The following is a 45,765-nucleotide window of genomic DNA, read 5'->3' as shown; positions in this document are numbered from 1 at the left end:
CGGTTACATTCCGAACCCGGAAGCTAAGCCTTTCAGCGCCGATGGTACTGCAGGGGGGACCCTGTGGGAGAGTAGGACGCCGCCGAACAATCATTGGCCTCAACCCCCAAGCCACGCTTGGGGGTTGAGGCATTTCTGCGTTCAGAACAAAAAACCACTGCCAACTACCGGCCCCCAACAGCACCTGTGTGCCGCCGAGACGATCGGCATACGCCCCGCCGTGTGCGGAGTCCGGGGCGGCGCAATTACCGCTGGTTCTGCCTACCCAGTAGTAGCGCCTGGCCGTACGCTCCCCGGCCATGGATGCAGCGCTGCGGCACGGCAGGGTCTCGTTGGCGGTCGGCTTCCTGGCACAGGGTGTGGCCTTTGCGCTGCTGGTGACGCGGATTCCTGCGATCCAGGACCGCTACGACGTATCGGACGCACTGCTGCCTGCAGTCCTGGCCGCCGTACCGGTCCTCGCGGGTGCGGGAAGCGTCGCGACCGAGCGGCTTGTCCGGCGCGTACGGCCGAGTGCCGTGCTGAGGTCGGCCCAGCCGCTGGTACTGCTCGCGCTCCTCGCCGTCGGTGAGGGCCATGAGTTGTGGCAACTCGCGGCCGCACTCGCCGTGTTCGGGTTGGCTGTCGGCGGCCTCGACGCGTCCATCAACATGCTCGGGGTCAGCCTCCAGCGGTCATACGGCCGCAGCATCATGCTGGGCTTCCACGCCGCGTACAGCCTCGGAGGAATCATCGGCGCCTCGCTCGCCTGGGCCGGCGCGCACTGGAACCTGTCCCTCATGGAGCTGTACGGCCCGGTGATCGGCGTACTCATCCCCGGAGCTCTGGTGGCGGGCCGCTGGTACGCCGACCAGGACACCCCGGAGCCCCACAAGGGGCCGGGGCCCGCGCCCGTCGTTTGTATGAAACTGCTGATGCCGCTGTGCCTGGTGATGGCATGTGCGTACATCGGTGACTCGACCGTCGCCAATTGGAGCGCGAAATACCTGCAGGACGTGCTCGGCAGCTCCGAGCAGCTCGCCACGGTCCCGTACAACGTCTACATGGTGACCACACTGCTCGGGCGGGCGGTCGGGGACCGGGGTGTGCGGCGCTTCGGGGCGGTCGCGGTGGTGCGGGGCGGGACAGTGCTCGCTGCCGGCGGCTTCGCCGTGGTGGCAGCGGCGCCCGACGCCTGGGCCGGCATGCTCGGGTTCACCATGCTCGGCTTCGGGCTGTCCGTGATCGTGCCGCAGACCTTCGCGGCAGCGGGGCGGCACGCCGGTGAACGTCACGGCGCCCGTGCCTCCGATGCCGCCGTCGCGCGGCTCAATATCTTCAACTATGTCGGCTTTCTCGTCGGCTCACCGCTCGTGGGGGCGCTGGGTGACGCGTGGAACTACCGGGGCGCGATGCTCGTACCGATGCTCCTGGTGCTCGTGACACTCCTGTACGCCCGATCGTTCGGGCCTGAATCAACCCGATACGGTGGCGCATATGAGCGGCCGTGCACAGCTGATGTGGGACGAGGCAGTAACGGGCTATGACTTCGGGCCCGGACATCCGATGGATCCGGTCCGGCTCGCGCTGACCATGCGCCTGGTGGAGGCGTACGGGCTGGACCGGGCGGTGGAGGTGGTGGCCGCCAAGTCGGCCGGGGACTCCACACTGCGGCTCGTCCACCGATCGGACTACATCAGCGCGGTACGCCGGGTGTCGGCGGATCCGAAGTCCGCGGACGGCTCGTACGGGCTGGGTACCGAGGACGATCCCGCCTTCGAGGGAATGCACGAGGCGTCCGCGCTGATCGCAGGCCAGTCGGTGGGTGCGGCCGATGCGGTGTGGCGCGGCGAGGCGCTGCACGCGGTGAACTTCGCGGGCGGGCTGCACCACGCGATGCCGGGCAGCGCGTCGGGCTTCTGTATCTACAACGACGCCGCGCTCGCGGTGGCCCGGCTGCTGGAGCTGGGCGCGGAGCGGGTCGCGTACGTGGATGTGGACGTACACCATGGTGACGGTGTGCAGGCGGCCTTCTGGGACGATCCGCGGGTCCTGACGATCTCGGTGCACGAGCATCCCCGGACGCTCTTCCCGCAGACCGGATGGCCGGAGGAGTCGGGCGGCGAGGCCGCCGAGGGCAGCGCGGTGAATCTGGCACTGCCGGCCGGGACGGCGGACGAGGGCTGGCTGCGGGCGTTCCACGCGGTGGTCCCGGAGTTGCTGGCGGCATTCCGGCCGCAGGCCCTGGTGACACAGCACGGGGCGGATACGCACTTCGAGGATCCGCTGGCTCATCTGGCGGTCAGCCTGGACGCACAGCGGGCGGTGGCGGAGTCGTGCCATGAGCTGGCGCACGAGCACGCCGACGGGCGCTGGGTGGCGCTGGGCGGAGGCGGTTACGCCATCGTGGATGTCGTGCCCCGGTGCTGGACGCATTTGGTGGCCATCGCAGCCGGGCGGCCGGTTCCGCCGGAGTCGGAGGTGCCGGAGGACTGGCGGCATCAGGTGTACGCGCGGACCCGGCAGCAGGCGCCGGCCCGGATGACGGACGGGCGCCAGGTGCGCTGGCAGGACTTCGCCGACGGTGGGTACGACCCGGCGAACCGTCTGGACCAGGCGATTCTGGCGACGCGGCGCGCGGTCTTCCCGGCCCACGGGCTGCTCCCGTAACAGCCCGGCCCCGCACCGCGCTTCGGCTGTGCGCGCTTCGGCTGTGCTCAGGCCGCGCTTCGGCTGCGTCGCGGGAGGTTACGCGGCACTACGCCAACGGTGGCTCTTATCCCCGTTCCCCGGCGGGAGGCGGCCCGGTCGGACAGCATCGGGGGCGTGTTGAGTGCTGAAGCGCTGCGTGCGCATCTGCTGGCGGCCCGGCTGGCGGGCGCCGTGGCCACCGCGCGGGAGACGAGCCTGCGCAGCTATCGTCTGTTCGCCGCCGGTGACCCGCGCGTACGGCTGGGGCTCGATCCTGAACAGTCATGGGCGGAGTCGGATCTGCTGCGGCTGATGGCCGACCGGTGCGGTGTCTCGGGCGATCCGGAGCATGTTTCCGGCCCCGATGTGATCGACCCCGACCGTACGCTGGCCGCGCTCGACGCGTTCGCCGGCCGGCTCGCCGCCGCTGCCGCCGCTCGCGCGCCGGTCCTCCTCGGCACCGGCCACCCCCACCGGCTCCTGGGTTTCTACGCCTCGTTGGCCTCCGCTCTCTCGGCGGCGGGATGCCCTGTCCTCACCCCGGCGCAGGGGCGATGTATCGACATAACGACCCGGTTCGGGCTACGCACGTACAACCTTCACTACGTACGGGGAGTCGCGATGGTGCGAGAACCCGGCGTACGAGGCTCCGGAAGTGAGACCGGCGTACACAGCCACTCACCGCTCCCGGTTCGTACCGCTCTCGCCGCCGCGGCGGACGCCCGTACCCCGCTCCCCTCGCTCGTCGTCGGGGACCACGGATGGGTCTGCGGAGCAGGTCAGCTGGGAATCGAGGCCGTCGGGCTGGCTGACACCGACGATCCCGCGCTCTTCGTCGGAGAGGCCGAGGGGCGGGTGTCCGTCGCTGTTCCACTTGATGACGCTGTGCGGTCCGATTACTACCGGCCGCTTACTCGCTATGTACTCAATCGAGCGTGTCTGTCACAGTAGGAGACCGAACGCTACTCCTCTTCCCCACTTGCATCACACGCCCCTAATCTGGGGAGGAGCGCACAGGGACGAGGAGTCACCGGAGGGGAAGCCGGTGCCCGTCATGTGCGGAAGGTTCAGGTGTGTCATGGCTGCTGGCGAGAGGCCTCTGAACGAGGTTCAGTTCCTTACCGTGGCGGAAGTCGCCTCGGTGATGCGCGTGTCCAAGATGACCGTGTACCGCTTGGTGCACAGTGGTCATCTGCCTGCGATCAGGGTGGGGCGGTCCTTCCGGGTTCCGGAACAGGCGGTCCACGAGTATCTCCGAGAGTCGTATGTGGGGGTGGAGACCGCCTGACGTCCATCCCTCGGATTACGTTCCTCACTCGGCGGCGGGTAGGCTGGGCCGACGTAGGTAGTGTGGGCTCGGACGCCCCGCACCGAGTGATTCGAAGTGAGCGAGGGTAGTCGTGGGCTCTGTTATCAAGAAGCGGCGCAAGCGGATGGCGAAGAAGAAGCACCGCAAGCTGCTCAAGCGCACCCGCGTCCAGCGTCGCAACAAGAAGTAAGCGACGGCTGAGCGTGACACGCCGCCCTCTCACCGCATGCCGGTGGGAGGGCGGCGTTGTTATATCCGATGGTGGTTCAGGTCATGGGTATCCGGCGACCGGCTGGAAATGTAGCTGTATGCATCCTCTGGTCACCGCAGTGCAACACCCACCCGATACGGTGACCGCTACGGGAATAAACCCGGAGCGGCCGATGGTGTGGGAAGGAAGGCGCTGATCTTGGGCAAAGTCGTGCTCGTCACTGGTGTCGCCCGGCGACTCGGAGGCCGTTTCGTACGACGTATCCAGCGTGAGCCCGAAGTCGACCGGGTGATCGGGGTGGATGCGGTACGTCCCGAGCACCACCTGGGCGGGGCCGACTTCGTCCAGGCCGACATCCGGCAGTCCACCATCGCGAAGGTTCTCGCCGAGCACGCCGTCGACACCGTGGTGCACATGGACATCACCGGCACGGCTCTGGGGACCCGTGGCAGCAGGAGCACGGTCAAGGAGACCAACGTCATCGGCACCATGCAGCTGCTCGGTGCCTGCCAGAAGGCGCCCGCGGTCACGCGGCTCGTGGTCAAGTCCAGCACCAGTGTGTACGGCTCCGCGCCCCGCGACCCGGCCGTCTTCTCCGAGAACACCCCGCCCAAGTCGCTGCCCAGCGGTGGCTTCGCGAAGGACTCGGTCGAGGTCGAGGGCTACGTCCGCGGCTTCGCCCGGCGCCGCCCCGATGTGGCCGTCTCCGTCCTGCGCTTCGCCAACATCCTCGGCCCGTGCGCCGATTCGCCGCTCGCCGACTACTTCTCCCTTCCCGTCCTCCCCACCGTCTTCGGCTACGACCCGCGGCTGCAGTTCGTGCACGAGGACGATGTGATGGAGGTATTGCGGATCGCCTGTTTCGAGGCCCGCCGCGGCACCCTCAACAGCGGCACGTTCAATATCGCGGGCGACGGCGTGCTGCTGCTCTCGCAGACCGCCCGGCGGCTCGGCCGCCCCACGGTGCCCGTGCTGCTGCCCGCCGTCACCTGGGTCGGCTCGGCGCTGCGGTCCGTCGGGATGACCGACTTCTCGCCGGAGCAGATCCGGCTGCTGACACACGGCCGTGTCGTCGAGACGACCCAGATGCGCGAGACACTGGGCTTTCAACCGAAGTACACGACCGCGGACGCCTTCGCGGACTTCGCCCGCAGCCGTGCCCCCGGGCTGATTCCGCCCCAGAGCCTCGCCCGTACCGTCGACCGGGTCGCGGATGCCGTATCCGGGCCCCGCAGTGAGGAGCGCACCTGACATGGCCGACGCCAAGGTCATCCCGTTCGGTGACGAACCGAGGTCGAGGCGTGGCAAGGCCAAGCCCAAGCCCAAACTGAACAGCCGCAGGACGGGCCCGCTGTCGCCCGTACCCGAGCAGCCCGGCCCCCATGAGGCTGGCTCCACCGAGACCGTGGCGCACGCGACGGCGGATGCGCAGGCCGGCCCGCCGGAGACCGGCGGGCGCTGGGAGCGGCGGCTCGCCCACGGGCTGTCGTTCCTGCGCCGCCGGGTCACCGGGGAGTACGACGTCGATGACTTCGGCTACGACGAGGAGCTCACCGACCAGGTCCTGATGTCCCTACTGCGCCCGGTGTACGAGAAGTACTTCCGGGTCGAAGTGAAGGGCATCGAGAACATCCCGGCCACCGGTGGCGCTCTGGTCGTCGCCAACCACTCCGGGACGCTGCCCCTGGACGGGCTGATGCTCCAGGTCGCGGTGCACGACAACCACCCCGCCGACCGTCATCTGCGGCTGCTCGCCGCCGACCTCGTCTTCATGCTGCCGGTGGTCAACGAGCTGGCGCGGAAGGCCGGTCACACCCTGGCGTGCGCCGAGGACGCCCAGCGGCTGCTGGAGCGCGGTGAGGTGGTCGGGGTGATGCCCGAGGGCTTCAAGGGCATCGGGAAGCCGTTCTCCGACCGCTACAAGCTGCAGCGCTTCGGACGGGGCGGATTCGTCTCCACGGCGCTGAAGGCCGGGGCCCCGATCGTGCCCTGCTCGATCGTGGGCGCCGAGGAGATCTACCCGATGATCGGGAACGCCAAGACCCTCGCCCGGCTCCTGGGTTTTCCGTACTTCCCGCTGACGCCGACCTTTCCCTGGCTCGGGCCGCTCGGCGCCGTACCGCTGCCGACGAAGTGGACGATCCAGTTCGGTGAGCCGATCCCGACCGACGGCTATCCGGCGGAGGCGGCCGAGGACCCGATGCTGATGTTCAACCTCACGGACCAGGTACGAGAAACGATCCAGCACACGCTCTACACCCTGCTCGTGCAGCGGCGCTCGGTCTTCTTCTAGAACATCGTCCAGAGAGAGGACCGAGCGCCGCTGGGAGCAACGGAAAGGCGGGGCTGCCTAGTTCGCGTCCTGGCCTTCGATGCCCAGACCCGGGAGCAGGCCCGGCAGCAGTGGCGGAAGGGTGACATCCGGCTTCGGTGACTTGCCGCTTCCGCCGCTCTGGCCGGAAGGCGTCGGGCTGCCGCTCTTCTGCGGCTCGAGCAGATCGCCGGCGCCGTCGATCAGCCCTGGGTCCCCGTGCCGGGACGCCGACGGGCGAGGCTTGCTCTCGCCGCCGCTCCGCCGCTCGGACGGGGTGCTCGCGGATGCCTCGGGCTCCCCGGACGTATGCTCGGAACCGCTCGCTCCCGAGGAGCTGCGGGAGCCCTCACCGGAGCGGTCCTCCTTGCCCCGCGCGGAGGGCAGCAGGGACTTCAGCGGACCCACCTCTTCGTCCATGGCGTCGAAGACCGATGTCACCTCGTCGCTCACATCGGTGAGTTGAGCGGGCAGCCGGTCGCGCAGCTCCCGCCAGCTCTCGCGGTGGGACTTCGAGAAGGACTCCAGCGCCTGGATCGGGCCGAGCGAACCGTCGCGCTCGTACGCCGCGGACAGCAGCCGGTGGCCCTCGGAGGCGTCGTACCGCATACCCGAGAGGGCCCTGCGGACCTCGCCCAGCGATTCGCTGTCGAGATCTCCGGAGCGGCCCCGCTCCATCAGTCTGCGGGCCTCGTGCATCCGTGTGGCGGCCTGGTCGAGATAGACCTCGCCGCGGTCGGAGCCATCGTCCGCGAGGTTGCGCTTCAGATCCTCCATGCCGCGCTTGAACCCGTACAGCGAGTCGCCGGGCAGCGCGTCCGAACTGGCCGCCGCGACACCGCTGAACGCCCCGGCCGCGACCCCGACCGTGAGCCCGCCGACCGCGAGGCCCTTGGACCAGCGGGACCGGGGCTGGAGTCTCCGTAGTGGGCTCGCCCGGTGGGCGCCCTTACGGGAGCGCTGCTCGGGGACCTGCGGACCGCCGGAAACGCTGCTCTCGGCGAGCATCGCCTCCATCGCAGCGACCAGTTGGGCCCGCTGCACAGTCCTGACCTCGGGATCCAGCTGCGGCTTCGGCAGATCGCCGAGCCCGCCCGCCAGGTCCAGCAGCTTCCCCCGGCCTTTGGCCGACGGGATTCCATACTCGGCATTCGCCGCCGAAGCACCGGGTTGCTCGGCCGTCCGGTCCCCGGAGGTCTGCTCCTCCAGGGCCTGGGCGAAGGCGTTCGCCCGCCGGTGCGCCGATACGTTCGCGATCACGGGCGGCACCTCCTCTCGTCGTCACCTGCGACTCCCCGGCATGTGTGGAAGGTTGCACAACTTGAGCGCTTCCACTCGATCGAGTGAGCGGAAGTGGACAAATTGCGACCACAGGGAGCCTGCAACCAGGACAACGAGCGGCGCGGCAGTCGGGTTACGGACGGACGATGATCGGACCGCGGGGTCATGGATGGTCACCGTATGTGTCGTAGAGGCGTGTGTGTGGTCAGCGGGCGTCGTCCGGGAGCAGCCGGGCCAGGGTGCGGACGGCCCGGTACTGGAGGGTTTTGATGGCGCCTTCGTTCTTCCCCATCACGCGGGCCGTCTCGGCGACCGAGAGGCCCTGGAGGAAGCGCAGCGTCACGCACTCCTGCTGCTGTGGATTGAGCTTGCGGACCGCCTCCAGCAGAGCGGCGTTGGACAGCGATTCGAGGACGGAGTCCTCCGGGCTGCGCTCGACCTCGTTGGCGTCGAGCATCTCGCCGGTGGTGACCTCGAGACGGAACCGGCTGGACTTGAAGTGGTCGGCGACCAGGTTGCGGGCGATCGTCACCAGCCAGGCGCCGAAGTCGCGGCCCTGCCAGGTGAAGGTGCCGATACGGCGCAGAGCCCGCAGGAACGTCTCACTGGTGAGGTCCTCGGCCGTGGCCTTTCCGCCCACCCGGTAGTAGATGTACCGGTACACCGTGTCGGCGTACTGGTCGTAGAGGCGGCCGAAGGCCTCGGCCTCGCCGGCCTGGGCACGCTCGACCAGGTCCATCATGCGACGGCTGTCGCTGTCGGCCGCCGGACGGCGGGTGGTGCCGGCGGCGGCACCGGCGCGCGTACGTCTGCTGACGGCGGCGGTGCTCTCGGCCAGGGCGTAGGCAGGGCCGGCAGGACCGGCGGCAGGGACAGGCGCGGCGAAGGCGGGGACGGCGTACGCGGTGGGGACGAAGCCGCGCAGATGGTCGGCGACCGTCGCACGGAGCGTAGCCAGGCCCGAGGCGTCAACCCCGACGTGTGGGTACACGGGACTCCCAGAGGCAGAGCTTCCAACACGTGCAGTGCGGAACCGTTCACCCGTCGTAGGGACGCGTGGGTACCGGTTTGCGTCTGAGGAGAATAACGCTTCGTACAGGCTGCGCTACACCGAGTTGCTCAAATCGTCGGTTCGGAACGCACTGTTATGGATTGATGACCGATTGAAGAGCATCTATGGGATAGATAGTGATCGATTTTCTTCGCGGACTGTGCGATTGCCGGTCACCTTGTGCCAGTGCGCTGGCATCGGGACTGGCGGGAGCCCGAAGGGGTAAGAAGTCCGGAATGGCCGCGCGTCGCTGGAGAAGTCCGGAGAGTTCCGGCGCGTTCCGGAGCGTGCCGGAGAGTTCCGGAGGTCCGGCACAGGGCGACGCCCGCCGCGCGGCGTCGCGGGGCGGGCGGGAAGAGCCTGACGGGAAGAGTCGCGCCGGGGAAGTGCCGGGACGGGGAGCGTGAGGACAGGAAGAGCCCGTCGGGCCCTAGCGGCGGCGGCGCTGCAGGGCCACCGCGGCCGCCGCGCCTCCGGCCAGCGCTCCGACCCCGGCGGCGGCCGGGATGCCGACCTTCGCGGCCTTGCGTCCGGTCCGGTAGTCGCGCAGTCGCCAGTTGTGTTCGCGGGCGTGCTTGCGCAGTCTGCTGTCCGGGTTGATCGCGTACGGATGTCCGACGATCGACAGCATCGGGATGTCATTGGCCGAGTCGCTGTACGCGGCGCTGCGCGACAGGTCCAGGCCCTCGGCCGTCGCCAGGGCCCGTACGGCCTCGGCCTTGGCGGGGCCGTGGAGCGGCTCGCCGACGAGCTTGCCGGTGTAGATGCCGTTCAGGGACTCCGCGACCGTGCCGAGCGCTCCGGTCAGTCCGAGGCGGCGGGCGATGATCGTCGCGGTTTCCACCGGAGCCGCCGTGACCAGCCACACCCGCTGGCCCGCGTCCAGATGGGCCTGGGCGAGGGCACGGGTGCCGGGCCAGATCCGCTCCGCCATGTACTCGTCGTAGATCTCCTCGCCCATCTCCATGAGCTCGGAGACGCGGTGGCCCTTCACGATGGAGAGCGCGCTGTTGCGGGCGTCCTCCATATGGGCCGGGTCCTCGACACCGGCCAGCCGGAACCACGCCTGCTGCCACGCGAAGCGGGCCAGCTCGCGCTTGCGGAAGAACTTCCGCTTGTAGAGGCCGCGGCCGAAGTGGAAGAGCGCGGCGCCCTGCATGACCGTGTTGTCGAGGTCGAAGAAGGCAGCGGCCAGATGGTCCCCCGCGACGGGGAATTCGGGTTCCGCGACGGCATCACCGCTCTCCAGGGAGGCGGTGTCGATGAAGGACTTGCGGGCTGCCTCGGCAGCGGCTTCGCCTGCCAGCACACTACGTGCCGTGGCGGAGCGCCTTCGGGGGGTGAGCCATCCCAGTGCGGCCATGACGTGAGCATAGCCAGTGCGTTCGGTCAATCAGGAGTCGGGAGCAATCGGGCGCGTGAACTTGTCGCGGCGCCTTTGTGACCCGCGCCGGCGCGCCCGCCCGGCCGGGCGGGTCCTGTCACCTCTCCGGTCACCCGCCCAGGGCCTTCCGGAGGCGTTTCGGGTCCACCCGCCAGAAGTCGTGCTGGGCGCCGTCCACGAGGACGACGGGGATCTGTTCCCAGTACTTGCGGTGCAGCTCCGCGTCCTGTGTGATGTCCTTTTCTTCCCAGCTCGAACCGAGCTCTTCGCAGACTGTGACGATCACCTCTCTGGCGTCGTCGCACAGATGGCAGCCGGGCTTGCCGATCAGTGTGACGGTGCTGTCGGCGGCGTTTTTCCGGGGCGCGCGGCGCGGCAGTGGGCTCATAACTGCATTGTGCAGGCCCCAGGAATGCGTAAAAGACCCGGTTCCGGGTCGATTACCATCGTGGCGTTTTGGGTTCTTCGGGGGCAAAGTCTTAAGGAGAGTGGGCGCGTGCCCCGTTTGCGGCTGGGGGCACTCTCCCAGCTACCGCCGGGGGGACTCCCGCCGGCGACAGCTGGGGGAAGATCTGTGCCATGAGTGGTTCCGCGATCATACGATCAAAGGGCGTGACCCCGGTCACTTTGCTCGGACAAAGCGGACACCATCTTTGTGCACGCGTTCACAAAGACATAGCCTGCTGTCGACGGGGTGGCCCTGCGACACATGGCCACCTGCAGCCCCGCTCTACCCGCAGGAGCACCGTGGCAACTGGCCGAACTCACCGACCGGCGACCCGAAGCCGAGGGATTCCCGAGGCCACCGTCGCCCGGCTTCCGCTGTATCTGCGCGCTCTGACCGCACTGTCCGAGCGCTCTGTGCCCACGGTCTCCTCCGAGGAGCTCGCGGCCGCCGCCGGGGTCAATTCCGCCAAGCTGCGCAAGGACTTCTCCTACCTCGGCTCGTACGGCACCCGCGGTGTCGGCTACGACGTCGAGTACCTCGTCTACCAGATCTCCCGCGAGCTCGGCCTCACCCAGGACTGGCCGGTCGTGATCGTCGGTATCGGTAACCTCGGCGCCGCGCTCGCGAACTACGGCGGCTTCGCCTCCCGTGGCTTCCGTGTCGCCGCGCTGATCGACGCCGACCCCGAGATGGCCGGCAAGCCGGTCGCCGGGCTGCCCGTCCGGCACACCGATGAACTCGAAGCGATCATCAGCGACAACGGCGTCTCCATCGGCGTCATCGCCACCCCGGCGGGCGCTGCCCAGCAGGTCTGCGAGCGGCTCGTCGCCGCCGGTGTGACCTCGATCCTCAATTTCGCGCCCACCGTGCTGTCCGTGCCCGACGGCGTGGACGTGCGCAAGGTCGACCTGTCGATAGAGCTCCAGATCCTCGCCTTCCATGAGCAGCGGAAGGCCGGGGAGGACGGTGCGCACGAGGGCGCGGTCCCGCCGCCGCCCATCCGTGCGGGCGCCGACGGGGGCAGGAAGGGACCCGACGGGGACGTGCCCGCCGTGATGCCGGCATGAGTCTTCTGGTCGTCGGCCTGAGCCACCGCAGCGCACCGGTGAGTGTGCTCGAGCGGGCTGCCATCACCCCGGAAACGCAGGGCAAGCTCCTCCAGGACGCGCTCGCCGCCGAGCCGGCCAGTGAGGCCGCGGTGCTCGCCACCTGCAACCGCATCGAGCTCTACGCCGAGGTGGACAAGTTCCACGCGGGTGTGGCCGAGCTGTCCACGCTGCTCTCCGTACACAGCGGTGTCGGCCTCGACGAGCTCACGCCGTATCTCTATGTGCACTACGAGGACCGGGCCGTCCACCACCTCTTCTCGGTGGCCTGCGGCCTGGACTCGATGGTCATCGGCGAGGGGCAGATCCTCGGTCAGATCAAGGACGCCCTCGCGCTCGGCCAGGAGCTGCACAGCGCGGGCCGGCTGCTCAACGACCTGTTCCAGCGGGCGCTGCGGGTGGGCAAGCGGGCGCACAGCGAGACCGGGATCGACCGCGCCGGGCAGTCGCTCGTCACGTTCGGTCTGCAGGAGCTCGCGGCCGGGGCCGCTGTCGAGCCGTGGGCGGCCGGGAAGCGCGCGCTGGTCATCGGTGCCGGTTCGATGTCCTCGCTGGCCGCCACCACGCTCGCACGCGCGGGTGTCATGGAACTGGTGATCGCAAATCGCACGCTCGATCGAGCCGAGCGGCTGACCGGCATTCTCGCCGAGCAGACCGGACCCGAGCTCCGGGCCCGCGCCGTGCCGATGGACGATGTGGCCACCGAACTGGCGCGCGCCGACCTCGTGATCTCCTGCACCGGCGCGACCGGGCTCGTACTGAACGGCGAGGCCGTCGACGAGGCCGTACGCGACCGCAACGGGTCGGCGGAGTCCGGTGGAGCGCCGCGCACGCTGCATCTGCTCGACCTCGCCATGCCGCGCGACATCGACGCCGCCGCGCACCGTATCGGGGGCGTACGCCTGGTCGACATAGAGACCCTCGCGGAGGCCTCCGCCGACGCGCCCATGGCCGCCGACGTCGACCGCGTCCGCGGCATCGTCTCCGAAGAGGTCGCGGCCTTCGGCGCCGCACAGCGCGCCGCTCACATCACCCCCACGGTGGTCGCCCTACGCACCATGGCCGCCGACCTCGTGGCGGGTGAGATCGCCCGGCTCGACGGGCGCCTCCCGGGCCTCGGTGACAAGGAGCGCGCGGAGATCGCCCAGACCGTGCGCCGCGTCGTGGACAAACTCCTGCACGCGCCGACCGTGCGGGTCAAGGAACTGGCGGGCGAGCCCGGCGGCGCCGGGTACGCGGACGCGCTGCGCGAGCTCTTCGACCTCGACCCGCAGGCAGTCGCGGCCGTCAGCAGGGCCGATACGAACGAACCGAATCGAGGGCGGTCATGAGCAGTACGCCCCCTGACGCGGGCCGGACACCACTCCGGCTCGGAACCAGGCGCAGCAGGCTCGCCATGGCGCAGTCCGGACTCGTCGCGGACTCCGTTCGCAGCCTCACCGGCCGGCCTGTGGAGCTCGTGGAGATCACCACTTACGGTGACACCTCCCGGGAGGCGCTGGCCCAGATCGGCGGCACCGGGGTGTTCGTCTCCGCGCTGCGGGACGCCCTGCTGCGCGGCGAGATCGACTTCGCTGTGCACTCCCTCAAGGACCTGCCGACGACCGATCCCGAGGGCCTGGTCCTGGCCGCCGTACCGTCGCGCGAGGATCCGCGCGACGCGCTGATAGCCCGCGACGGTCTGACGTTCGAGCAGCTGACGGCTCCGTCCCAGCGGGGGCCGGCCCGTATCGGTACCGGCTCGCCGCGCCGGATGGCACAGCTCAACGCCTGGGCCCGCACCCTCGGCCGGGACATCGAGACCGTCCCGATCCGCGGCAATGTGGAGACCCGCATCGGGTTCGTGCGCTCCGGGGAGCTCGACGGCGTCGTCCTCGCCGCCGCGGGGCTGACCCGGATCGGCCTGATCGACGAGGCGACCGAGAAGCTGCCCGTCGACACCGTCCTGCCCGCCCCCGGCCAGGGGGCCCTGGCTATCGAGTGTGCCGCGTCGAACGCGGACCTTGCAGCTCGTCTCGCCGAGCTCGACGACCCGTACACCCGGGTCGCCGTGACCGCCGAGCGTTCCCTGCTCGCCGCCCTGGAGGCCGGCTGCAGCGCACCTGTGGGCGCGCTGGCCGACCTTCTGGCCGACGGACAGGTTGTCACCGAACTGCGCCTGCGTGGCGTCGTCGGCACCACCGACGGCAAAACACTGGTGCAGCTGTCCACCACCGGACCCGTACCCGCGTCTCACGACGACGCCCTGGCTCTCGGCCGCGACCTGGCCGCCGAGATGCTGGCGAAGGGTGCGGCCGGTCTTATGGGGGAGCGAGAACTTTGAGCCCCACCGCCGCAAATCTTGCTAGAGCACCACACGCTGGTCTCGGTCACGTCACCTTCCTCGGTGCCGGACCCGGAGATCCGGGACTGCTGACGCTGCGCGCCGTCGAGGCGCTGGCCCGGGCGGATGTCCTGGTCGCCGACCCGCAGGTGCTCGACGTGGTGCGTAGGCACACGAGGGCAGGCGTGGACATCCCGCTGCCGGAGCATGACGAGCCGTCAACTTCTGTTGCCGGGCCCGCCGTGCGAGATGCGGCCAATATTGTCATGGGGGCCGCGCGGGGCGGCAAGCGGGTCGTCCGTGCGGTCGCGGGCGACCCCGGCCTGGACGGTTACGCGGCCGAGGAGATGCTGGCGTGCGCAGGTCAGGGCATCCCGTTCGAGGTGGTGCCGGGTGTGGCCACCGCGGTGGGTGTCCCGGCCTACGCGGGTGTGCCGCTGCGCTCCGCCGACGGCGCGGATGTCCATTTCCTGGATATTCGCGGCCTGGATGTGCGCGGCCTGGACGCACGTGGCGCGGGCGCCCGTGCGCCCTCGGACCGCAGCTGGACCGAGGTCGGCGCCGGCGACTCCACCGCCGTCCTCTCCACCACCCTGGAGTCGGTGTCTGCCGCGGCGAGCGAGCTGGTCGCGGCCGGCCGCAAGCCGGACACACCGATGACCGTCACCGTCGCCGGTACGACCACCCGGCAGCGGACGTGGACCGCCACTCTGGGGTCCATCGCGCAGGTGCTGAAGGCGGCCAAGGCGCTGCCGTCCCCGGACGGCGGCCAGCCCGTCATAGCCGTCATCGGCGAGCACAGCGCTGCCGACCGGCGCGACCAGCTGTCGTGGTTCGAGTCCAAGCCGCTCTTCGGCTGGAAGGTCCTCGTGCCGCGGACGAAGGAGCAGGCGGCCTCGCTCTCCGACCAGCTGCGCAGCTACGGTGCGGTGCCCTATGAGGTGCCCACCATCGCCGTCGAGCCGCCGCGTACCCCGCAGCAGATGGAGCGGGCGGTCAAGGGCCTGGTCACCGGCCGCTACGAGTGGATCGCCTTCACCTCGGTCAACGCCGTGAAGGCCGTCCGGGAGAAGTTCGAGGAGTACGGGCTCGACGCCCGGGCCTTCGCCGGGATCAAGGTCGCGGCCGTGGGAGAGCAGACCGCCGCGGCGCTGGTCGACTTCGGCGTGAAGCCCGACCTGGTGCCCAGCGGTGAGCAGTCGGCCGCGGGGTTGCTGGAGGACTGGCCGCCGTACGACGCGGTGTTCGACCCGATCGACCGGGTCTTCCTGCCGCGCGCCGACATCGCCACCGAGACCCTGGTCGCGGGGCTGATCGAGCTGGGCTGGGAGGTCGACGACGTCACCGCGTACCGGACCGTACGCGCTTCGCCGCCGCCGGCGGACACCCGTGAGGCGATCAAGGGCGGCGGTTTCGACGCGGTCCTCTTCACCTCCTCCTCCACCGTGCGGAACCTCGTCGGTATCGCCGGGAAGCCGCACAATGTGACGGTGATCGCCTGCATCGGACCGGCCACCGCCAAGACCGCGGAGGAGCACGGCCTGCGGGTCGATGTGCTGTCGCCCGAGCCTTCGGTGCACAAGCTTGCCGAGGCCCTCGCGGAGTTCGGCGCCCAGCGCCGGGCCGCGGCCCTCGAGGCGGGTGAACACGTCACCCGGCCGAGCGAGCGCCGGCCGGGATCGCGCAGGAGGCGCACGTGAGCGTTTACGGAAAGTTCCCCGGGGCGCGGCCGCGACGGCTGCGTACGACCCCCGCCATGCGGCGGATGGTCGCGGAGAACCGGCTGCACCCGGCCGAGCTGATCCTTCCCGCCTTTGTGCGGGAGGGCATCAGCGAGCCGGTGCCGGTCTCCTCCATGCCCGGCGTCGTCCAGCACACCCGCAACACCCTGCGGAAGGCCGCCGCCGAGGCGGTCCAGGCAGGCATCGGCGGGATCATGCTCTTCGGCGTCCCGGAGCTGAAGGACGCGGTCGGCAGCCAGGGCACGGACCCCAACGGGATCCTTCAGGTGGCCATCCGCGATGTGCGGGCCGAGGTCGGCGACGACCTGGTCATCATGTCGGACCTGTGCCTGGACGAGTACACCGACCACGGCCACTGCGGTGTCCTGGACGACGACGGCCGGGTGGACAACGACGCGACGCTGGAGCGCTACGCCGAGATGGCCCGGGTGCAGGCGGACGCGGGCGTCCACGTCGTCGGACCGAGCGGGATGATGGACGGTCAGGTCCGGGTGATCCGTCAGGCGCTGGACGGCATCGGCCACCAGGACGTCTCGATCCTCGCCTACACCGCGAAGTACACCTCCGCCTTCTACGGGCCGTTCCGCGAGGCCGTCGCCTCGTCGCTGAAGGGTGACCGCAAGACGTACCAGCAGGACCCGGCCAACGCCCGGGAGTCCCTGCGGGAGTTGGCGCTCGACCTCGAAGAGGGCGCCGACATGGTCATGGTCAAGCCCGCGCTGCCCCACCTCGACATCCTGCGCCGGATCGCGGACACGGTGAATGTGCCGGTCTCCGCATACCAGATCTCGGGCGAGTACGCGATGGTCGAGGCCGCGGCCGAGAAGGGCTGGTTGGACCGGGACCGCGCCATCATGGAGACGCTCATCGGCATCAAGCGCGCGGGGGCCGGAACGGTCCTCACGTACTGGGCGACGGAGGTCGCGCAGCGGCTGAACCGCGGGGAGTAGTTCCCGGGGGACAGCGGCGCTCCGTGCGGGGGCGCCGCTGTCGTCTTTCCGGGCTCAGCGTGCCGTGCTCCACGAGTGGGCCACGTCGACCACGAGGCGGTCGGGCAGTTGGAGGACCCGGAACGGCAGCCGGGCGCGGACGCCCAGGCCGATCTGGGTGTCGCCCTCGAAGCTGCCGACGAACCGGGTGTCCCTGAAGGTCCGGTAGCCGCTGATGTCCACCCCGGGCAGCGGCTGTCCCGACCGCCCGGGGTAGGTCGCCGCACCCGTCTCGGGGTCGTAGCTCGGCGCGGCCACCCGGATCTCGATGATCGCGCCGCCGCCGACCGGGACGACGGTGCCGGAACCGTCCTGGTACAGCTTGTCGACGTATCTCACCTGGTAGCCGACCGGACCGCCACCCGTGCCGCGGATGTCGAAGACCATGCGGTCGTAGCAGTCGTGCTGCCCGGTCCTGATGTCCTCCAGCGGCGTGTACGCGAGTGTCGCCGCGTTCTTGTCGCCGCTGCCCCAAGCGGTCGCGCAGGTCGTCGTCTCCGGTGCCGTGGCAGCGGTGGCCGAGGCCGTCGTCACCGACAGACCGGCTCCCGCGAGCATGAGCGCGGCCAGTGCTGTACCCCACCGTCGCATGATGTCCCCCCTGGATATCGAGTGCGGTTGCATCAGTTGGGACGGGCGGACAGGCCGGAAGGTTGTGCTTCCGAGGCAGGTTCCCGGGTGCGGTCGAGAGCCTCCGGTACCCGGAGTACGGGGCTCCGCTGTACCTCCTCGTTGATCGGCAGGAGCGGGCGTGCACGCTCTTCTCCGAGCCCGGAGAGGTGGGCTACGTGCTGAGGGGCCGTACCCGTTCGGAACGCCGATCGCGTTGCCGCCCCCGTTCGGGCCGACGCTCGACTCCACGGACTTCTGATCCGGAAGCGCCCTCCAGCGGTACGGGACCGGTGGACCGGTGAGCGGCAGCCTGGGGAGAAGCCGCCGCCTGGTGACCAGCCGGGCGAGCAGCCGCCAGGTGAGCGGCCGCCTCCGCCCGGTGACCAGCCCGGCGAGCCGCCACCCGCTCAGCCGCCGCCCCCGCCCCACACACCGCCGCCGGCCCCGGGCCAGCCCCCGGCCCCGTAAGCCTGCTGGGCATCGGCTCGGCGCCGAGCGGGTGGGCTAGAGCCGCTCGGGCGTGCGGATGCCGAGCAGGGACATCCCCTGGCGGAGAGTGCGCGCCGTGAGGTCGCACAGGAACAGCCGGTTCTCGACGATCTCGGGGGACCCGGCCTTGATGACCGGGCACTGGTCGTAGAACGTCGTGAAGTGCGAGGCCAGTTGGTAGAGGTAGGAGGCCAGCTTGTGCGGCTCGTACGTCTCGGCGACGCCGGCGAGGACGTCCGAGAACTCGTCCAGGTGCAGGCCCATGGCGCGCTCCGCCGGCGCCAGCGGGAGGTCGGGGTGGGCGGCCGGCCGGACGTCGCCCGCCCTGCGGATGATCGACTGGATGCGGGCGAAGGCGTACTGGAGGTAGACGCTGGTGTCGCCGTTCAGGGACACCATCCGGTCCAGGTCGAAGATGTAGTCGCGGGACATCGAGGTCGACAGGTCCGCGTACTTGACCGCGCCGATGCCGACCTGGGTGCCGCGCTCGACGATCTCGGCCTCGCTGAGATCGAGCTTCTCGCTCTTCTCCCGTACGACGTCGGTGGCCCGGTCGATCGCCTCGTCCAGCAGATCCACCAGCCGGACCGTCTCGCCCTCACGGGTCTTGAACGGCTTGCCGTCCTTGCCGAGGACCGTCCCGAAGGCGAGCTGCCTGGCGGCGTCGTCCGGCAGCCAGCCCGCACGCCGGGCGGTCTCGAAGACCATCCGGAAGTGCAGGGCCTGGCGCGCGTCGACCACGTACAGCAGCGTGTCCGCCTTCAGCTTGCCGATACGGTCCCGGATCGCGGCGAGGTCGGTCGCCGCGTAGCCGAAGCCGCCGTTGGACTTCTGGACGATCAGCGGGGTGGGGTTGCCGTCCGGGCCCTTGACGTCGTCGAAGAAGACGCAGAGCGCGCCTTCGGAGCGGACGGCGACGCCCGAGTCCTCGAGGTCCTTCACGACCGACTGGAGGTCGTCGTTGTACGCGCTCTCGCCGACGATGTCCTCGTCGTCGATCTCGACGTCGAGCTTCTCGTAGACATCCTGGAAGTAGATCTTCGACTCGTCGACGATCTTGTGCCAGAGGCCCAGTGTCTCCGTGTTGCCCGCCTGGAGCGCCACCACCCGGTTCCGGGCACGGGTCTTGAACTCCTCGTCGGAGTCGAAGAGTGCGCGCGAGGCCTTGTAGAGCCGGTTGAGGCGGGCCATCGCGGCCTCGCCCTCGCCGTCCCCGGCAGTGGCGTCCGATGCGTGGTCCAGCTCGTGCGGGTGCTCGATCAGATACTGGATCAGCATGCCGAACTGGGTGCCCCAGTCGCCGATGTGGTGGCGCCTGATCACCGTCTCGCCCCGGTGCTCCAGGATCTGCACGATCGCATCGCCGATCACCGTCGAGCGCAGATGGCCGACGTGCATCTCCTTCGCCACGTTCGGCTGGGAGTAGTCGATGACCGTCGTGCCCGGGTTCTCGGCGTACGGGACGCCCAGCCGGTCGTCCGCGGCCCGTGCGGCCAGGGTGGAGGTGATCGCGGAGTCGGCGATCGTGATGTTGAGGAAGCCGGGGCCCGACACCTCGATCTCGGAGATCACGTCCCCCACCGGAAGGCCCGCGACGACCGTGGCCGCCAGCTCCCGGGGGTTGCCCTTCAGCTTCTTCGCGAGCCCGAGCACCCCATTGGCCTGGAAGTCCGCCCGGTCGCTTCGTCGCAGCAGCGGGTCGGCCGCGGCGGCCTCCGGCAGGGCAGCCGAGAGGGCGTCCGCGACGCGCTGGTGGACCGTAGCGGCAAGGGAGGGGACCGAGGTCATGGGATGCGTACCGTTCCGTCGGCTGGAAGGGGATTCCGGCCAGTATCCCATGGCACCGCTGGCCTCCCTCGCCGCCAGGGCAGCAATCGGAGGCTGCTCCGTCTGGGAGAATGGGACGGCCAGGCTTTCGAGCGAAAGAAGAGGAAGTGCCGATCGTGGCTCAGAGCACTGAGACCGACTGGGTCTCCAGGTTCGCGGACGAGGTCATTGCCGAGGCGGAGCGCCGAGCCCCGGGCAAACAGATCGTCTGCGCCTCGGGTCTCAGCCCGTCCGGGCCGATCCACCTCGGCAACCTCCGCGAGGTCATGACGCCCCACCTGGTGGCCGATGAGATCCGGCGCCGCGGGTACGACTGTGAGCACATTCTGTCGTGGGACGACTACGACCGGTTCCGCAAGGTCCCGGCAGGCATCGACCCGTCCTGGGCCGAGCACATCGGCAAGCCGCTGACCAGCGTCCCGGCCCCGCCCGGCAGCCAGTACGCCAACTGGGCCGAGCACTTCAAGGCGCCGATGCTGAAGGCTCTGGAGGAGCTGGGCGTCGAGTTCCGGGGCATCAGCCAGACCGAGCAGTACACCTCCGGCGCCTACCGCGAGCAGATCCTCTTCGCCATGCGGGAGCGCGGGCGGATCGACGCGGTCCTCGACCGCTACCGGACGAAGGACAAGGCCGCCGGCGGCAAGAAGGCGCAGCAGCAGAAGGGCAAGGGCGGCAAGGTCGATGAGGCGGACGCCGCTGCCGCCGAGGCCGCGGCCGAGGGCTCCGGCGCGGCGAGCGAGGACGACGGCAAGGCGGCGGCGGGCTACTTCCCGTACAAGCCGTACTGCTCCGTCTGCGACCGCGACCTGACCACGGTCACCGCGTACGACGACGAGACCACCGAGCTGTCCTACACCTGCCAGTGCGGGCACGCCGAGACCGTACGGCTCTCCGAGCACGATCGCGGGAAGCTGGTCTGGAAGGTCGACTGGCCGATGCGCTGGGCGTACGAGGGCGTGATCTTCGAGCCCTCCGGTGTCGATCACTCCTCGCCGGGGTCGTCGTTCGTGGTCGGCGGGCAGATCGTCAAGGAGGTCTTCGGCGGCGAGCAGCCGATCGGCCCGATGTACGCCTTCGTCGGCATCAGCGGCATGGCCAAGATGTCCAGCTCCAAGGGCGGGGTGCCGACACCGGCCGACGCGCTGGAGATCATGGAGGCGCCGCTGCTGCGCTGGCTGTACGCCCGCCGCAAGCCGAACCAGTCGTTCAAGATCGCCTTCGACCAGGAGATCCAGCGGCTTTACGACGAGTGGGACGCGCTGGAGCGCAAGGTCGCCGACGGTACGGCGCAGCCGGCCGACGCCGCCGCGTACGGCCGTGCCATCCGTACGACCCCCGGTGAGCTGCCGCGGACGCCCCGGCCGCTGCCGTACCGGACGCTCGCCTCGGTCGTCGACATCACCACCGGGCACGACGAGCAGACGCTGCGCATCCTGCGGGACCTCGACCCGAGCGACCCGATCACCTCGCTGGACGAGACCAGGCCGCGGCTCGACAGGGCCGAGCGCTGGATCACCACCCAGGTGCCCGCGGACCAGCGCACCCGGGTACGGGAGGAGCCGGACAACGAGCTGCTGCTCTCCCTCGGCGACACCGAGCGGGAGTCGCTGCGGCTGCTGCTCGACGGGCTGGACGAGCACTGGTCGCTGGACGGGCTGACGACGCTGGTCTACGGCGTGCCGAAGATCCAGGCCGGGCTGGCGGCGGATGCCAAGCCCACGCCGGAGCTGAAGGTGGCGCAGCGGTCGTTCTTCGCGCTGCTCTACCAGTTGCTCGTCGGGCGGGACACGGGGCCGCGGCTGCCGACGCTGCTGCTGGCGGTGGGCGCGGACCGGGTACGGAAGCTGCTGGGCGCGTAGCCGCTGGGTTGAGCGTGGCGAGAGCTGTCATCCCGGCTCGGTGGCTGTCGTCCCGACTCGGGGTGGCGGCCCTTCGCCGTTCCGTTCCCGGAGAGGCTCGTATCCGGTGTCGCCGCGTCGGCCCGGGTGGTGCCCTGCCGGGATCGCGGGGTCTGCCTGCCTCGTCCGTCCGGTCGTGGACGGGGCGGCGTCCGGCATCCGCACTGTGCCCGCTCGCCGCCGTTCGTCAGGGAGTGTGCTCGGTCTGCATCTCCATGCGGAGGCGGTCCCGGAACTCGCGGGTGTAGCGGCGCAGATAGGCCTCGCTGAGCGGGCCTCCGGTGGGGCCTCGGACGCCGTAGACGTCGAGCAGATACCGGGCGAGGTGGCGGGAGTCGGGGAAGTCCCCCTTCTCGGCGACGTACTGGCGGTAGGCCGCGAAGATCGCCTCGTCGTGCGGCACATCGTCCGGCAGGCCCGTCACCGGGCCCTCCGCCTCGGAGCCGGCACCGGGCAGCGGCTCGACGAACAGCTCCTGCTCGTACGCGGCGGACGCGGTCGTACTCTGCGGCGGGATGTAGGGGCTCGGGCCGCCGCCCGAGTAGCCGTTCGTCTGCGCGTTGCCGAGGGCGCGGACGCGGCCCGGCGAGACCGGCACGGTGACCTGCCGGGTGTCGGCCGGTCCTGACGCCGGTCCGGTGGCCGGTCCCGAAACCGGTCCTGGGGCCTGTCCGGTGGCCGGTGCGCCGTCCGCGCCGGGAGGCGTGCCGTACGCCGCCGGCTCCTGCGCGGTGCCGTAGGCCGCCGTCGCCTGCTGCGCCGTGTTGCCGTACGCCGTCGCCTGCTGCGCCGTGTCGTACGCCGCCGCGTCCTGCCGCTCGGCGTTCTGCGCCGTCCCGTCGTACTCCGGGCGCGAGGCGGGCCCCGACGCACGGAGCGCCTGATCCTCCGCCGTGCCCCGCGTCAGAGCCGGGACGGCGCGGTCGCCCGTCCCGGGGCCCACGGCCGGCTGCCGCTCCGCTCCCGCGGCTTCGGCCGGCGGCCGGGGTACGGATATGCCCGCGGCCGCCAGCCCCGCCGCGGCGGTCTCCGCGAGCGGAATCCCGTAACGGGCGAGCTTCAGCGGCATGCGGGACTCCACCGGGGCCTTGCGGCGCCAGGCGCGGCCGTAGCGGGCGCGGAGGCGGGCCTGGTAGACCAGCCGGTCCTGTTCGAGCTTGATGACCTCGTCATAGCTGCGCAGTTCCCACAGCTTCATCCGGCGCCACAGCCGGAAGGTGGAGGGGAACGCGAGGAGCCAGCGCGTGATCCGTACGGACTCCATGTGCCGGTCGGCGGTGATGTCGGCGATGCGGCCGATCGCGTGCCGGGCCGCTTCGACGGCGACGACGAAGAGGACGGGGATCACGGCGTGCATACCGACGCCGAGCGGGTCGGGCCAGGCCGCCGCGCCGTTGAAGGCGATCGTGGCGATCGTCAGCAGCCAGGCGGTCTGCCGCAGCAGCGGAAACGGGATCCGGATCCAGGTCAGCAGCAGGTCCAGGGCGAGCAGCACGACGATTCCGGCGTCGATGCCGATCGGGAAGACGGCGGAGAAGGTGCCGAAGCCCTTCTTCTCGGCGAGATCGCGCACGGCGGAGTAAGAACCGGCGAAGCCGATCGCCGCGATCACGATCGCGCCAGCGACGACCACGCCGATCAGTATTCGGTGGGTGCGTGTCAGGTTCGTCGCGTTCGTCGCGGCCATCCCGCGGTCCCCTCCAAGTATCGGCAACTGGCGCGCACAGCCTGGCACACGCATACGAGCGCCGGTGCCAGTGTTCCGCTCGGGCCCGGGCGCCCTGCTGCCGTTTGTAAGGTTCTGCGGCTTACGCCGCCGCGCCTATTTCTTCTTGTCCGCCACAGGCGCCTTCTTGTCCGCCACAGCCGCGACGGCCTCCTTGGCGGCGCTCTCGGCGTCCTTCAGCAGCTCTTCGGCCTTGGGCGTCCTGCCGTCCTCGTAGCCCGCGCCGTTGTAGTTGAGAGTGATGACGACATTGGCCGTACGGGTCACGACGGTCTGGTTCTTGAACTGCTCGCCGTCCTTCTTCACGGCGTAGCGGACCGTCGCCGCCTCGTCGCCCACCCCGCCGGCCGTGCCGGTCTTGAGGTCCTTGGCGTTCGAGGGCGGCTTCGCGCCGCCGACCTGCTGGTCGAAGTAGTCCTTGGCGCGGCGCTCACCGCTGCCGAGGGTGGTGTCGGACTCGAAGCGCTGGAGCGAGACGTCCAGCCAGCGGTACTGGAATCCGTCGAGCCCGTTCCAGGAGCAGGTGCCGCGGGTGTCGGTGTCGGCGGACTTCCCCGCCGAGCCGGACTTCTTCTTCGCCTTCGGCACCAGTTCCCCGACCGTCTTCTTGCCGACGGTTCCGCAGGGCTCCGGCAGGGTTTTGTACTTCGCGGCCGCCACGGTCGCCGAGGCGCTGGGCTTGGCCGACTTCGCGGCGTCGCCGGAGGCCGAGTCCTTGCTGTCGGAGCCGGAGGAGCAGCCGGCGACGAGCATCGCGGGTACGACGGCTGCGCAGGCGAGGAGGCGGGCGAGTCGCGGGGTTGTTCTGTGCATGATTCCTTCGCTCATCTGTCGTCCGTGGGCAGTCGTGGCCCGGGGCGTGTTTCAGCAAGTCCGGCCCGGCTCACGACCCTCCGCCGTACGGGGGTGCGCACCGGACGCGCGGGCCGTCCGCCCCTTCGGGCGGACGGCATTGCTTCTGAAACCCTCCCCGGGGATATCGGCCCAGGCTATTCGCTGAACCGTCCGACCAGTTCCCGTGCGAGGGTCCGGGCCTTGGTCTGCAGGTCCAGACTGTCGGGCTGATCGGCCTCGAGGGCCGACCACTGGTCGTACTCGAGGGTGACGAGGACATTGGACGCGCGGAAGACGATGGTGATGTCGCGGTGGACGCCGGAGTCGCCGGTGACCAGCCTGTCGTCGAGGTAGGCGACGTCGCCGATGTCCTCCAGAGAGCGGGGTGCGATGTCGGGATCGGCGCTCGGGTCCGGGGAGCCGGATGGTGAGGCGGAGCCGCCCCCGCCCTTCCCTTTGTTGTCCTTGTCACTTTTGTCGTCGGTGCCCTCTGGGCTGCCGGTTTCGTCCGCTGGTTCGCCGGTTTCGCCGACTTTGTCGGCGGCGGACTCGGAGGCGGAGGCGGACGGTTCGCCACTGCCCTCTTCCGCGCCGCCCCCCTCCGGAACGGTCGCGGGGATGTGCGCCGCGGCCGCCTGCTTGTCGTACAGCTCCTGAGCCCGGTCGTCGTCGCTGACAGCCGGGTCGTAGGACACGACCCGCTCGAAGTCGATGCTGAGGTTGCGGGTGCCCGCCGATGTGTCCGCCTTCCAGAGGCAGCCCACGCGGCGGTCTGTGTCGTACGTGATGGAGGCCTGGCCGTCGTACGCCTTCTCCCGGTCCTCGCCCTCGAGGTCGTCGATGCCGGGCAGCAGGGTGCGCAGGGTGCCGCGGCCGGGGGCTCCGCAGGGCTCGGGGAGGGTGCGGTACTTGCCGGGCTCGGCGGCGGGTGTGGTCGAGGTGGGACCGCCCGGTTTGGGGTCCTCCGGGGCGCCGCCTTCTGTGCCGCCGGTGCAGCCGGTGAGTCCAATGGCCAGCAGCGCAGCCGCCAGGACAGCACCCGGTACGTACGACCTTCGCTGCACGGTTCCCGGCTCCCTTCGGAGGAAAAACGGTTGCCGCCTCTTGGCGGCAGGTGGAGACAATGTCTACCGCACGCAACGCCGCGCACGCCGGTTCCTTGTCGGGGATCGGCAGTTACGTCCGGCTTTTGCGTTTTCTGTCTTTTGGGGGGAATGAGGAAGTCATGGTGTACACCGAGGTGCCCGGCGCCCGGGTGCCGATCCGGATGTGGGCGGACCCCGCGACGGTGGAGGGCGGCGCGCTGCAGCAGCTGCAGAACGTCGCGACACTGCCGTGGATCAAGGGCCTGGCCGTCATGCCGGATGTGCACTACGGCAAGGGCGCGACGGTCGGATCCGTGATCGCGATGCACGGCGCGGTCTGTCCCGCGGCGGTCGGCGTGGACATCGGCTGCGGCATGAGCGCGGTGAAGACCTCGCTGACCGCGAACGATCTCCCGGGGGACCTGTCCCGGCTGCGCTCGAAGATCGAGCAAGCGATCCCGGTGGGGCGCGGGATGCACGACACCCCGGTGGACCCGGGGCGCCTGCACGGCTTCCCGACGGCGGGGTGGGACGACTTCTGGGGGCGGTTCGACGGGATCGCGGACGCGGTCAAGTTCCGTCAGGAGCGCGCCACGAAGCAGATGGGAACGCTCGGGTCTGGAAACCACTTCGTCGAGTTCTGCCTCGACGAGACCGGTTCCGTCTGGTTGATGCTGCATTCCGGGTCCCGGAACATCGGCAAGGAGCTGGCCGAGCACCACATCGGCCTGGCCCGGACGCTGCCGCACAACCAGGGCCTGGTCGACCGCGACCTGGCGGTGTTCGTCGCCGATACCCCGCAGATGGCGGCGTACCGGAGCGATCTCTTCTGGGCGCAGGAGTATGCGAAGCGAAACCGAGCGATCATGATGGGTCTCTTCCAGGACGTGGTCCGGAAGGAGTTCAAGAAGGCGAAGGTCTCCTTCGACCCCGTCATCTCCGCTCTGCAGGAGGACGCCGACGGCCGGACGACGACCGTCGACTACCGCCCCGGTGTCATCAGCTGTCACCACAACTACGTCAGCGAGGAGCGGTACGACGGGATGGATCTGCTGGTCACCCGCAAGGGAGCGATCAGCGCCAGGGGCGGCGAATGGGGGATCATCCCCGGTTCGATGGGCACCGGGTCGTACATCGTCCGTGGCCTGGGCAACGCCGAGTCGTTCAACTCGGCCTCGCACGGTGCCGGCCGGACGATGAGCCGGAACGCCGCCAAGCGCCGCTTCTCCACGCGGGATCTGGAGGAGCAGACCCGCGGTGTGGAGTGCCGTAAGGACGCGGGCGTCGTGGACGAGATCCCGGGGGCGTACAAGCCGATCGAGCAGGTCATCGACCAGCAGCGAGACCTGGTGCAGGTCGTCGCGAAGCTCAAGCAGGTCATCTGCGTGAAGGGCTGACGCACCGCCGTCGGCACAGTGGAAGGGCGGCACCGGACGGTGCCGCCCTTCCACTGTCCGCGGCCGTGTGCTGCGGCGAACTCAGCTGGTAACGGCCCCGCGCTGCTCACGCCCCCTGCGTTGCTCGCGCCTGTACGCCGCTCGTGCCCTTGCCCTGCTCGCGGACCCTGCCCGTTCTCAGCTTTCGCGGTGGACCTTGTAGTTGGAGGCCTGGGCGCGGGGGCGTACGACCAGCAGGTCGACGTTGACGTGCGAGGGGCGGGTGATCGCCCATGTGATGGTGTCCGCCACGTCGTCGGCCGTCAGGGGCTCGGCCACGCCCGCGTAGACCGAGGCCGCCTTTTCCTCGTCGCCGCGGAAGCGGGTCACTGCGAACTCGGCGGTCTTCACCATGCCCGGCGCGATCTCGATGACGCGCACCGGCTGCCCGCTCAGCTCCAGGCGCAGGGTCTCGGCGATCACATGGGCGCCGTGCTTGGCCGCCACGTAGCCGCCGCCGCCCTCGTACGTGGCCAGGCCCGCGGTGGAGGAGAGGACGACGACCGTGCCGTCGCCGGAGGCGGTGAGGGCGGGGAGCAGGGCCTGGGTGGCGTGGAGGACACCGATGACGTTGACCTCGAACATCGCGCGCCAGTCAGCCGGGTCGGCGGACGACACGGGCTCGGTGCCGAGCGCTCCGCCCGCGTTGTTGACGAGGACGTCGCAGCGGTCGAGCGAGGCCGCGAAGGTGGCGACGGCGGCGCGGTCGGTGACGTCAAGGGCGTACGGGACGGCTTCGTGGCCCGCCTCGGTCAGCTCGGCGGCGAGCGCCTCGATGCGGTCCTTGCGGCGCGCGGTGAGGATCACGCGGTAGCCGGCCGCGGCGAGCTGCCGGGCGGTCGCGGCGCCGATGCCGCTGCTGGCCCCGGTGACGACCGCGATGGGTGTCTCCCCGGCCGGCGTGTGGGGGAGGGCGTTCATGGGGCGGCTCCAGTAGGTGGTCAGCGGCTCGGGACGGGCCGGACGAGACGACGGGCGGACGGGCCGGACCAGGGGCAGGAAACGGCTGTCCGATTCTCCTGCGCCCTGGCTGCCGGGGGCGAGTTGCCCTCCGCGACCGTGATCTGTACACGGCGCGTAAGGCTGTCAACCACCGCTGTTTCGCCGGTTGTTCGGGTTGGAAGGTCCGTTTCATCATCAACTATAACTTTGCCAACTCTTGGTGTAGCTGCACTGCCTTTTTACACCAGTCTCGGTCGCATCAGGCGGTGACTCCAGCCCCATTGGAATCACCGGCACCCCCCAGGCAAGGCGAGAGGCACGGACATGGTGAAGAACCGCGCGATGCGGTACGGAGGGCGGCTGCTGGCGTTGTCGGCAGCGGCTCTCGGAATGGTGGCGGCGACGGCTCTGCCCGCGGCGGCCGACGACGGGCCCACCCGGGACCAGCTCATAGCCGACTGCGACTCCGGTAAGGGGAAGTGCAGCTTCAACGAGCCGGTGCTCGGCGAGGCGTACCTCGGTGACTTCCGCCAGGTGTCCGACTCGCTCTACAACTGCAGCAGCTCGGCCGCAACGCAGTCGATGGGCTGGGCCGACACTGTGGGTTCCACGGACTCGGCAGGTGTCTCCGTGACAGCCGGGGGCAGCCTCGCGGGCCTCATCGACCTCAGTGTGACGGCCACCTACAGCCACACCTGGTCGAGTTCACACACCGAGAACAGCTCCCTGAACATGACGGTGCAGCCGGGTGAGGTGGGCTGGATCTCCCGTGCGCAGGTGATGCAGACCGTCTCGGGCACCTGGCAGACGCACTACGACGACCGGCAGTGGGGCCACTACTACTGGTTCGTCCCGGACACCATCACCGGTCCCGCCCCGAACGGCACGGACGGCAAGAGCAACGCGGTGATCGTCAAGTCCCGCGAGATGACGGCCAAGGAGAAGGCGTCCTGCTCCGCCGACTCCAAGCAGGGCAAGGCCTTCGTGAAGAGCCACTGACCCTGAGGCAGGGCTCAACTGCCTCGCGGGGCGTACATGATCACAGCGACCCCCGCGAGGCAGATCAGGGCCCCGGTCACATCGAAGCGGTCCGGCCGGTAGCCGTCGGCGACCATGCCCCAGGCCAGCGAGCCCGCGACGAAGACCCCGCCGTACGCCGCGAGGATCCGGCCGACGTCCGCGTCCGGCTGGAGCGTGGCGACAAAGCCGTACGCGCCCAGGGCGAGGACTCCCGCCCCGATCCACGCCCACCCGCGATGCTCCCGCGCCCCTTGCCAGACCAGCCAGGCGCCGCCGATCTCGAGGAGGGCGGCGAGCACGAAGAGTGCGACGGAGCGAGCGATGAGCATGCCCGCAGATTACGGGTGCGCGCTGCCGGGTCCGCTGTCAGTCCGGCCTGGCAGGGTGGTTCCATGATGATCGAACGCGCGTACGCGCACCTGCCCCAGGGGCCGGGTGGAGAGGAATGGGACCGCGACGCATGGCCCTGGTCGGTGCCGTGCGTACGGCAGTTGCTGGACGACGGCGGGCTGCGTTTCACCGCGCCGGTGACCTTTCTGGTCGGGGAGAACGGGTCCGGCAAGTCGACGCTCGTCGAGGCCCTGGCGGAGGGCTTCGGCCTGGACTCCTACGGCGGCGCTGCCGGCTACAGGTATGCGACCGAGCGGGGCAAGTCCGAGCTCGGCGAGCGGATCCGGTTCGACGCGACTCACTCCGGGCGCCGCATGGTCCGGGCGCCGCGCAGCCGCCGCCGAGGGTTCTTCCTCCGAGCGGAGACCGCGCTGGAAGCGCTGAGGCGGGAGGGGGAGGGCAAGGGCCTTTCGGTGCGCGTGGACGAAGTGAGCCATGGCGAGGGTTTCCTCGCCGCGTTCCGCGACAAGTTCAATGAACCCGGTCTGTACGTCATGGACGAGCCGGAAGCCGCGCTGTCCTTCGCGTCCTGCCTCCAACTGGTCGGTCTGATGCACGAATTGGGGCGGACAGGTGCGCAGATCGTCTGCGCCACCCATTCGCCGCTGCTGACGGCGACACCCGGCGCGGACATCGTGGAGGTCGGCGAGCACGGTATGCGCAGGTCCGAATGGAAGGACCTGGCCGTCGTCGACCACTGGCGGCGCTACCTCAACGACCCGCACTCCTACCTGCGGCACATCATCGACTGAAGCCGTTCGCCGAAGGCGCTTCCGACGCCGTCCGCGCGTGCGCCGAGGACTCCCCGTCCAGCGGGCCAGGGCCGTACGGAGGGCATCGGCGCGGCGGGACGGGTCCTTCTCGTCGGTTGCCCAGGCGATGTTCCGTCGGGGCGGACGAGCATCGTGGTGCGGCGCGGGCCGGCCCAGTCGGCGACGGGGGAGACGGCCCTCCCTGCCGCCGGTGTGAGCCTGCCGCCGGATTGACCCGGCTCCAGCAGGCCCGCTCCAAGGCCCGCCGCCGGATTGACCGCCGGCACCCACCCCCGCCCGCCCCCGCCCCGGACGCAGGCTGCGGGTGCGGTCCCTACCGTGGACTCCGCGGGTGAATTGTCCGCCGGTCGGACATGGCGGCGGCAAGCGCCGGGGAGCGACGGTTCGTCCGTGCTGAGTGGCGGAGTGCGGCGCCGCCGGGTCGCGCTCCCCTACGAATGGAGCCCGCGAGTGACCGCCTCAGCCCCCGTTTGGCACTGTCCGTTCGAACACACCCCCGCCCTGGAGTTCGATCCGGTACTCGAAAAGCTCCGGACCGAGGAACCGGTCGCCCGGGTCCGGCTGCCGTACGGGCAGGGCGAGGCGTGGCTGGTGACCCGGTACGGCGATGTCCGCGCGGTGGTGACCGACCGTCGGTTCAGCCGCGCGGCGACGGTCGGGCGCGATCTGCCGCGGATGACCCCGGACCCGATCGCGCAGGCCGAGGCGATCAACCTGATGGACCCGCCGGCACACACCCGGCTGCGCAGACTGGTGGCCAAGGGGTTCGGCACCCATTACCTCGAACGGATGCTGCCCCGGATCCAGCGGATCGTGGACACGCTGCTCGACGAGATGGCCGAGCACGGATCCCCCGCCGATCTCGTACAGCATCTGTCGGCGCGGCTGCCGCTGACGGCCATCTGCGAGCTGCTGGCCATCCCCGAGCGGGACCGGCTGCAGCTCCGGAGGTATGTGGCGGCAATGATGGCGACCGGGGCGCCCGGGCGGGACGTGGCGGGCCAGGCGAAGACCGAACTGCGCGCGTACTTCACCGAGCTGACGGCACGGCGGCGCCGCGACCCCGGGGAGGACCTGATCAGCACCCTTGCCACGGCCCGGGACGGCGACGAGTCCCTCGACCCGGATGAGCTGGCCGTCATGGGGATGGTGCTGCTGGTCACCGGGCACGACACCAGCACCTGTCAGATCAGCAATGCCGTCTACACCCTGTTGACCCGCCCCGAGCAGCTGGCCAAGCTGCGGTCGCAGCCCGCACTGCTGCCGGAGGCGATCGAGGAGCTGCTCCGGTTCATCCCGTTCCGGCGGGGGGTCGGCATCCCGCGGGTGGCCACCGAGGACGTGGAGATCGGCGGGGTGACGATCCGGGCGGGCGAGCCGGTGCACGTCTCGTACCTCACCGCCAACCGCGACGGGACGGTCTTCGAACGGCCGGACGCGCTGGAGCTGGACCGGGAGCCCGCGGCGCACATGACCTTCGGCTGGGGGAGCCACGACTGTCCCGGCGCGGAACTGGCCAGGATGGAACTCCGGGTCGCGGTCGGCACGCTCCTCGACCGCTTCCCGGCGCTGCGGCTGGCTGTGGCGCCCGGACAGCTGCAGTGGGAGTCCGGGTCGGTCTGGCGGCAGCCGCTTGTCCTGCCGGTCGCATGGTGAGATCGGCGGGCCGCCGAGGCCACGAGCCGAAGCCACGAGCCGGGATCACGAGCCGAAGGTCACGAGCCGAGCCCACGAGCCGAGGGTGCGATACCAGGACGCGACCCGGACGCCCCTGGAGACACGACTCTGCGGCCGCGCCGTCTCACCCGTGCGGGCGCCTTCGCACCAGCTGATCTCAAGGACACGGCGACACGCCGTAGGCGCTGGGCGAACTCCCTCGGACGGAGCGGAACTGATGCGACATCAGGGTGACGTTCGGAGCGGTCCTCGCGTCGCGGATCACTCACTCCTCGCTTTGCATCGTGCTGTGCCGGAGAAATCCGATGGGGGCCACAGCGGCCGCCGCCGGCACTGGAGGAGATTTCATGCCAACAGCACGCATCTTCGCCACAGCCATCGCCGCGACCGCGGTGGTGGGTCTCACTGCTCCGGTCGCGGTCGCCAGTGTGAACCCGCACTGGGTGCGTCCAGGCCAGACCGTATGGATCAGTGACGACAGGAAATGCGATATCAGAAGGGGGGCGACCGCCCACTCGGACGCCTTCGGCACGGTCAGACTGCGGCCGAGGGACAACAAGCTGGTCGGCCAGGCGAGGGTCCACCGGCACGCCAAGGGCGAATACAAGGTCACCATCAGATGCGGCGACGGAAGGCGGCTCATCGACTCGCTGCACGTCGGCCCGACCCGGGGCTCGCAAGCCGGAGAAGGCGGCGGCATCGCCGGAATGAACACGTCCGAGCTCGTGGGCGGCGCGGCGCTCGTCGTCCTGGCCGCCGGCGGTGGCCTCCTGGTGATGCGGCGCCGGGCGAAGGGCCGCGTATGACCCGGTGCGCCGAAGCCCGGGTGAATGACACCTCACCTGCGGAAATAATAGAAAGGGGCACCCCTGGGCGAGGGGTGCCCCTCCGCCGTCCGCGGTCCCGGGAGGGCATGAGCAGGGCATCGCCTCAGGATGGCATCCACCGCGCAGCAGACCGGCGGGGCGATCGGCCGGGCTGTACTGGTCGCGGTCGCCAATCCCCGCACCCGAGGCGCGACTTCGCGCGCCGTTACCACCGACGGTCTGCGTTCGGCCCTCTTCGTCGCTGCCGTAGCATCGCCGTCACGGCACTCGTCTCGCTCTGGATTCCCCCGCGTACGGGACGCCGACACCAGGACCCGCCCCGGACGTCGTACGGGCGACGTTGGCCGGTCCGGCTCCGATCACAGCTGAGCCCGGCAACCGCCAGGAGCCGCCGCAACCGCCGGGAGCCGCCGCCGGAAACCCTAGTAACCCCAGGTCAGGGCCACACCAAGCAGTACGGCTGATGCCCGGCGTCATGCAACCGGTGGGAGAAGTCCTGCCACTCGTGGAGCAGCTGGTAGACGTTGAACGCGTCCCGTGGCCCGCCGCGGTCCGGGACCGTCGACCAGATGAAGGCCGCCGCTCCGACGGACTCCTCGCCCACCCCGCGCAGCGGGTCGACGACCGTCATCGGCAGCTTGACCACCGCATAGTCCGGGTGCAGCACCACGAGCTCGAGCGGCGGCACCTTGTGCAGCGGTATGCCCTCGATGCCGGTGAGAACCATCGCGGCCATCGTCTCGGGCTTGATCTTGGTGAACATGCCGCCCATGCCGAGCTCGTCGCCGCCGAGCTCCTCCGGGCGCATGGAGATGGGGACGCGGGCAGCCGTCGCACCGTCGGGAGCCCCGAAGTACTTATAGGTCACCCCCACGCGGCCACCCCTGCTCCCAGCACTCTGCGCCTCGCGCTCGCGCCGGTGCCGCCCCCTCTGGGCGCGCTCGGGACCGAGGTCATCGGTACCGCCCAGTCCGCCACCGCGCTGCATATCTCCACCCGACCACTCGCGGACACCGCCGCGCAACCCGATCATCGTCTCAGAGACCTCCCCAGTCGGCGGGCCGCGAAACGCCCCTCGGCACTTCCCCGTCAGGCTCTGACACCATGGCTTGCGTGACTTCCTCGTATGATGCCCCAGTTTCGCAGACGCGCGGGGGCTGACGCCCGGTCGTGGGCGAGTGGAGTTCCGCGCCGTCGCCAGCCGGCGGGCCGCGTCTGCCCGTCGCGACCCATCCCTACGATCCCGCAGGTCAGGACCAAAAGTGCCTTTTCCGTATGAAGCCCCAGCCTCGCAGACGCTGTTCGACCGTGCGGCCGTTGTGACACCAGGTGGCGTGAACTCTCCGGTGCGCGCCTTCCGCGCGGTCGGCGGTACGCCCCGGTTCATGGTCTCCGGTGACGGTCCGTACCTCACCGATGCCGATGGTCGCGAATATGTCGACCTGGTGTGCTCATGGGGTCCGATGATCCTCGGCCATGCCCATCCGGCGGTCATCGACGCGGTGCAGGCGGCGGTGGCACGCGGCACCTCCTTCGGTACGCCCGGTGAGGGCGAGGTCGAGCTCGCCGAGGAGATCGTCGCCCGTATCGAGCCGGTGGAACAGGTGCGGCTGGTGTCCTCCGGGACCGAGGCGACGATGTCGGCCATCCGGCTCGCCCGGGGCTTCACCGGTCGCGCCAAGGTGGTCAAGTTCGCGGGCTGCTACCACGGGCATGTGGACGCTCTGCTGGCCGCGGCCGGGTCCGGGGTGGCGACCTTCGGGCTGCCGGACACGCCGGGGGTCACCGGCGCTCAGGCCGGGGACACGATCGTGCTGCCGTACAACGACCTGGAGGCCGTACGGCATGCCTTCGCGCGCTACCCGGGTGAGATCGCCTGTGTGATCACCGAGGCGTCGCCCGGCAACATGGGCGTCGTGCCGCCACTGCCCGGCTTCAACGCCGGACTGAAGTCGCTGTGCGCGGAGAGCGGCGCGCTGTACATCTCCGACGAGGTCATGACCGGCTTCCGGGTGAGCAGGGCGGGCTGGTACGGCGTCGACGGCGTCGAGCCGGACCTGATGACCTTCGGCAAGGTCATGGGCGGCGGCTTCCCGGCAGCGGCCTTCGGCGGGCGCGCCGACGTCATGGCGCACCTCGCCCCGGCCGGCCCCGTCTACCAGGCGGGCACGCTCTCCGGGAACCCGGTCGCGACCGCCGCCGGGATCGCCCAGCTCCGGTTGCTCGACGACGCGGCGTACGGACGGGTCGACGCTGTCTCCGCCGAGGTGCGGGGTCTGGTGACCGAGGCGCTCGCCAAGGAGGGCGTCGTGCACCGGCTGCAGACGGCCGGGAACATGTTCTCGGTCTTCTTCACCGACGAGGACGTCACGGACTACGAGAAGGCGAAGGCCCAGCAGGCGTACCGCTTCAACGCCTTCTTCCACGCGATGCTGGCCCGGGGCGTCTACCTCCCGCCCTCCGCCTTCGAGTCCTGGTTCGTCTCGACGGCACACGACACGGCCGCGATCGAGCGCATCGCGGCCGCGCTGCCGACCGCCGCACGGGCCGCGGCCGAGGCTGAAGCATGATGAACGCCATGACCAACGCAAGTGCTCCCAACGATCAGAGCAGCACGGTGGTGCACCTGGTGCGCCATGGAGAGGTGCACAACCCCGACGGTGTGCTCTACGGCCGCCGGTCCGGTTACCACCTCTCCGACCTGGGCCGGCAGATGGCCGAGCGGGTCGCCGAGCACCTGGCCGGCCGCGACATCACCTATGTCGTGTCCTCCCCGCTGGAGCGCGCTCAGGAGACCGCGGTGCCGATCGCCAAGTCGCACTCCCTGGACATCGCCACCGACGAACGGCTGATCGAGGCCGGCAATGTCTTCGAGGGCAAGGCCTTCGGCGTCGGCGACGGCGCGCTCAAGCGGCCGGCCAACTGGCGTCACCTCACCAACCCCTTCCGCCCCTCCTGGGGTGAGCCCTACATCGAGCAAGTCGTACGGATGATGAGTGCGCTGGGTGCGGCGCGCGATGCCGCGCGGGGCCACGAGGCGGTGGCGGTCAGCCATCAGCTGCCCATCTGGGTCGTGCGCAGCTTCGCCGAGCGGCGGCGGCTGTGGCACGACCCGCGCCGGCGGCAGTGCACGCTCGGGAGCCTGACGTCCTTCACCTTCCAGGGTGACCGGATTGTTTCGGTGGGCTACAGCGAACCGGCCCGGGATCTGGTGCCGGAGCATCTCCTCGCGGGTGCGCACCGCCGCTTCGGCCGGGGTGCGGTTAAGGGGTCGAAGGGATTCGGCGCTTAGCAACGGGCCGAATTGCACGTCGCTTTCCGGGAACCCCCACCGTCGTCATTCCCTCTTAGCCAATGTCCGTTTGTACGACGAACGGGCGCTGTGGCAAGTGCGGATGGGGACGATATGCGCGACATCAGCCGGCGGGGACTGCTGGGCATGGGACTGGGAACGGCGGCTGCTCTGGGCGTCGCGGGCTGCGGCATGGAGCCGGGCACCGGGACGGGCCAGGGATCCGGGGCCGGGTCCGGCGGACGGGGCGAGGGCGGGGGCCGCAAGGCGAGGCCGATCGGGGACGGTTCGACCGCCGATACCGGTCCGCAGCCGCACCAGCCTGAGCCCGAGCGGCTCGAACCCGGGCAGGCCCCGCCGCAGTTCGTGATTTTCTCCTGGGACGGTGCGGGAGAGGTCGGCAACGGCCTTTTCCCGCGCTTCCGAAAGCTCGCCAAGGACCATGGCGCGGCCATGACTTTCTTCCTCTCCGGGATATACCTGCTTCCCGAATCCAAGAAGAGTCTTTACCGGCCGCCGTGCAACACCGTAGGGTCCTCCGCCATCGGTTATCTCACCGATGAGCACATACGGGTGACGCTGGAGAATCTACGCCTCGCCTGGCTGGAAGGCCACGAGATAGGCACCCACTTCAACGGACACTTCTGCTCGGGCGCCGGCTCCGTCGCCAACTGGACCTCCGCGCACTGGCAGTCGGAGATCGACCAGGCGATGTCCTTTGTGACGAAGTGGCGTACGAACACCGGCTTCAAGGAACTCGAGCCGCTGCCCTTCGACTACAAGAAGGAACTGATCGGCGGCCGTACGCCATGCCTTCTCGGCCAGGACAATCTGCTGCCGACGGCCAAGAAGCTCGGCTGGCGCTATGACGCGAGTTCGCCAGGGGGCCGACAAGTCTGGCCGGTGAAAAAACAGGGCATATGGGACCTTCCGCTCCAGCAGATACCGTTCCCCGGCCGTAGCTTCGAGGTCCTGTCCATGGACTACAACATCCTCGCCAACCAGTCGCAGAACGCGACGCGGAGCGACGCCGCCAACTACCCGGGCTGGCAGAAGCAGGCCCGCGACGCGTACGTCACGGGCTTCCAGCGCGCATACGAGACGAACCGTGCGCCCCTCTATATCGGCAACCACTTCGAGCAGTGGAACGGCGGCATCTATATGAACGCCGTCGAGGACGCCATCAAGTACATCGCGGACGAGAAGCGGAAGGACGTGCGCCTCGTGTCGTTCCGCAATTACGTCGACTGGCTGGATGCCCAGGACCCGAAGGTGCTGGAAAAGCTCCGCGGCCTCGACGTCGGGCAGCGGCCGGCCGGTGGCTGGAAGACATACCTCTCCGACGTCTGAGTGCCGTCTGCTGAAGTCCGCCTGCCCGGTGCGCCCGGCACACCGGCCGAACGCCCCTGACAGGCGGATTCGGGGGGTTGAGGGGGGTGTGGAAAATCCTCCGGAAGCGCCATGCGAAACTTTTCACATGAGTGCCTGCCGCGCCCCCCGACGCCGCACGACCCGCCGTCGTACCGCCCTGCTGACCGCTGTCGGCGCTGCTGCCGCGGGGCTGGCGCTGGCCGCCTGCGGCGCGGGCGGGACATCCGGAGGATCCGCCGATACGAAGTTCGTCCCCGGCACGGGCGGCATCGACACGGTGAAGAAGGCCGACCGGCGGCCCCTGCCCGGTGTCTCCGGCACCACCCTTGACGGCAAGGAGCTCGACCTAGCCGACTACCGGGGCAAGGTCCTCGTCATCAACGTCTGGGGCTCCTGGTGCTCCCCGTGCCGGCTCGAGATGCCGCATCTGGTCAAGGTGGCCAAGGCCACCAAGGCGGAAGGCGTGGAGTTCGTCGGGATCAACACCCGGGACCCCAACAAGCCGCCGGCCGAGAAGTTCGAGAAGGAATTCGACGTTCCGTACCCGAGCCTCTTCGACCCCATGGGCAAGCTGATGCTGCGCTTCCCCGCCGGGAGCCTCAACCCGAAGGCGATCCCGTCGACCCTCATCGTCGACCGGGACGGCAAAATCGCTGCGCGGGCCCTCACGCCGCTGGGCGAGGAGGACCTCCGCAAGACGCTCGATCCGCTGATCGCGGAGAAGTGATCACGTGATCGCTCTTGCCGCCGACACTCTCGCAGCAGCGACCGACCCGAACCGGACCGTCCTCACGGGCGCACTCCTGCTCGCGGTGCCCGTCGCCCTGCTCGGCGGGCTGGTCTCCTTCTTCTCACCGTGCGTGCTGCCGCTCGTACCGGGCTATCTGTCGTACGTCACCGGTGTCAGCGGCACCGACCTGGCGGAGGCCCGGCGCGGCCGGATGGCCGCCGGTGCATCCCTGTTCGTGCTCGGCTTCACCGCTGTCTTCGTGTCCTACGGGGCGCTCTTCGGCAACTTCGGTCTGACGCTGGAGCAGCACAAGGAGACGATCTCCAAGGTGCTGGGTGCCCTCACGATCCTGCTGGGCCTTGTCTTCATGGGTGTCCTCGGCGGGTTCGCCCAGCGCGAGTTCCGCTTCCACAGGAAGCCCGCGGTGGGGCTGCTGGGCGCTCCGATGCTGGGCGTGCTGTTCGGCATCGGCTGGACGCCGTGTCTGGGGCCGACGTTGGCGGCGGTCCAGGCCCTGGCGTTCAACGAGGCGAGCGCGGGTCGTGGGGCGCTGCTCACGTTCGCGTACTGCGCCGGGCTCGGCGTGCCCTTCATACTGGCCGCGGTCGCCTTCCGGCGGGCGCTCGGTGCGTTCAGCTGGGTCAAGGAGCACTACGTGTGGGTGATGCGGATCGGCGGCCTGATGCTGGTCGCGGTCGGCGTCCTGCTCGTCACGGGGGTCTGGGACAGAATGATCGCCGACCTGCAGGTCTGGTCGAACAACTTCACTTTGGGAATCTGATCCATGACCACAACGGACAACGCCGCCGCCGAGATTGCGGAGGAGGCCGGGCTCGGCGAAGCCGGCTCGCAGCTGTCGACGGCGCCGGTCGAGGAGCCGGGGCAGGCCGTGCCCGGATCCTTCGGCGGGGTGCGACGACCGGGTGTGCTCGGATGGTTCGGCTGGATCGGCCGCGAGGTGACCGGCTGGACGCGCTGGTTCTGGCGCCAGCTCACCTCCATGCGCGTCGCGCTGATTCTTCTCTTCCTGCTGTCGCTCGCCTCCATCCCCGGCTCGCTGGTGCCTCAGACGAGCGTCGACCCGGTCAAGGTCCAGACGTTCCTGGCCACCCATGAGACGGTCGGCCCGGTCTACGAGAAGCTCGGGCTGTTCCATGTCTACAGCTCGGTGTGGTTCTCGGCGATCTACATCCTGCTGTTCGTCTCCCTGATCGGCTGCATCGTGCCGCGCAGCTGGCAGTTCGTCGGACAGCTCCGCGGTCGCCCGCCGGGCGCCCCCCGCCGGCTGACCAGGCTGCCCGCGTACACGACCTGGCGTACGGACGCCGAGCCCGAGCAGGTGCTGTCCGCCGCCCAGCGGATGATGGCCCGGCGCCGCTTCCGGGCCCACACGGCGGGCGACGCCGTCGCCGCCGAGAAGGGCTATCTGCGCGAGACCGGCAACCTCCTCTTCCACAGCGCGCTGATCGTCATGCTCGTCGCCTTCGCCGCCGGACAGCTGTGGAAGTCCGAGGGCGGCAAGCTGATCGTCGACGGCGACGGCTTCTCCAACACCCTCACCCAGTACGACGACTTCAAGTCCGGCAGCCTCTTCGACTCCGATTCCCTCGCCCCCTTCGGCTTCTCGCTGCACGGCTTCGAAGCCAGTTATGAACGGTCGGGCCCGCAGAAGGGCACTCCGCGCACCTTCCGGGCTCACGTCAAGTACTGGGAGGGCGCGGACGGCGGCGAGCGCAAGGCCGTCATCGAGGTGAACAAGCCTCTCGATGTCGCGGGCAGCAAGGTCTATCTGATGTCGCACGGTTACGCACCGGTCGTCACCGTCCGGGACGGGCAGGGCGACATCGCGTACCAGGGCTCGGTGCCCTTCCTCCAGCAGGACGCGAACCTCAGCTCCGTCGGCGTGATCAAGGTCCCGGACTACCGCGACAAGAACGGCAAGAAGGACCAGCTCGGCTTCCAGGGCCGGTTCACCCCGACATACGCGCTGGACGAAGTGCGCGGCCCGCACTCCTCCTTCCCGGCGCTGGACTACCCCGTGCTCTCGCTGAACGCCTTCCACGGCAGCCTCGGTATCGACTCCGGGCTGCCGCAGAACGTGTACCAGCTGGAGACCCGGAAGATGAAGCAGTTCAAGGACAAGAGCGGCGACCTCTTCCGCAAGGCCCTGCGCCCCGGTGAGTCCATGAAGCTGCCGAACGGGGCGGGGTCGCTCACGTACGACGGGACCAAGACCTGGGCCAGTTTCCAGATCTCTCACCAGCCCGGCAACGGCCTGGCACTCGGCGGCGCGGTCGCCGCTCTGCTGGGTCTCGCGGCCTCCCTCTTCATCCAGCGCCGCCGCGTATGGGTCCGGACGGTGCGCGCCGGTGACGGCACCACGGTCGTCGAGATGGCAGGGCTCGGCCGCAGTGAGTCCGCGAAACTCCCGGAGGAGCTGGCCGATCTGGCCGTGGCACTGCAACCGGACGCGGCTCCTGTGGAAGAACCGGCGGGCGAGGAACGGACTGTGGAGGAAGCAGCCACAGCAAAGACGGCCACGGACGAGCCGGCCACAGCACAGCGGGCCACAGACGAGCCGCCCACGGACGAGTCCACCGGAGACGAGCCCACCGGAGATGAGCCGGCCGCGGAAGAACCGGCCGCGGAAGAACCAGCCGATCCTGCTGAACCTGAAGAAGGCGAAGGAGCGCGCGCGTGAACCTCGCGGTCGCGGCCAACGAGAACATGGCCAACATCAGCAACGTGCTGATCTATTCGGCGATGGCGGTATACACCCTCGCCTTCATCGCACATATGGCGGAGTGGGTGTTCGGCAGTCGCAGCAAGGTCGCCCGCACCGCGGCCGCCCTCACCCAGGGCGCCCCCTCCGCCCAGGCGGCCGTCGAGGTCACCGGGAAGAGCGGCGGCACGGCCGTACTGGAGCGCCCCAAGGTCGTCACCCGGTCCGCCGCGGGCACCCGTGACGTCCCGGACGGCCCCGGGGCAGCGGGCGATGACGAGCAGGGCGATCTGTACGGCCGGATCGCCGTCTCACTGACCGTCCTCGCCTTCCTCATCCACTTCGGTGGAGTGCTGACCCGCGCCATCTCCGTGGAGCGCGCCCCCTGGGGCAACATGTACGAGTTCTCCACCACCTTCTCGATGGTGGCCGTCGGCGCGTACGTCGTCCTCCTCGTGCTCCGCAAGAACGTGCGGTGGATCGGGCTCCCACTGGTCACGACCGTCCTCCTCGATCTCGGTCTCGCTGTCTCTGTCTTGTACACCGACAGTGACCAGTTGGTTCCCGCGCTTCACTCGTACTGGCTGTGGATCCACGTCTCCTGCGCGATCATCTCCGGCGCCGTGCTCTACCTGGGCGCCGTCGGCACGCTGCTCTACCTCTTCCGCGACCGCTACGAGGCCAAGCTCGCCGACCCGCTGGGCAAGCAGCCCGGGGCCTTCGCCTCGTCCGTGCTGGAGCGGCTGCCCTCGGCGGCCAGCCTCGACAAGTTCGCGTACCGCATCAACGCGGCCGTCTTCCCACTGTGGACCTTCACGATCATCGCGGGCGCCATCTGGGCGGAGGCCGCCTGGGGCCGCTACTGGGGCTGGGACCCCAAGGAGGTCTGGTCCTTCATCACCTGGGTCGCCTATGCCTGCTATCTGCACGCCCGCGCCACAGCGGGCTGGAAGGGCCGCAAGGCCGCGTACCTGGCGCTGATCGCCTTCGGCTGCTTCCTCTTCAACTACTACGGCGTCAATATCTTCATCACCGGTAAGCACTCCTACGCCGGCGTCTGAAACCCGGGGTCTGAAACCCGCGGTCTGAAACCCGGAGTCGCTGAAACCCGGGGTTTGAAATCGGCGCATTCCCGCCCAAAGGCCATCAATTCATCAGCCCATCAGGCCGTTGGGCGGGACGCGCGGCTCGGCCGTAGCGGGTGCCACTCACCGCGCGGGCAGCCGGGCTTCGGCTGGGTTCAGGACGGCAGGGCTGCGGCCGCGGTCAGGGCCGGTTGTCGTCCGGACCGCGGTCCTCGTCACGGTCCTTGTCCAGCTCGCTTCCGGTCTCCTCGCCCTCGCCCTCGCCCCTGTCCTTGTCCTTGTTCTTGTCCAGGGACTTGAGGAAATCGGGGTTGTCGTCCGGGGCGACCCACCGGCTCCGCCCGCGGCTGTACGGGCGCGGCGCGCCCTCCGCCGGGGCACGGCGCGGGCGGCCCGCGGCAAGCCAGGCGATCGAGCCGAACAGCAGATAGCCGAAGAGCACGATGATCATCACCCAGGCGCCCTTGGGGAGCTTGCGGACCTGGTTCTCGGGGGTGTTGAGGCAGTCGATGAACGCATAGACCCACAGCGCCAGGACCAGCAGGAACGGCAGATACCTGAGCATGGCGAGAGCGTCCCCCTGAGGGCGGCGGTCGGGGCGGGCAGAGCCCGGTTTACGTGCCCAGGGTAATAGCGCGAGCGGGCCGGGGGTGCGCCGCCCGCACCCGAGGGGCCGACCGCGCGGCGTGGGCGGCAGTGTCGTCCCCGGTGTCCCGGCGGCGAGCCGCGGCGGGCGATGCCGGATACTGGGGCCCATGGCTTATGACGATCTTCGCTCGTTCCTGCGGGCGCTGGAGCGCGATGGTGACCTCAAGCGCATCAAGGCCGAAGTCGATCCGTATCTGGAAGTCGGCGAGATCGTCGACCGGGTGAACAAGTCGGGCGGGCCTGCGCTGCTCTTCGAGAACGTCAAGGGCTCGTCGATGCCGCTGGCCATGAACGTCTTCGGGACCGACCGCCGCCTCCTCAAGTCGCTCGGCCTGAAGTCCTACGACGAGATCAGCGGGAAGATCGGCGGCCTGCTCAGGCCCGAGCTCCCGCAGGGTTTCGTGGGGATGCGCGAGGCCTTCGGCAAACTTGCCGGCATGGCGCACGTCCCGCCGAAGAAGGTGAAGGACGCCCCGGTCCAGGAGGTCGTCCTCACCGGGGAGGACGTCGACCTCGACTCACTCCCCGCTCTGTTCACCTGGCCCGAGGACGGCGGGTCCTTCTTCAACCTCGGGCTCACGCACACCAAGGACCCGGAGTCCGGGGTCCGGAACCTCGGGCTCTACCGCCTCCAGCGGCACGACCGCCGCACGATCGGTATGCACTGGCAGATCCACAAGGACAGCCGCAACCACTACCAGGTGGCGGCGCGGCGCGGTGAGCGGCTGCCGGTCGCCATCGCCTTCGGCTGCCCGCCCGCCGTGACGTACGCGTCCACCGCCCCGCTGCCCGGCGACATCGACGAGTACCTGTTCGCCGGGTTCGTGCAGGGCAAGCGGGTCGAGATGGTGGACTGCAAGACCGTGCCGCTCCAGGTCCCGGCCCAGGCCGAAGTCGTCCTCGAGGGCTGGCTGGAGCCCGGGGAGATGCTCCCGGAGGGACCGTTCGGGGACCACACCGGCTTCTACACCCCGCAGGAGGACTTCCCGGCACTGACCATCGACTGTGTGACGACGCGCCGGAAACCGCTGCTCCAGTCCATCGTCGTCGGCCGTCCGCCGACCGAGGACGGGCCGCTGGGCCGGGCGACGGAGCGTTTCTTCCTGCCCCTGTTGAAGATCATCGTGCCGGACATCGTGGACTACCACCTGCCCGAGGCGGGCGGGTTCCACAACTGCGCGATCGTCTCGATCGACAAGAGGTACCCGAAGCACGCGCAGAAGGTCATGCACGCCATCTGGGGCGCGCACATGATGTCGCTGACCAAGCTGATCGTGGTGGTGGACTCCGACTGCGATGTGCACGATCTGCACGAGGTCGCGTGGCGGGCGCTCGGCAACACCGACTACGCCCGGGACCTCAGCGTCGTGGAGGGGCCGGTCGACCACCTCGACCACGCCTCGTACCAGCAGTTCTGGGGCGGCAAAGCGGGCATCGACGCGACGCGGAAGCTGCCCGAGGAGGGCTACACCCGGGACGGCGGCTGGCCGAACATGGTCGAGTCCGACCCGGAGACGGCCGCCAAGGTGGACCGCCGCTGGAAGGAGTACGGCCTCTCATGAGTGCGGAATCCGCAGCCGGCGATCTCCTCGGGCCCGAGCCCGCGCCGCCCGGCCGGGTCAAGGCGTTCCTGCGGCTGGTGATGATCGAGCACTCGGTCTTCGCGCTGCCCTTCGCCTACATCGCCTCGCTCACCGCGATGCTCCTCGACGGCGGCGAAGTCCGCTGGTGGCAGCTTCTCCTGGTCACCGTCGCGATGGTGGGCCTGCGCACCTTCGCCATGGCCTGCAACCGGATCATCGACCGCGAGATCGACGCCCGCAATCCGCGCACCGCCGGACGCGAGTTGGTCACCGGCGCGGTGTCCGTACGGTCCGCGTGGACCGGCGCGCTCATCGCCGTCGTCCTCTTCCTGGGAGCCGCCGCGCTGCTGAACCCGCTGTGCCTGGCGCTGGCGCCCATCGCCGTCATCCCGATGGTGGTCTATCCGTACGGGAAGCGGTTCACCAATTTCCCGCATGCGATCCTCGGCCTGGCCCAGGCGATGGGCCCGGTCGGCGCGTGGATCGCCGTCACCGGGGAGTGGTCCTGGGACGCGGTGATCCTCGGCCTCGCCGTCGGGGTCTGGATCGGCGGCTTCGACCTGATCTTCGCCTGCCAGGACGTCCGGGCGGACCGAGCCCAGGGTGTGCTGTCGGCGCCGGCCCGCTTCGGCGTCCCCGGCGCGCTGTACGGCGCCCGCGCCTGCCACGCGCTGACCACCGCGCTCCTGGTCTGGTACGCGCTGGCCACCGGTGCGGGCGCGTTCTTCTGGGCCGGCCTCCTGATCGTCGCGACGGCGTTCCTCTACGAGCACACGATCGTCACGCCGCATGACCTGTCCCGGCTCAACCGCGCCTTCTTCACGGTGAACGGCTTCATCGGCATCGCGCTGTTCGTGTGTGCCCTGCTGGATCTGCTGGTGCGTGGCCTGAGCGTCTGACGCCGGTGCCCCGGCGCCGGCCGCTTCAGCGTTCGATGTCCGCCGTGCGCCTCTCCCGTGCGTCACGGAAGAGGAACGCCGCGGCCACCCCGCCGAGCAGCCCGAACAGGTGCCCCTGCCAGCTGACTCCGGCGGCAGTGGGCAGGGCGCCCCACAGGATCGACCCGTAGAAGACGGCCACCAGCACACCCACGGTTGTATAGAGCAGCCGACGGTCCACAAAGGCTCGCACCAGGAGATAGCCGAAGAGCCCGAAGACAACCCCCGAGGCGCCGGCCGTCACCGACTGGGCGGGCGCGACCAGCCAGACACCGATTCCGCTGGCCAGGATGATCACCGCGACCACTCCGGCGAAGCGCCGTATCCCGCCGAGCGCTGCGAGGAAGCCGAGCACCAGCAGCGGCATGGTGTTGGCCGCGAGGTGGCCGAAGCCGAAGTGGAGGAAGGCCGCAGGCACGATGTCGCGCAGCTCACCGGGCTCGCGCGGCGTGATGCCGTACGTGTCCAGGGCGCCGCCGCTTGCCACGTCCACGAACTCGAGCAGCCAGAGCAGGACGACTCAGGCGATGACCAGCACAGCCGCAGCCATGGCCCCCGCGCCCCGCCGCGGTGCGGTCGGCGGGGCCGCCGAGGGGCTGTACGGCGCTGAGCCGTACGGCGGCTGCCCGCGCCACGGTGGTCCGTTCCCTACCGGTCCGTACGCCATGGAAGCCCCCTTTCCTCCTCTTCGTCAACGCCCGGGGCGGCCGCCCCGGTTCCTGGTCGGCGCCTGCGGATAGGCTCGAGCCGTGGAGCCGCCGCAGTCGAGACGACACGATGACACCGGGACCGGGCAGCGCCGACCGTGGGTGGTCGGGGTGTCCGGGGCCTCCGGCACCCCGTACGCCGCGGCAGTGCTGCGTGCCCTGCTGCACGCGGGCGAGGCCGTGGACCTGGTGGTGAGCCGGGCCTCCCGGCTCACCCTCCTCGACGAGACCGGTATCGCGTTCCGCGATGCGCACTGGCGCGAGGACCTGGGCGACTGGCTTGCGCGCGGCGCGGACGGCACGCCGGACCGGTTCGCGGCCGCGCTGC

General features: G+C 69.9%; 42 protein-coding genes, 1 rRNA gene and 1 pseudogene (1 of these 44 cut by a window edge). 30 read left to right on the top strand and 14 right to left on the bottom strand.

Going from position 1 to position 45,765, the window contains the following annotated elements:
• The 8 genes from rrf to ABZW18_RS11410 all read left to right on the top strand — a co-directional run.
• Nucleotides 1-88, top strand: a 5S ribosomal RNA gene (gene rrf / locus ABZW18_RS11445); the annotation flags it as partial.
• A 211-nt stretch (nucleotides 89-299) separates the two neighbouring features.
• Complete coding sequence (locus ABZW18_RS11440; RefSeq protein ID WP_356185380.1) at nucleotides 300-1,526, top strand: MFS transporter; 1,227 nt, start codon at nucleotides 300-302, stop codon at nucleotides 1,524-1,526.
• Nucleotides 1,477-2,649 (top strand): acetoin utilization protein AcuC, encoded by a 1,173-nt coding sequence (locus ABZW18_RS11435; protein WP_356185378.1) that lies wholly within the window; start codon nucleotides 1,477-1,479, stop codon nucleotides 2,647-2,649. Before ABZW18_RS11440 ends, ABZW18_RS11435 begins: the two co-directional genes overlap by 50 nt.
• A gap of 156 nt (nucleotides 2,650-2,805) precedes the next feature.
• Nucleotides 2,806-3,621 (top strand): phosphatase, encoded by an 816-nt coding sequence (locus tag ABZW18_RS11430; RefSeq protein ID WP_356185377.1) that lies wholly within the window; start codon nucleotides 2,806-2,808, stop codon nucleotides 3,619-3,621.
• 127 nt (nucleotides 3,622-3,748) lie between these two features.
• Entirely contained in the window at nucleotides 3,749-3,958 is a 210-nt protein-coding gene (locus ABZW18_RS11425) for a helix-turn-helix domain-containing protein (protein WP_093781815.1), read from the top strand.
• Between the two features lie 112 nt (nucleotides 3,959-4,070).
• Nucleotides 4,071-4,169, top strand: coding sequence for an AURKAIP1/COX24 domain-containing protein (locus tag ABZW18_RS11420; RefSeq protein ID WP_003948845.1), 99 nt, complete (start codon nucleotides 4,071-4,073; stop codon nucleotides 4,167-4,169).
• Nucleotides 4,170-4,388: 219 nt separating this feature from the next.
• The gene (locus ABZW18_RS11415) at nucleotides 4,389-5,441 is read left to right on the top strand and encodes an NAD-dependent epimerase/dehydratase family protein (protein ID WP_356185374.1); all 1,053 of its coding nucleotides are present in this window, start codon (nucleotides 4,389-4,391) and stop codon (nucleotides 5,439-5,441) included.
• A 1-nt stretch (nucleotide 5,442) separates the two neighbouring features.
• On the top strand, nucleotides 5,443-6,483 hold the full coding sequence (locus tag ABZW18_RS11410) for a lysophospholipid acyltransferase family protein (RefSeq protein ID WP_356185372.1): 1,041 nt from the start codon (nucleotides 5,443-5,445) through the stop codon (nucleotides 6,481-6,483).
• Between the two features lie 57 nt (nucleotides 6,484-6,540).
• Here ABZW18_RS11410 and ABZW18_RS11405 read toward each other — a convergent pair whose 3' ends face one another.
• The 4 genes from ABZW18_RS11405 to ABZW18_RS11390 form a co-directional block, all read right to left on the bottom strand.
• Entirely contained in the window at nucleotides 6,541-7,761 is a 1,221-nt protein-coding gene (locus ABZW18_RS11405; protein WP_356185370.1) for a DUF5667 domain-containing protein, read from the bottom strand.
• A 226-nt stretch (nucleotides 7,762-7,987) separates the two neighbouring features.
• Entirely contained in the window at nucleotides 7,988-8,773 is a 786-nt protein-coding gene (locus ABZW18_RS11400; RefSeq protein ID WP_356185367.1) for an ECF subfamily RNA polymerase sigma factor, BldN family, read from the bottom strand.
• A 490-nt stretch (nucleotides 8,774-9,263) separates the two neighbouring features.
• Nucleotides 9,264-10,196 (bottom strand): HAD-IB family hydrolase, encoded by a 933-nt coding sequence (locus ABZW18_RS11395; RefSeq protein WP_356185364.1) that lies wholly within the window; start codon nucleotides 10,194-10,196, stop codon nucleotides 9,264-9,266.
• Nucleotides 10,197-10,326: 130 nt separating this feature from the next.
• Nucleotides 10,327-10,605 (bottom strand): glutaredoxin family protein, encoded by a 279-nt coding sequence (locus ABZW18_RS11390; RefSeq protein WP_356185362.1) that lies wholly within the window; start codon nucleotides 10,603-10,605, stop codon nucleotides 10,327-10,329.
• Between the two features lie 359 nt (nucleotides 10,606-10,964).
• Here ABZW18_RS11390 and ABZW18_RS11385 point away from each other — a divergent pair, with 359 nt between their 5' ends.
• Genes ABZW18_RS11385 through hemB form a run of 5 tightly spaced genes read left to right on the top strand, consistent with a single transcriptional unit; the run spans nucleotide 10,965 to nucleotide 16,786 of the window.
• Entirely contained in the window at nucleotides 10,965-11,732 is a 768-nt protein-coding gene (locus ABZW18_RS11385; protein WP_356185359.1) for a redox-sensing transcriptional repressor Rex, read from the top strand.
• Entirely contained in the window at nucleotides 11,729-13,102 is a 1,374-nt protein-coding gene (locus ABZW18_RS11380) for a glutamyl-tRNA reductase (RefSeq protein ID WP_356185356.1), read from the top strand. Before ABZW18_RS11385 ends, ABZW18_RS11380 begins: the two co-directional genes overlap by 4 nt.
• The gene (hemC, locus tag ABZW18_RS11375; RefSeq protein WP_356185353.1) at nucleotides 13,099-14,094 is read left to right on the top strand and encodes a hydroxymethylbilane synthase; all 996 of its coding nucleotides are present in this window, start codon (nucleotides 13,099-13,101) and stop codon (nucleotides 14,092-14,094) included. Before ABZW18_RS11380 ends, hemC begins: the two co-directional genes overlap by 4 nt.
• Nucleotides 14,091-15,794: a uroporphyrinogen-III synthase gene (locus ABZW18_RS11370; protein WP_356185351.1), complete on the top strand. Its 1,704-nt coding sequence runs from the start codon at nucleotides 14,091-14,093 to the stop codon at nucleotides 15,792-15,794. Before hemC ends, ABZW18_RS11370 begins: the two co-directional genes overlap by 4 nt.
• Nucleotides 15,791-16,786: a porphobilinogen synthase gene (gene hemB / locus ABZW18_RS11365; protein ID WP_356185349.1), complete on the top strand. Its 996-nt coding sequence runs from the start codon at nucleotides 15,791-15,793 to the stop codon at nucleotides 16,784-16,786. Before ABZW18_RS11370 ends, hemB begins: the two co-directional genes overlap by 4 nt.
• A gap of 54 nt (nucleotides 16,787-16,840) precedes the next feature.
• Here hemB and ABZW18_RS11360 read toward each other — a convergent pair whose 3' ends face one another.
• Entirely contained in the window at nucleotides 16,841-17,416 is a 576-nt protein-coding gene (locus tag ABZW18_RS11360) for a hypothetical protein (RefSeq protein ID WP_356185347.1), read from the bottom strand.
• 92 nt (nucleotides 17,417-17,508) lie between these two features.
• On the opposite strand from ABZW18_RS11360, the pseudogene ABZW18_RS11355 reads away from it, so the two are divergent.
• Nucleotides 17,509-17,696, top strand: a pseudogene (locus ABZW18_RS11355) (Uma2 family endonuclease); the annotation flags it as partial.
• 245 nt (nucleotides 17,697-17,941) lie between these two features.
• Here the strand turns inward: ABZW18_RS11355 and argS are convergent.
• A complete protein-coding gene (gene argS, locus ABZW18_RS11350; protein WP_356185345.1) occupies nucleotides 17,942-19,714 on the bottom strand; it encodes an arginine--tRNA ligase in 1,773 nt (590 codons plus the stop codon).
• Nucleotides 19,715-19,860: 146 nt separating this feature from the next.
• On the opposite strand from argS, the gene lysS reads away from it, so the two are divergent.
• Nucleotides 19,861-21,612 (top strand): lysine--tRNA ligase, encoded by a 1,752-nt coding sequence (lysS, locus tag ABZW18_RS11345; protein ID WP_356185342.1) that lies wholly within the window; start codon nucleotides 19,861-19,863, stop codon nucleotides 21,610-21,612.
• A gap of 226 nt (nucleotides 21,613-21,838) precedes the next feature.
• On the opposite strand, the gene ABZW18_RS11340 is transcribed toward lysS, so the two are convergent.
• The 3 genes from ABZW18_RS11340 to ABZW18_RS11330 form a co-directional block, all read right to left on the bottom strand.
• Complete coding sequence (locus tag ABZW18_RS11340; protein WP_356185340.1) at nucleotides 21,839-23,338, bottom strand: DUF2637 domain-containing protein; 1,500 nt, start codon at nucleotides 23,336-23,338, stop codon at nucleotides 21,839-21,841.
• A 135-nt stretch (nucleotides 23,339-23,473) separates the two neighbouring features.
• The gene (locus tag ABZW18_RS11335; protein WP_356185337.1) at nucleotides 23,474-24,190 is read right to left on the bottom strand and encodes a hypothetical protein; all 717 of its coding nucleotides are present in this window, start codon (nucleotides 24,188-24,190) and stop codon (nucleotides 23,474-23,476) included.
• Between the two features lie 176 nt (nucleotides 24,191-24,366).
• Complete coding sequence (locus tag ABZW18_RS11330; protein WP_356185335.1) at nucleotides 24,367-25,275, bottom strand: hypothetical protein; 909 nt, start codon at nucleotides 25,273-25,275, stop codon at nucleotides 24,367-24,369.
• 161 nt (nucleotides 25,276-25,436) lie between these two features.
• Between ABZW18_RS11330 and ABZW18_RS11325 the strand changes: the two genes are divergently transcribed.
• Nucleotides 25,437-26,693, top strand: coding sequence for an RtcB family protein (locus ABZW18_RS11325; RefSeq protein WP_356185332.1), 1,257 nt, complete (start codon nucleotides 25,437-25,439; stop codon nucleotides 26,691-26,693).
• Between the two features lie 177 nt (nucleotides 26,694-26,870).
• Here ABZW18_RS11325 and ABZW18_RS11320 read toward each other — a convergent pair whose 3' ends face one another.
• On the bottom strand, nucleotides 26,871-27,653 hold the full coding sequence (locus ABZW18_RS11320; protein ID WP_356185329.1) for an SDR family oxidoreductase: 783 nt from the start codon (nucleotides 27,651-27,653) through the stop codon (nucleotides 26,871-26,873).
• A gap of 345 nt (nucleotides 27,654-27,998) precedes the next feature.
• On the opposite strand from ABZW18_RS11320, the gene ABZW18_RS11315 reads away from it, so the two are divergent.
• On the top strand, nucleotides 27,999-28,673 hold the full coding sequence (locus tag ABZW18_RS11315) for a hypothetical protein (protein ID WP_356185326.1): 675 nt from the start codon (nucleotides 27,999-28,001) through the stop codon (nucleotides 28,671-28,673).
• Between the two features lie 14 nt (nucleotides 28,674-28,687).
• Here the strand turns inward: ABZW18_RS11315 and ABZW18_RS11310 are convergent, their stop codons facing one another.
• Nucleotides 28,688-29,023 (bottom strand): YnfA family protein, encoded by a 336-nt coding sequence (locus ABZW18_RS11310; RefSeq protein WP_356185324.1) that lies wholly within the window; start codon nucleotides 29,021-29,023, stop codon nucleotides 28,688-28,690.
• Between the two features lie 63 nt (nucleotides 29,024-29,086).
• Here ABZW18_RS11310 and ABZW18_RS11305 point away from each other — a divergent pair, with 63 nt between their 5' ends.
• The 3 genes from ABZW18_RS11305 to ABZW18_RS11295 all read left to right on the top strand — a co-directional run bounded on the left by ABZW18_RS11305 (nucleotide 29,087) and on the right by ABZW18_RS11295 (nucleotide 32,340).
• Nucleotides 29,087-29,836: an AAA family ATPase gene (locus ABZW18_RS11305; RefSeq protein ID WP_356185321.1), complete on the top strand. Its 750-nt coding sequence runs from the start codon at nucleotides 29,087-29,089 to the stop codon at nucleotides 29,834-29,836.
• Between the two features lie 471 nt (nucleotides 29,837-30,307).
• Nucleotides 30,308-31,513 (top strand): cytochrome P450, encoded by a 1,206-nt coding sequence (locus ABZW18_RS11300; protein WP_356185318.1) that lies wholly within the window; start codon nucleotides 30,308-30,310, stop codon nucleotides 31,511-31,513.
• A gap of 368 nt (nucleotides 31,514-31,881) precedes the next feature.
• Nucleotides 31,882-32,340 (top strand): hypothetical protein, encoded by a 459-nt coding sequence (locus ABZW18_RS11295; protein ID WP_356185316.1) that lies wholly within the window; start codon nucleotides 31,882-31,884, stop codon nucleotides 32,338-32,340.
• A gap of 457 nt (nucleotides 32,341-32,797) precedes the next feature.
• Here ABZW18_RS11295 and ABZW18_RS11290 read toward each other — a convergent pair whose 3' ends face one another.
• The gene (locus ABZW18_RS11290) at nucleotides 32,798-33,349 is read right to left on the bottom strand and encodes a hypothetical protein (protein ID WP_356185404.1); all 552 of its coding nucleotides are present in this window, start codon (nucleotides 33,347-33,349) and stop codon (nucleotides 32,798-32,800) included.
• A gap of 274 nt (nucleotides 33,350-33,623) precedes the next feature.
• Between ABZW18_RS11290 and hemL the strand changes: the two genes are divergently transcribed.
• The 7 genes from hemL (at nucleotide 33,624) to ccsB (ending at nucleotide 41,537) form a co-directional block, all read left to right on the top strand.
• Nucleotides 33,624-34,931, top strand: coding sequence for a glutamate-1-semialdehyde 2,1-aminomutase (hemL, locus tag ABZW18_RS11285; RefSeq protein ID WP_356185313.1), 1,308 nt, complete (start codon nucleotides 33,624-33,626; stop codon nucleotides 34,929-34,931).
• Nucleotides 34,932-34,939: 8 nt separating this feature from the next.
• Nucleotides 34,940-35,653, top strand: a complete 714-nt coding sequence (locus ABZW18_RS11280; protein WP_356185310.1) for a histidine phosphatase family protein — start codon at nucleotides 34,940-34,942, stop codon at nucleotides 35,651-35,653.
• 114 nt (nucleotides 35,654-35,767) lie between these two features.
• Nucleotides 35,768-37,003, top strand: a complete 1,236-nt coding sequence (locus tag ABZW18_RS11275; protein ID WP_356185307.1) for a hypothetical protein — start codon at nucleotides 35,768-35,770, stop codon at nucleotides 37,001-37,003.
• 127 nt (nucleotides 37,004-37,130) lie between these two features.
• On the top strand, nucleotides 37,131-37,751 hold the full coding sequence (locus tag ABZW18_RS11270; RefSeq protein ID WP_356185304.1) for a TlpA disulfide reductase family protein: 621 nt from the start codon (nucleotides 37,131-37,133) through the stop codon (nucleotides 37,749-37,751).
• A 4-nt stretch (nucleotides 37,752-37,755) separates the two neighbouring features.
• Nucleotides 37,756-38,535: a cytochrome c biogenesis protein CcdA gene (locus tag ABZW18_RS11265; protein ID WP_356185301.1), complete on the top strand. Its 780-nt coding sequence runs from the start codon at nucleotides 37,756-37,758 to the stop codon at nucleotides 38,533-38,535.
• 3 nt (nucleotides 38,536-38,538) lie between these two features.
• Nucleotides 38,539-40,455, top strand: a complete 1,917-nt coding sequence (locus tag ABZW18_RS11260) for a cytochrome c biogenesis protein ResB (protein ID WP_356185298.1) — start codon at nucleotides 38,539-38,541, stop codon at nucleotides 40,453-40,455.
• Nucleotides 40,452-41,537 carry a c-type cytochrome biogenesis protein CcsB gene (gene ccsB / locus ABZW18_RS11255; protein WP_356185295.1) on the top strand — a complete coding sequence of 362 codons (1,086 nt, stop codon included), beginning with the start codon at nucleotides 40,452-40,454 and terminating at the stop codon, nucleotides 41,535-41,537. Before ABZW18_RS11260 ends, ccsB begins: the two co-directional genes overlap by 4 nt.
• A 205-nt stretch (nucleotides 41,538-41,742) precedes the next feature.
• Here the strand turns inward: ccsB and ABZW18_RS11250 are convergent, their stop codons facing one another.
• Nucleotides 41,743-42,126 carry a PLDc N-terminal domain-containing protein gene (locus ABZW18_RS11250; RefSeq protein WP_356185293.1) on the bottom strand — a complete coding sequence of 128 codons (384 nt, stop codon included), beginning with the start codon at nucleotides 42,124-42,126 and terminating at the stop codon, nucleotides 41,743-41,745.
• Between the two features lie 190 nt (nucleotides 42,127-42,316).
• Between ABZW18_RS11250 and ABZW18_RS11245 the strand changes: the two genes are divergently transcribed.
• Together ABZW18_RS11245 and mqnP are read left to right on the top strand one after the other, a co-directional pair.
• Nucleotides 42,317-43,771 (top strand): menaquinone biosynthesis decarboxylase, encoded by a 1,455-nt coding sequence (locus tag ABZW18_RS11245; RefSeq protein ID WP_356185290.1) that lies wholly within the window; start codon nucleotides 42,317-42,319, stop codon nucleotides 43,769-43,771.
• Complete coding sequence (mqnP, locus tag ABZW18_RS11240) at nucleotides 43,768-44,691, top strand: menaquinone biosynthesis prenyltransferase MqnP (RefSeq protein WP_356185287.1); 924 nt, start codon at nucleotides 43,768-43,770, stop codon at nucleotides 44,689-44,691. The genes ABZW18_RS11245 and mqnP overlap by 4 nt, the downstream gene beginning before the upstream one ends.
• 25 nt (nucleotides 44,692-44,716) lie before the next feature.
• Here mqnP and ABZW18_RS11235 read toward each other — a convergent pair whose 3' ends face one another.
• Entirely contained in the window at nucleotides 44,717-45,244 is a 528-nt protein-coding gene (locus ABZW18_RS11235) for a rhomboid family intramembrane serine protease (protein ID WP_356185402.1), read from the bottom strand.
• 235 nt (nucleotides 45,245-45,479) lie between these two features.
• Here ABZW18_RS11235 and ABZW18_RS11230 point away from each other — a divergent pair, with 235 nt between their 5' ends.
• Nucleotides 45,480-45,765: the 5' portion of a UbiX family flavin prenyltransferase gene (locus tag ABZW18_RS11230; protein WP_356185285.1), read on the top strand. Its footprint extends 425 nt past the window's final position; only the first 286 of its 711 coding nucleotides appear in the window; it begins with the start codon at nucleotides 45,480-45,482; its stop codon lies off the right edge, out of view.

This window comes from Streptomyces sp. NPDC004647, assembly GCF_040609575.1.
Lineage (GTDB): Bacteria > Actinomycetota > Actinomycetes > Streptomycetales > Streptomycetaceae > Streptomyces.
This window is presented reverse-complemented; position numbering and strand designations above follow the sequence as displayed.

Coding starts and splice junctions, on each gene's coding strand:
- ABZW18_RS11440 (WP_356185380.1), top strand. CDS start 300: ATGGATGCAGCGCTGCGGCACGGCAGGGTCTCGTTGGCGGTCGGCTTC.
- ABZW18_RS11435 (WP_356185378.1), top strand. CDS start 1,477: ATGAGCGGCCGTGCACAGCTGATGTGGGACGAGGCAGTAACGGGCTAT.
- ABZW18_RS11425 (WP_093781815.1), top strand. CDS start 3,749: ATGGCTGCTGGCGAGAGGCCTCTGAACGAGGTTCAGTTCCTTACCGTG.
- ABZW18_RS11410 (WP_356185372.1), top strand. CDS start 5,443: ATGGCCGACGCCAAGGTCATCCCGTTCGGTGACGAACCGAGGTCGAGG.
- ABZW18_RS11395 (WP_356185364.1), bottom strand. CDS start 10,196: ATGGCCGCACTGGGATGGCTCACCCCCCGAAGGCGCTCCGCCACGGCA.
- ABZW18_RS11390 (WP_356185362.1), bottom strand. CDS start 10,605: ATGAGCCCACTGCCGCGCCGCGCGCCCCGGAAAAACGCCGCCGACAGC.
- ABZW18_RS11380 (WP_356185356.1), top strand. CDS start 11,729: ATGAGTCTTCTGGTCGTCGGCCTGAGCCACCGCAGCGCACCGGTGAGT.
- hemC (WP_356185353.1), top strand. CDS start 13,099: ATGAGCAGTACGCCCCCTGACGCGGGCCGGACACCACTCCGGCTCGGA.
- ABZW18_RS11360 (WP_356185347.1), bottom strand. CDS start 17,416: ATGCGACGGTGGGGTACAGCACTGGCCGCGCTCATGCTCGCGGGAGCC.
- argS (WP_356185345.1), bottom strand. CDS start 19,714: ATGACCTCGGTCCCCTCCCTTGCCGCTACGGTCCACCAGCGCGTCGCG.
- ABZW18_RS11340 (WP_356185340.1), bottom strand. CDS start 23,338: ATGGCCGCGACGAACGCGACGAACCTGACACGCACCCACCGAATACTG.
- ABZW18_RS11335 (WP_356185337.1), bottom strand. CDS start 24,190: ATGCACAGAACAACCCCGCGACTCGCCCGCCTCCTCGCCTGCGCAGCC.
- ABZW18_RS11325 (WP_356185332.1), top strand. CDS start 25,437: ATGGTGTACACCGAGGTGCCCGGCGCCCGGGTGCCGATCCGGATGTGG.
- ABZW18_RS11320 (WP_356185329.1), bottom strand. CDS start 27,653: ATGAACGCCCTCCCCCACACGCCGGCCGGGGAGACACCCATCGCGGTC.
- ABZW18_RS11315 (WP_356185326.1), top strand. CDS start 27,999: ATGGTGAAGAACCGCGCGATGCGGTACGGAGGGCGGCTGCTGGCGTTG.
- ABZW18_RS11310 (WP_356185324.1), bottom strand. CDS start 29,023: ATGCTCATCGCTCGCTCCGTCGCACTCTTCGTGCTCGCCGCCCTCCTC.
- ABZW18_RS11305 (WP_356185321.1), top strand. CDS start 29,087: ATGATGATCGAACGCGCGTACGCGCACCTGCCCCAGGGGCCGGGTGGA.
- ABZW18_RS11295 (WP_356185316.1), top strand. CDS start 31,882: ATGCCAACAGCACGCATCTTCGCCACAGCCATCGCCGCGACCGCGGTG.
- ABZW18_RS11290 (WP_356185404.1), bottom strand. CDS start 33,349: ATGCAGCGCGGTGGCGGACTGGGCGGTACCGATGACCTCGGTCCCGAG.
- ABZW18_RS11280 (WP_356185310.1), top strand. CDS start 34,940: ATGACCAACGCAAGTGCTCCCAACGATCAGAGCAGCACGGTGGTGCAC.
- ABZW18_RS11275 (WP_356185307.1), top strand. CDS start 35,768: ATGCGCGACATCAGCCGGCGGGGACTGCTGGGCATGGGACTGGGAACG.
- ABZW18_RS11270 (WP_356185304.1), top strand. CDS start 37,131: ATGAGTGCCTGCCGCGCCCCCCGACGCCGCACGACCCGCCGTCGTACC.
- ABZW18_RS11260 (WP_356185298.1), top strand. CDS start 38,539: ATGACCACAACGGACAACGCCGCCGCCGAGATTGCGGAGGAGGCCGGG.
- ABZW18_RS11250 (WP_356185293.1), bottom strand. CDS start 42,126: ATGCTCAGGTATCTGCCGTTCCTGCTGGTCCTGGCGCTGTGGGTCTAT.
- ABZW18_RS11245 (WP_356185290.1), top strand. CDS start 42,317: ATGGCTTATGACGATCTTCGCTCGTTCCTGCGGGCGCTGGAGCGCGAT.
- mqnP (WP_356185287.1), top strand. CDS start 43,768: ATGAGTGCGGAATCCGCAGCCGGCGATCTCCTCGGGCCCGAGCCCGCG.